50 protein-coding genes and 5 tRNA genes (1 of these 55 cut by a window edge) are annotated in these 56,565 nt (G+C 57.7%); 38 read left to right on the top strand and 17 right to left on the bottom strand.

The features are described from left to right. The 10 genes from paaA to ACYSMN_RS06680 form a co-directional block, all read left to right on the top strand. A protein-coding gene (gene paaA, locus ACYSMN_RS06725) for a 1,2-phenylacetyl-CoA epoxidase subunit PaaA (protein ID WP_488923083.1) crosses the window boundary here: on the top strand, positions 1–628 show its 3' portion. Its footprint begins 317 nt before the window's first position; only the last 628 of its 945 coding nucleotides appear in the window; the start codon falls outside the window, past its left edge; it ends in the stop codon at positions 626–628. A gap of 135 nt (positions 629–763) precedes the next feature. Next, complete coding sequence (gene paaB, locus ACYSMN_RS06720) at positions 764–1,051, top strand: 1,2-phenylacetyl-CoA epoxidase subunit PaaB (protein ID WP_488923082.1); 288 nt, start codon at positions 764–766, stop codon at positions 1,049–1,051. Between the two features lie 11 nt (positions 1,052–1,062). Beyond that, a complete protein-coding gene (paaC, locus tag ACYSMN_RS06715) occupies positions 1,063–1,866 on the top strand; it encodes a 1,2-phenylacetyl-CoA epoxidase subunit PaaC (RefSeq protein WP_488923081.1) in 804 nt (267 codons plus the stop codon). Beyond that, the gene (paaD, locus tag ACYSMN_RS06710) at positions 1,860–2,372 is read left to right on the top strand and encodes a 1,2-phenylacetyl-CoA epoxidase subunit PaaD (protein ID WP_488923080.1); all 513 of its coding nucleotides are present in this window, start codon (positions 1,860–1,862) and stop codon (positions 2,370–2,372) included. The genes paaC and paaD overlap by 7 nt, the downstream gene beginning before the upstream one ends. A 164-nt stretch (positions 2,373–2,536) precedes the next feature. Continuing rightward, positions 2,537–3,322, top strand: a complete 786-nt coding sequence (locus ACYSMN_RS06705; RefSeq protein WP_488923079.1) for an enoyl-CoA hydratase-related protein — start codon at positions 2,537–2,539, stop codon at positions 3,320–3,322. Continuing rightward, positions 3,319–4,482 (top strand): 3-hydroxyacyl-CoA dehydrogenase NAD-binding domain-containing protein, encoded by a 1,164-nt coding sequence (locus ACYSMN_RS06700; RefSeq protein ID WP_488923078.1) that lies wholly within the window; start codon positions 3,319–3,321, stop codon positions 4,480–4,482. Before ACYSMN_RS06705 ends, ACYSMN_RS06700 begins: the two co-directional genes overlap by 4 nt. Next, positions 4,475–4,921 (top strand): hydroxyphenylacetyl-CoA thioesterase PaaI, encoded by a 447-nt coding sequence (gene paaI / locus ACYSMN_RS06695; protein WP_488923077.1) that lies wholly within the window; start codon positions 4,475–4,477, stop codon positions 4,919–4,921. Before ACYSMN_RS06700 ends, paaI begins: the two co-directional genes overlap by 8 nt. Beyond that, positions 4,918–6,123, top strand: a complete 1,206-nt coding sequence (gene pcaF / locus ACYSMN_RS06690) for a 3-oxoadipyl-CoA thiolase (RefSeq protein ID WP_488923076.1) — start codon at positions 4,918–4,920, stop codon at positions 6,121–6,123. Before paaI ends, pcaF begins: the two co-directional genes overlap by 4 nt. Before the next feature lie 228 nt (positions 6,124–6,351). Further along, the gene (gene paaZ / locus ACYSMN_RS06685; protein WP_488923075.1) at positions 6,352–8,403 is read left to right on the top strand and encodes a phenylacetic acid degradation bifunctional protein PaaZ; all 2,052 of its coding nucleotides are present in this window, start codon (positions 6,352–6,354) and stop codon (positions 8,401–8,403) included. 98 nt (positions 8,404–8,501) lie between these two features. Then, complete coding sequence (locus ACYSMN_RS06680; protein ID WP_488923074.1) at positions 8,502–9,281, top strand: enoyl-CoA hydratase/isomerase family protein; 780 nt, start codon at positions 8,502–8,504, stop codon at positions 9,279–9,281. A 50-nt stretch (positions 9,282–9,331) separates the two neighbouring features. On the opposite strand, the gene ACYSMN_RS06675 is transcribed toward ACYSMN_RS06680, so the two are convergent. Together ACYSMN_RS06675 and ACYSMN_RS06670 are read right to left on the bottom strand one after the other, a co-directional pair. Next, positions 9,332–9,559: a hypothetical protein gene (locus ACYSMN_RS06675; protein ID WP_488923073.1), complete on the bottom strand. Its 228-nt coding sequence runs from the start codon at positions 9,557–9,559 to the stop codon at positions 9,332–9,334. A gap of 183 nt (positions 9,560–9,742) precedes the next feature. Beyond that, positions 9,743–9,815, bottom strand: a tRNA-Phe gene (locus ACYSMN_RS06670). 181 nt (positions 9,816–9,996) lie between these two features. On the opposite strand from ACYSMN_RS06670, the gene ACYSMN_RS06665 reads away from it, so the two are divergent. From ACYSMN_RS06665 to ACYSMN_RS06645, 5 genes are all read left to right on the top strand, one after another. Then, positions 9,997–11,400 carry a 4Fe-4S dicluster domain-containing protein gene (locus ACYSMN_RS06665; RefSeq protein WP_488923072.1) on the top strand — a complete coding sequence of 468 codons (1,404 nt, stop codon included), beginning with the start codon at positions 9,997–9,999 and terminating at the stop codon, positions 11,398–11,400. A gap of 111 nt (positions 11,401–11,511) precedes the next feature. Next, positions 11,512–12,366, top strand: coding sequence for a (Fe-S)-binding protein (locus ACYSMN_RS06660; RefSeq protein WP_488923189.1), 855 nt, complete (start codon positions 11,512–11,514; stop codon positions 12,364–12,366). 119 nt (positions 12,367–12,485) lie between these two features. After that, positions 12,486–12,971 carry a hypothetical protein gene (locus ACYSMN_RS06655; protein WP_488923071.1) on the top strand — a complete coding sequence of 162 codons (486 nt, stop codon included), beginning with the start codon at positions 12,486–12,488 and terminating at the stop codon, positions 12,969–12,971. A gap of 113 nt (positions 12,972–13,084) precedes the next feature. Beyond that, entirely contained in the window at positions 13,085–15,013 is a 1,929-nt protein-coding gene (locus tag ACYSMN_RS06650) for a CHU_0125 family OmpA-like outer membrane integrity protein (protein WP_488923070.1), read from the top strand. Positions 15,014–15,286: 273 nt separating this feature from the next. Further along, positions 15,287–16,144 (top strand): proline and serine-rich protein 1 family protein, encoded by an 858-nt coding sequence (locus ACYSMN_RS06645; protein WP_488923069.1) that lies wholly within the window; start codon positions 15,287–15,289, stop codon positions 16,142–16,144. Between the two features lie 157 nt (positions 16,145–16,301). On the opposite strand, the gene ACYSMN_RS06640 is transcribed toward ACYSMN_RS06645, so the two are convergent. Then, positions 16,302–16,778: a DUF4293 domain-containing protein gene (locus tag ACYSMN_RS06640; protein WP_488923068.1), complete on the bottom strand. Its 477-nt coding sequence runs from the start codon at positions 16,776–16,778 to the stop codon at positions 16,302–16,304. Between the two features lie 91 nt (positions 16,779–16,869). Here ACYSMN_RS06640 and ACYSMN_RS06635 point away from each other — a divergent pair, with 91 nt between their 5' ends. The 6 genes from ACYSMN_RS06635 (at position 16,870) to ACYSMN_RS06610 (ending at position 24,438) form a co-directional block, all read left to right on the top strand. Continuing rightward, positions 16,870–18,072 (top strand): thiolase family protein, encoded by a 1,203-nt coding sequence (locus ACYSMN_RS06635; protein ID WP_488923067.1) that lies wholly within the window; start codon positions 16,870–16,872, stop codon positions 18,070–18,072. Between the two features lie 55 nt (positions 18,073–18,127). After that, positions 18,128–18,667 (top strand): GNAT family N-acetyltransferase, encoded by a 540-nt coding sequence (locus ACYSMN_RS06630; RefSeq protein WP_488923066.1) that lies wholly within the window; start codon positions 18,128–18,130, stop codon positions 18,665–18,667. Positions 18,668–18,779: 112 nt separating this feature from the next. Beyond that, positions 18,780–19,577: a tRNA pseudouridine(38-40) synthase TruA gene (gene truA / locus ACYSMN_RS06625; protein ID WP_488923065.1), complete on the top strand. Its 798-nt coding sequence runs from the start codon at positions 18,780–18,782 to the stop codon at positions 19,575–19,577. A 245-nt stretch (positions 19,578–19,822) separates the two neighbouring features. Continuing rightward, positions 19,823–21,529, top strand: coding sequence for an ABC transporter ATP-binding protein (locus ACYSMN_RS06620; RefSeq protein WP_488923188.1), 1,707 nt, complete (start codon positions 19,823–19,825; stop codon positions 21,527–21,529). Between the two features lie 113 nt (positions 21,530–21,642). Then, positions 21,643–22,167 carry a hypothetical protein gene (locus ACYSMN_RS06615; RefSeq protein ID WP_488923064.1) on the top strand — a complete coding sequence of 175 codons (525 nt, stop codon included), beginning with the start codon at positions 21,643–21,645 and terminating at the stop codon, positions 22,165–22,167. A gap of 363 nt (positions 22,168–22,530) precedes the next feature. Further along, positions 22,531–24,438: a T9SS type A sorting domain-containing protein gene (locus ACYSMN_RS06610; RefSeq protein ID WP_488923063.1), complete on the top strand. Its 1,908-nt coding sequence runs from the start codon at positions 22,531–22,533 to the stop codon at positions 24,436–24,438. A 74-nt stretch (positions 24,439–24,512) separates the two neighbouring features. Here ACYSMN_RS06610 and ACYSMN_RS06605 read toward each other — a convergent pair. The 3 genes from ACYSMN_RS06605 to fbaA form a co-directional block, all read right to left on the bottom strand. Next, a tRNA-Pro gene (locus ACYSMN_RS06605) sits at positions 24,513–24,586 on the bottom strand. A 108-nt stretch (positions 24,587–24,694) separates the two neighbouring features. Next, positions 24,695–24,768 (bottom strand) — tRNA-Pro (locus ACYSMN_RS06600). A gap of 280 nt (positions 24,769–25,048) precedes the next feature. Continuing rightward, a complete protein-coding gene (gene fbaA, locus ACYSMN_RS06595; protein ID WP_488923062.1) occupies positions 25,049–26,131 on the bottom strand; it encodes a class II fructose-bisphosphate aldolase in 1,083 nt (360 codons plus the stop codon). A gap of 609 nt (positions 26,132–26,740) precedes the next feature. Between fbaA and ACYSMN_RS06590 the strand changes: the two genes are divergently transcribed. The 3 genes from ACYSMN_RS06590 to ACYSMN_RS06580 all read left to right on the top strand — a co-directional run bounded on the left by ACYSMN_RS06590 (position 26,741) and on the right by ACYSMN_RS06580 (position 29,830). Further along, positions 26,741–27,010, top strand: coding sequence for a T9SS type A sorting domain-containing protein (locus ACYSMN_RS06590; protein WP_488923061.1), 270 nt, complete (start codon positions 26,741–26,743; stop codon positions 27,008–27,010). A 120-nt stretch (positions 27,011–27,130) separates the two neighbouring features. Further along, positions 27,131–28,267 carry an NAD(P)/FAD-dependent oxidoreductase gene (locus ACYSMN_RS06585; RefSeq protein ID WP_488923060.1) on the top strand — a complete coding sequence of 379 codons (1,137 nt, stop codon included), beginning with the start codon at positions 27,131–27,133 and terminating at the stop codon, positions 28,265–28,267. Between the two features lie 96 nt (positions 28,268–28,363). Further along, positions 28,364–29,830 carry a hypothetical protein gene (locus ACYSMN_RS06580; protein WP_488923059.1) on the top strand — a complete coding sequence of 489 codons (1,467 nt, stop codon included), beginning with the start codon at positions 28,364–28,366 and terminating at the stop codon, positions 29,828–29,830. 27 nt (positions 29,831–29,857) lie between these two features. Here the strand turns inward: ACYSMN_RS06580 and ACYSMN_RS06575 are convergent, their stop codons facing one another. Beyond that, entirely contained in the window at positions 29,858–31,642 is a 1,785-nt protein-coding gene (locus ACYSMN_RS06575) for an ABC transporter ATP-binding protein (protein WP_488923058.1), read from the bottom strand. 268 nt (positions 31,643–31,910) lie between these two features. On the opposite strand from ACYSMN_RS06575, the gene ACYSMN_RS06570 reads away from it, so the two are divergent. From ACYSMN_RS06570 to coaE, 9 genes are all read left to right on the top strand, one after another. Then, positions 31,911–33,002, top strand: coding sequence for a Glu/Leu/Phe/Val dehydrogenase dimerization domain-containing protein (locus tag ACYSMN_RS06570; RefSeq protein ID WP_488923057.1), 1,092 nt, complete (start codon positions 31,911–31,913; stop codon positions 33,000–33,002). 105 nt (positions 33,003–33,107) lie between these two features. Beyond that, on the top strand, positions 33,108–33,473 hold the full coding sequence (locus tag ACYSMN_RS06565; protein WP_488923056.1) for a four helix bundle protein: 366 nt from the start codon (positions 33,108–33,110) through the stop codon (positions 33,471–33,473). A 56-nt stretch (positions 33,474–33,529) separates the two neighbouring features. Next, entirely contained in the window at positions 33,530–34,714 is a 1,185-nt protein-coding gene (gene nusB / locus ACYSMN_RS06560; protein WP_488923055.1) for a transcription antitermination factor NusB, read from the top strand. A gap of 134 nt (positions 34,715–34,848) precedes the next feature. Then, a complete protein-coding gene (locus ACYSMN_RS06555) occupies positions 34,849–35,160 on the top strand; it encodes a YtxH domain-containing protein (RefSeq protein WP_488923054.1) in 312 nt (103 codons plus the stop codon). A gap of 220 nt (positions 35,161–35,380) precedes the next feature. Beyond that, on the top strand, positions 35,381–36,391 hold the full coding sequence (locus tag ACYSMN_RS06550) for an isocitrate/isopropylmalate dehydrogenase family protein (protein WP_488923053.1): 1,011 nt from the start codon (positions 35,381–35,383) through the stop codon (positions 36,389–36,391). Between the two features lie 88 nt (positions 36,392–36,479). Then, complete coding sequence (locus tag ACYSMN_RS06545; protein ID WP_488923052.1) at positions 36,480–37,001, top strand: DUF1573 domain-containing protein; 522 nt, start codon at positions 36,480–36,482, stop codon at positions 36,999–37,001. 86 nt (positions 37,002–37,087) lie between these two features. Next, positions 37,088–37,396: a preprotein translocase subunit YajC gene (gene yajC, locus ACYSMN_RS06540; RefSeq protein WP_488923051.1), complete on the top strand. Its 309-nt coding sequence runs from the start codon at positions 37,088–37,090 to the stop codon at positions 37,394–37,396. A gap of 99 nt (positions 37,397–37,495) precedes the next feature. Then, positions 37,496–38,470 (top strand): hypothetical protein, encoded by a 975-nt coding sequence (locus tag ACYSMN_RS06535; protein WP_488923050.1) that lies wholly within the window; start codon positions 37,496–37,498, stop codon positions 38,468–38,470. A 101-nt stretch (positions 38,471–38,571) separates the two neighbouring features. Beyond that, positions 38,572–39,165, top strand: coding sequence for a dephospho-CoA kinase (coaE, locus tag ACYSMN_RS06530; protein ID WP_488923049.1), 594 nt, complete (start codon positions 38,572–38,574; stop codon positions 39,163–39,165). 207 nt (positions 39,166–39,372) lie between these two features. Here the strand turns inward: coaE and ACYSMN_RS06525 are convergent, their stop codons facing one another. The 3 genes from ACYSMN_RS06525 to ACYSMN_RS06515 all read right to left on the bottom strand — a co-directional run bounded on the left by ACYSMN_RS06525 (position 39,373) and on the right by ACYSMN_RS06515 (position 40,865). Next, a complete protein-coding gene (locus tag ACYSMN_RS06525) occupies positions 39,373–40,542 on the bottom strand; it encodes a GNAT family N-acetyltransferase (protein ID WP_488923048.1) in 1,170 nt (389 codons plus the stop codon). A 150-nt stretch (positions 40,543–40,692) separates the two neighbouring features. Then, positions 40,693–40,770: transfer RNA gene (locus ACYSMN_RS06520), tRNA-Val, on the bottom strand. Positions 40,771–40,790: 20 nt separating this feature from the next. Continuing rightward, a tRNA-Val gene (locus tag ACYSMN_RS06515) sits at positions 40,791–40,865 on the bottom strand. Between the two features lie 141 nt (positions 40,866–41,006). On the opposite strand from ACYSMN_RS06515, the gene ACYSMN_RS06510 reads away from it, so the two are divergent. Next, positions 41,007–43,571, top strand: a complete 2,565-nt coding sequence (locus tag ACYSMN_RS06510; RefSeq protein WP_488923047.1) for a hypothetical protein — start codon at positions 41,007–41,009, stop codon at positions 43,569–43,571. A 190-nt stretch (positions 43,572–43,761) separates the two neighbouring features. Next, a complete protein-coding gene (locus ACYSMN_RS06505; protein ID WP_488923046.1) occupies positions 43,762–44,679 on the top strand; it encodes a TerB family tellurite resistance protein in 918 nt (305 codons plus the stop codon). Positions 44,680–44,855: 176 nt separating this feature from the next. On the opposite strand, the gene ACYSMN_RS06500 is transcribed toward ACYSMN_RS06505, so the two are convergent. Both ACYSMN_RS06500 and ACYSMN_RS06495 read right to left on the bottom strand, forming a co-directional pair. Beyond that, positions 44,856–46,001 carry a mechanosensitive ion channel family protein gene (locus ACYSMN_RS06500; protein ID WP_488923045.1) on the bottom strand — a complete coding sequence of 382 codons (1,146 nt, stop codon included), beginning with the start codon at positions 45,999–46,001 and terminating at the stop codon, positions 44,856–44,858. A 21-nt stretch (positions 46,002–46,022) separates the two neighbouring features. Next, on the bottom strand, positions 46,023–47,252 hold the full coding sequence (locus tag ACYSMN_RS06495; protein WP_488923044.1) for a Glu/Leu/Phe/Val dehydrogenase dimerization domain-containing protein: 1,230 nt from the start codon (positions 47,250–47,252) through the stop codon (positions 46,023–46,025). A gap of 252 nt (positions 47,253–47,504) precedes the next feature. Between ACYSMN_RS06495 and ACYSMN_RS06490 the strand changes: the two genes are divergently transcribed. After that, on the top strand, positions 47,505–47,813 hold the full coding sequence (locus ACYSMN_RS06490; protein WP_044014970.1) for an ArsR/SmtB family transcription factor: 309 nt from the start codon (positions 47,505–47,507) through the stop codon (positions 47,811–47,813). Positions 47,814–48,043: 230 nt separating this feature from the next. On the opposite strand, the gene hemA is transcribed toward ACYSMN_RS06490, so the two are convergent. Next, complete coding sequence (hemA, locus tag ACYSMN_RS06485; protein ID WP_488923043.1) at positions 48,044–49,315, bottom strand: glutamyl-tRNA reductase; 1,272 nt, start codon at positions 49,313–49,315, stop codon at positions 48,044–48,046. A 312-nt stretch (positions 49,316–49,627) separates the two neighbouring features. On the opposite strand from hemA, the gene ACYSMN_RS06480 reads away from it, so the two are divergent. After that, complete coding sequence (locus tag ACYSMN_RS06480; protein ID WP_488923042.1) at positions 49,628–50,809, top strand: ATP-binding protein; 1,182 nt, start codon at positions 49,628–49,630, stop codon at positions 50,807–50,809. Between the two features lie 101 nt (positions 50,810–50,910). On the opposite strand, the gene ACYSMN_RS06475 is transcribed toward ACYSMN_RS06480, so the two are convergent. From ACYSMN_RS06475 to ACYSMN_RS06460, 4 genes are all read right to left on the bottom strand, one after another. Continuing rightward, positions 50,911–52,023 carry a lipocalin-like domain-containing protein gene (locus ACYSMN_RS06475; RefSeq protein ID WP_488923041.1) on the bottom strand — a complete coding sequence of 371 codons (1,113 nt, stop codon included), beginning with the start codon at positions 52,021–52,023 and terminating at the stop codon, positions 50,911–50,913. Positions 52,024–52,063: 40 nt separating this feature from the next. Beyond that, the gene (locus ACYSMN_RS06470; RefSeq protein ID WP_488923040.1) at positions 52,064–52,822 is read right to left on the bottom strand and encodes a carboxypeptidase-like regulatory domain-containing protein; all 759 of its coding nucleotides are present in this window, start codon (positions 52,820–52,822) and stop codon (positions 52,064–52,066) included. Positions 52,823–52,992: 170 nt separating this feature from the next. Beyond that, the gene (locus tag ACYSMN_RS06465) at positions 52,993–53,685 is read right to left on the bottom strand and encodes a carboxypeptidase-like regulatory domain-containing protein (RefSeq protein ID WP_488923039.1); all 693 of its coding nucleotides are present in this window, start codon (positions 53,683–53,685) and stop codon (positions 52,993–52,995) included. Between the two features lie 88 nt (positions 53,686–53,773). Continuing rightward, the gene (locus ACYSMN_RS06460; RefSeq protein ID WP_488923038.1) at positions 53,774–54,523 is read right to left on the bottom strand and encodes a peptidase associated/transthyretin-like domain-containing protein; all 750 of its coding nucleotides are present in this window, start codon (positions 54,521–54,523) and stop codon (positions 53,774–53,776) included. A gap of 88 nt (positions 54,524–54,611) precedes the next feature. On the opposite strand from ACYSMN_RS06460, the gene ACYSMN_RS06455 reads away from it, so the two are divergent. Further along, positions 54,612–56,375, top strand: coding sequence for an amino acid permease (locus ACYSMN_RS06455; protein WP_488923037.1), 1,764 nt, complete (start codon positions 54,612–54,614; stop codon positions 56,373–56,375). Positions 56,376–56,565: the final 190 nt, after the last annotated feature.

Here is a 56,565-nt window from a genome sequence, read left to right as displayed (position 1 = left end):
AGCCAAGTATTCCAGCATCTTCAACTACCCTACGCTGAGCTGGGCTGACATGGGCACCGTGGGTTGGCTCGTGGATGGAGCCGCTATTCTGAACCAAGTACCGTTGTGCCGCACCTCCTACGGTCCGTATGCTCGCGCCATGGTGCGCGTGTGCAAGGAGGAGAGTTTCCATCAGCGGCAGGGCTTTGAGATCATGCAGACGCTGTGCGAGGGCGCACCGGAGCAGAAAGCCATGGCCAAAGAAGCTCTAAACCGTTGGTGGTGGCCCACGCTCATGATGTTCGGCCCCAAAGACGAAGAGTCGCCCAACACGGCGCAGTCGATGAATTGGCGCATCAAGCGCTTCACCAACGACGAGCTACGCCAGAAATTTGTGGACATGATGGTGCCGCAGGCGGAGTTCCTGGGCCTGACTGTTCCCGACCCGGCCCTAAAGTGGAACGAAGCCAAAAACGGCTACGACTTTGGTGAGGTGGACTGGGAAGAATTCTGGGCCGTAGTGAAAGGCAACGGCCTCTGCAATAAAGACCGGCTCGGCGCTCGGGTGAAGGCTTATGAAGAAGGTGCCTGGGTACGCGAAGCTGCGCTAGCCCACGCTGAGAAACGTAAGCAACGTCAAGCCGCTTAGAAGCAGATTATCCGCGGCCGACATAGTTGGTGGGTTTGCTAGCCGATGCTCGATCTTTTACTCATCGCTCAACGCCGTGAGCAACGGACCCTTCCAACTGGCGCTACCAAGCATCAATAGAAGCAAGCATACATCATGAATCAAGCTGAATGGCCGCTGTGGGAAGTGTTTATCCGCAGCAAACAGGGCCTCGACCATAAGCATGTCGGCAGCCTGCACGCCGCTGATGCCACGATGGCCATCCAAAATGCCCGGGACGTGTATACGCGCCGCTTGGAGGGCGTCAGCATCTGGGTGGTGGAGTCGAAGCATGTACACGCCTCCAACCCTGACGACTCGGCGGCCTTCTTCGACCCGGCCAACGATAAAGTATACCGGCATCCCACTTTCTATGAAGTGCCGGATTCCATCAAGCACATGTAAAGCCGACGGTTATGCAAGTTGTTCCCACCGAAACGCCAACGTTGGCGGCGTACTCGTCCGAAGTGCGCCAACAGCTGTTCCACTACGTACTGCAACTAGCTGATACGAGCCTGATTCTGGGCCACCGCCTATCCGAATGGTGCGGGCACGGGCCGATTTTGGAGCAGGATTTGGCCATGGCTAACATTGCGCTGGACTTGCTAGGCGAAACGCGCAGCCTCTACCAATACGCCGCTGAACTAGAAGGCCAGGGCCGGACCGAGGACGACCTGGCTTTTCTGCGCATTGCCACCGACTACAAGAACCCGCTGCTGGTAGAGCAGCCCAACGGCGACTTTGCGGATACCGTAGTGCGCCAGTTTCTGTTCGATAACTTCCATTACCATTTCCTGCAACAGCTCCAAACCAGCCCTGATGAGCGGCTGGCGGGCATCGCGGAGAAGTCCTTGAAAGAAGCGGCATACCATCTGAAGTGGAGCTCGGAATGGGTGATTCGGCTGGGTGATGGGACGAAAGAGAGCCGGCAGCGAGTAGAAAAAGCTGTGGCTAATCTGTGGCGTTATTCCGGCGAGCTAACTACTCTTACAGTCACCGAAAAAGCCCTGCAAACCATTGGCCTGGTGCCCGATTATGCCACGCTGCTTCCCAATATGGAGGCGCATGTAGCGAAGGTGTTCTATGAAGCAACGTTGCCAGTGCCCCAGGGCGTATTCATGCAGAAGGGCGGCAAGGATGGTCGGCACTCCGAACACCTGGGCTATATTCTGGCGGAGCTGCAATACATGCAACGCACCTATCCCGGCATGAAATGGTAACTACCGCGTCTGCCCCGACCGAGGAAAGTATCTGGCAATTGCTGGAAGAAGTTTCGGACCCCGAGGTGCCTGTGCTCAGCATCCTGGATCTGGGCATCGTGCGCGGCGTGCGGCTGAGTGGCGAAGAAGTGCACGTAACCATCACGCCCACCTATTCCGGCTGCCCAGCCATGAACACCATTGCCACCGATATTCGGCTGCGGCTGCTGGCGGAGGGCATCACCAAACTTCACATTCATAACCAGCTCAGCCCCGCCTGGACCACGGATTGGATGTCGCAGGCGGGCCGTGAGAAGCTGGAGGCTTACGGCATTGCGCCGCCGGTAGATGGCACCGCTACGGGGCATTTGCTCAACCTGTTCGGCGCCGATACTGCTGTGCGCTGTCCGCTCTGCAAGTCCGGCAACACACACTTGATCAGTCAGTTTGGGTCTACTGCTTGCAAAGCCCATTACCAGTGCAACGACTGTCTGGAGCCGTTTGACTATTTCAAATGTCATAGTTGAAGGCTTGCCCGCATCATCCGAAAACAGTTTCTCAACCACTTCCATAAGCATTCATTCACAGCCTTGCCTGCGGAGAAAAACAAGCGTACCATTTCCGGTAGTTTATCTTTTCGCGGGCTCTGCGCCTCAAGCAGACCGGGGGCTAGAAAATGAGGCCACCAACTATGTCCGAAACATCTTCTCTGCTCTTTTCTATCGACGGGGGCGTCGCTACGATTCGCTTCAACCGGCCTCAGGTCTTCAATAGCGTCAACCGCGAGGTGGCGCTGGCTATGCAGCAACACCTGCACGAGTGCCAGCAAAATCCGGCGGTGCGAGCCGTGCTGCTTACGGGCACCGGCAAAGCCTTTTGCGCCGGGCAGGACCTGGCGGAAATCACGGGCCCCGACAGCCCAGAAGTAGCCGAAATAGTAGAGAAGCTCTACAACCCAATTGTGGAGTTGATTCGGGCGCTGGAAAAGCCGGTGGTAGCGGGCGTGAACGGCGTAGCCGCCGGGGCCGGTGCCAATCTGGCTTTGGCCTGCGACGTGGTGGTAGCGAAAGAATCGGCCTCGTTCATCCAAGCTTTCAGCAAAATTGGGTTGATTCCTGACAGCGGCGGCACCTACTTTCTGCCGCGGCTGGTCGGCTTGCAACGAGCCAGCGCCCTTATGCTCACCGGCGACAAAGTAAGTGCCGCCGAAGCCGTGCAAATGGGCATGATTTATAAGACATTTGCTGATGAAACCTTCGAAGCTGAGGTACAAGCGCTGGTAAAGAAGCTGGCCGCCATGCCTACCAAAGGCCTGGCCTACACCAAGCAACTCCTCAACGCCTCCTTCGGCAACGACCTCACCCAGCAGCTCCGGGCCGAAGGTGACTATCAACTCCGCGCTGGCAGCACCGACGACTACCGGGAGGGTGTGGCGGCCTTCCTCGAAAAACGCCAACCTACCTTCACCGGGCAATGATTATTGGCATTATCGGGAGCGGCGCTATGGGTGCGGGCATTGCGCAGGTGGTAGCCACGGCGGGCCATACCATACGCCTACTCGACCAAAACGCCGACGCGCTGCAACGAGCTTTGGCTGGTATCAAAACTGCGCTGCATAAGCTGGTGGAAAAAGGCAAAATCACGCCCGAAGCCGCCGAACAAGCCACTGCTAACTTGCGTCCAACCGAAGACTACGCGGCCTTTGCCGATTGTGAGCTGGTGCTGGAAGCCATCGTGGAAGACCTAGCAGTGAAGCAGGCCGTATTTCGGCAGGTGGAAAACGTGGTATCGGCTGAGTGCGTGCTGGCTAGCAATACGTCCTCGTTGTCCATTGCTTCTATTGCCGCCGCGTGCCAACGGCCGGAACGGTTTGTGGGCATCCACTTCTTCAATCCGGCTCCACTTATGCAGCTGGTAGAAGTGATTCCGGCGGTGCAAACACGCGCTGGACTAGCCAAAGAAATTAAAGCCTTGGTGCAAAGCTGGGGCAAGCTGCCCGTGCTGGCCAAAGACACTCCTGGCTTCATCGTGAACCGCGTGGCGCGGCCTTTCTACGGCGAAGCTATTCGGATTCTGGAAGAAGGTATTGCTGACATGGCCACCATCGACTGGGCCATGACCGAGCTGGGCGGTTTCCGTATGGGGCCGTTTGCACTGATGGATTTCATTGGCCACGACGTGAACTACCGCGTCACGGAGTCGGTCTTTGCTTCGTTCTTTTTTGATCCGCGCTACAAGCCATCCTTTACGCAGAAGAGGCTGTTTGAGGCCGGTTACTACGGCCGCAAATCGGGCCGGGGCTTCTACAGCTACGCGCCGGATGCCGTGCCGCTTGAGCCCGTGCACGATGAGCAGCTGGGCCAGCTGATTCTGCACCGGATTCTGGCTATGCTCATCAACGAGGCCGTAGACGCGCTGGTCCTGAACGTAGCTTCCCGAGAAGACCTGGAACTAGCCATGACCAAAGGCGTCAACTACCCCAAGGGCCTGCTGGCCTGGGCCGATGAGCTGGGCCTGCAAACCGTGCTGGCTACGCTCGATGGCCTGTACGCGGAGTACCACGAGGACCGTTACCGCGCCAGCCCACTACTGCGCCGTATGGTGCGCGCCAACCAACATTTCTTTCCGCATGAGTGAGGTGCCCGCCGCCCAGGCCCGCGCCGAAGCCGTGCTGGAACGTATGTTCCAACAAGATGCGTTTAGTCACTGGCTCGGGCTGGAAATTGATGAAGTAGGGGCTGGTTACTGCCGCCTGCACTTCACAGTGCGGCCCGAGATGCTCAACGGTTTCGCGGTGCTGCACGGCGGCGTCACGTTTGCGGCAGCCGATTCGGCTTTTGCTTTCGCCTGCAACAGCCACGGCCGCCAGAGCGTGGGCCTCTCCGTCACAATGGACTATCTCGAAGCCGGCCGGCTCGGCGACATTATCACGGTGGAAGCCCGCGAGGAAAGCTTGAAGCACAAAGTCGGCGTGTACCAGATTCGCCTCACCAATCAGCATGGCGCGCTCGTAGCCTTGTTCAAAGGCACGGCCTACCGCACCAGCACCGAAATTCTATCAGAACCTTCGCTATGAAGCAAGCCTATATCATCGACGGTATCCGAACGCCCATTGGCAGCTTCGGGGGCACCCTGGCCGCCGTCCGCCCCGACGACCTCGCGGCCCTAACCATTCGGGAACTGCTGCGCCGCAACTCCACGCTGGACCCGGCGGCCATAGCCGACGTCATAGTGGGCTGCGCCAACCAAGCTGGTGAAGACAACCGCAACGTGGCCCGTATGGCGCTACTACTGGCCGGGCTGCCCACCACCGTACCCGGCGAAACTGTGAACCGCCTCTGCGCCTCGGGCCTCTCCGCCAGCATTGCCGCCGCCCGCGCCATCCAGAGCGGCGACGGTGACCTGTTCGTAGCCGGCGGCGTCGAGAATATGACCCGCGCCCCGCTGGTGGTTTCCAAGCCCTCCAAAGGCTTCGGTACCGACTCGCAGCTCTACGATTCCAGCTTCGGCTGGCGCTTCATCAACCCCCGGATGGAGCAGCAGTACGGCACCGACGCCATGGGCGAAACCGCCGAAAACCTGGTTGACCAGTACCAGATCAGCCGCGAAGATCAAGACCAGTTTGCCGTGCACTCGCAGCAAAAAGCTGCTCAGGCGCAGCGCAGCGGCCGGTTGGCTGAGGAAATTGTGCCGGTCAGCATTCCGCAGCGCAAGGGCGAGCCGCTGGAGTTTGCCGAAGATGAGTTTTTGAAGCCCGAAACCACGCTCGAAGGACTAGCTAAGCTGCGGCCAGCTTTCCGCAAAACGGGCACCGTCACGGCCGGCAACGCCTCGGGCCTGAACGATGGTGCGGCGGCCCTGCTGCTGGCTTCGGAAGATGGTATCAAGCAACACAACCTTAAGCCCCAGGCCCGCATTGTGGCGATGGGAGCAGCCGGCGTCGAGCCGCGCATCATGGGGATTGGTCCGGTGCCAGCCAGCCAGCAGGCCCTCAAAAAAGCCGGCTTGACCCTAAACGACATCGACATCATCGAGCTCAACGAGGCCTTCGCGGCGCAGAGCCTCGCCTGCATGCGCAACCTCGGCCTTGACGACAACGACCCGCGCGTAAACCCCAACGGCGGCGCTATTGCCCTGGGCCACCCACTAGGCATGAGCGGCGCCCGTATTCTGAACTCCGCCGCCCGCGAGCTGCACCGCCAAAACAAGCGCTACGCCCTCGTAACTATGTGCATAGGCGTGGGCCAAGGCTACGCAGTCATCATCGAGAAAGCCTGATTTTATTTCTTCAGCAGAGGAGAGAACTAGCCTAAAAACTAGTTCCCCTCCTTGGAAAGGAGGGGTTAGGGGTGGTTGATCACCGTTGAACGACTCCTGGCTCTAAAATATCTAACCCTAAATCTTCAACCACCCCCAGCCCCTCCTCATCTGAGGAGGGGAGCTAGTTCTAAAAACTAGTTCCCCCTCTCTTTTGGAGAGGGGGCTAGGGGGTGAGGTCCCACCCACATGACTCAAATTCTCGAAAACTACGCCCTCGGCCGCTGGACTGCTGGCTCCGGCCCCGAACAGGAACTCTACGACGCGTGCACCGGCGAAGTCATTGCCGTAGCTAGCACCGAGTGCCTCGATTTTGCCGCCATGATGGAGTTTGCCCGCGCCAAGGGCAACAAGGCCCTGCGCAAGATGACCTTCCACGAGCGGGGCCGAATGCTCAAGGCGCTGGCCCTGCACCTGACCAGCAAAAAGGAGGAGTTCTATACCCTGAGCTACCGCAGCGGCGCCACCCGCGCCGACTCCTGGATTGACATCGAAGGCGGCATCGGCAACCTGTTTGCCAATGCCTCATTGCGCCGCAAATTCCCCGACAAGCCCTTCTACCTCGACGGTGACCCAATCGGCTTGTCGAAGGGCGGCTCGTTCATCGCGCATCACCTGATGGTGCCTAAGGAGGGCGTAGCAGTTCACATCAATGCCTACAACTTCCCTATTTGGGGCATGTTGGAGAAGATAGCCGTGAACCTGCTCGCGGGTATGCCAGCCATCGTGAAGCCCGCTCTGCCCACAGCCTACCTCACCGAAGCCGTGGTGCGCGAAATCATTGCCTCCAACATCCTACCCGAGGGTGCACTCCAGCTCGTGTGTGGCTCCGGCCAAGGCATCCTCGACCACGTCACGTACCAGGACGTAGTAACCTTCACCGGCTCGGCCGAAACCGGCCGTAAGCTGAAGGCCCACCCGCGCATCTTGGCGGAAGCCGTGCCTTTCAACATGGAAGCCGATTCGTTGAACTCAGCCATACTCGGCCCCGATGCCGTGCCCGGCACGATGGAGTTCGACTTGTTCATCAAGGAAGTGCGCAAGGAAATGACGGCCAAGGCCGGGCAGAAATGTACCGCCATCCGCCGCGTTATCGTGCCCGAGCACCTGCTTGAAGATGTGCAGATTGCCTTGGGTAAGGCGTTGGCCCAAACTACCATTGGCCACCCGCTGGCGGAAGGCGTGCGCATGGGCGCGCTGGCTGGCATGGACCAGGTGAAGCGCGTGCGCGAGCAAGTGCGCCAATTGGCCCAAAATACGCCCATCGTCTACGGCGACCTTGACAACGTGCAGGTCATCGGGGGCGACTGCAAAACCGGCGCCTTCTTCTCACCCATCGTGCTGCTCAACTCCGAGCCGTTCCGCTTCACCGACACCCACGAAGTAGAAGCCTTCGGCCCCGTGAGTACGCTCATGCCCTACAAGGATGTGGAGGAAGCCATTAAGCTGGCCAACATGGGCAAAGGCTCCTTGGTCTGCTCTGTAGCCACCGCTGACCCCGGCGTGGCGCAGGAATTCGTACTGGGCGCGGCCACGCACCACGGGCGAATCCTGGTGCTGAGCGAGGAGATGAGCAAGGAAAGCACCGGGCACGGCTCCCCACTGCCACTCCTGATTCACGGCGGGCCAGGCCGGGCCGGTGGCGGCCAGGAAATGGGCGGTGTGCGCGGCGTGGAGCACTTCATGCAGCGCGTTGCCATCCAAGGCTCACCCACCATGCTGACGGCCATCACGGACGTGTACCAGCAGGGCGCCAAGCAGAAAGAGTACGACAAGCATCCCTTCCAGAAGTACTTCGAGGAGCTGGAAATCGGCGAAACCTACGTGACGCACAAGCACACCGTCACGGAAGCCGACATCAGTAACTTCGCCAACGTATCGGGCGACAATTTCTATGCGCACGTAGATGCTACTTCGCTGGAAGGCACGCTCTTCACGGGCCGCGTAGCGCACGGCTACTACATTCTCAGCAAAGCCGCTGGCATGTTCGTCGACCCGCGCAAAGGCCCGGTTCTGCTCAACTACGGCCTCGATGAGTGCCGCTTCACCAAGCCGGTTTACCCCGGCACAACTATCGGCGTGAAACTCACTGTAAAAGAGAAGATCGGTCAGGAAAAGCGGGATGAAGAGGATGTGGCGAAGGGCATCGTGCGCTGGCTGGTAGACGTAACCGACCAAACCGGCGAAACCGTAGCCGTAGCCACCATCCTAACAATGGTAAAGAAGCGCGAACAAGTCTAGTTTCCATTTCTCGCAGTGTTCCACGGTGTTGACGCAGTGTTTCGCAGTGTGCTGACGACTGAACACTGCGCCAACACTGCGAGAAACATCAATACCCCATGACAACCACCACGCTAACTGCCGGCCACGTCACCACTTCCACCGATGCCGCTGGCGTTGCTACCATCTCCTTTTTCCACCCTTCCCACAATTCTCTGCCCGGCAGTTTGCTGACGGAGCTGGCCCAAACGATTACCACCGTAGGCCAGAATCCTCAGACTAAGGTCATCATCCTCAAGAGCGAAGGCGAAAAAACCTTCTGCGCCGGAGCCAGCTTCGATGAGTTGATTGTCATTGAAGATGAAGCACAAGGTTTGTCGTTCTTTTCTGGCTTCGCCAAGGTGATTAACGCCTGCCGCACCTGCCCTAAAATTGTCATCGGGCGCGTGCAGGGCAAAGCTATTGGCGGCGGAGTGGGAGTGGCCGCCGCTACGGATTACTGTTTTGCTACCACGCAGGCAGCCGTTAAGCTAAGTGAACTGGTAGTCGGTATTGGGCCGTTTGTAGTAGGTCCAGCTGTGGAGCGCAAGATTGGCGTGGCCGCCTACGCCCAACTGGCGCTGGATGCCGCCGAATTTCGCTCCGCCAGCTGGGCGCGCGAAAAAGGACTGTACGCCGAAGTGGTAGAATCAACGGAAGCCCTGGACACCGCAGTTCAGACCTTCGCTGCCAAGCTTGCCGCCTACAACCCCGCCGCTCTAGCCGACCTTAAACGAGTCATTTGGGAAGGGACGGAGCATTGGGACGCGCTACTCCTGGAAAGAGCGGCTATCAGCGGGCGACTGGTCTTGTCCAACTTCACTCGGCAAGCCATTCAGCAATTCAAAAGCCGAGGCTAGCAAGAAGTACGGTTAGCAGTTCTGCTACCGGCCATCCAATAGCCGCAACGTTAGGCCAATACGTGCTGCTCGGCCAGGCATCCCTCGATAGAAACTATCTGCAAGCCTAGCAATTGCGGACTGCGGAACTGCTCGTACAAATCGGCAAAAACCTCGCTCACTTCATAGGTATCACTCAGAATATCGTGCTCGATCTTTTGAGTGGCCACCACCTGCCCGCAACTCATTTCAGCCATTGTAACTCGGCAGCGTATCTGATAGCACTGGTTCTGTTTCATAGCTGAAAAGGCAGTTTGAGGCTTGGGAAACGCGGAAAGCAAAAATACTAATTATAATAGCAATGGCAACTGGTTTAGTAAGAATTATAGCACAACAGCAACTTATTCTATGAACTGGTAGGTTGTGTTAAAGAGCAGCAAAAAACAAAAAACCCTCTCTGCAATTTGCAAAGAGGGTTTTCGTGGTAATGGTTGGAATCGAACCAACGACACCAGCATTTTCAGTGCTGTGCTCTACCAACTGAGCTACATTACCAGCTCTGGGCGCCCCGAAGGCCGTTGTAACCGTTGGGGAGCACAAAAGTAGTAAACCATTTTCAACCTACAAGTCGTATCCTAAAAAAATCTTCATTCCGAAAACTCTGCGCGCAAAACTCTTAATTTGTTATGCATAACGAGTATATTTCGGAGCAAACTCCAACCCCACCTTTCCTCCCGTGCATTTCTCTTTTCAAAACATCATCTTCCTGCTGGTGGCAATAGCGGGCTTCGGCCTGTTTGTCTGGCAAGTGCGGAAGATTCGAGCCAACATCCTTGTCGGGCGCGACCGGGACATGAGCGGCCGCACCAACGAGCGGCTTAAGAAGACCCTACTAGTTGCCTTTGGGCAGCAAAAGATGTTCAAGCGCCTCACGCCCGCGTTTCTGCACCTCATTGTCTACGTCGGCTTCATTGTCATCAACATTGAAGTCATTGAAATTATGATTGACGGGCTGTTTGGCACGCACCGGGTGTTGCAGTTCCTTGGGCCGGTCTACTCGGCTCTTACCGGCACCAACGAAATCCTAGGGGCGCTAGTGATACTGGCCGTGGTGGCTTTCTGGTGGCGTCGCAACGTGAAGAAAATCCGCCGCTTCACCGGGCCGGAACTTCGCGCTTGGCCTAAGCTGGACGCCAACATCATTCTGTATGTAGAAGTGATTCTGATGGCGGCCCTGTTCACGATGAATGCTGCCGATTTGAAGCTGCACGCCTTGGAAGGCCGGGACTTGCCAGGCGCATTTCCTATTAGCGGATTGCTGGTAGGGTTGTTCCCGGATAACCCAACCGCGCTGGTCGTGCTGGAACGCCTGGGCTGGTGGGCGCATATCGTGGGTATCTTACTGTTCCTGAATTACCTGCCAAGCTCCAAGCACTTCCACATCATCACGTCTTTCCCGAACGTGTATTTCTCGCGCATGATGCCGCAGGGGCAATTCTCGAACGTGGAGAGCATCACGCACGAAGTGAAAGCCATGATGGATCCGAGCTACCAGGTGCCTACGCCGGTAACGCCGGAAGGAGCCGAGGTTGCGCCCACGCCTTTCGGGGCCAAGGACGTGAACGATTTAGCTTGGACCAACCTGCTCAACGCCTATTCTTGCACCGAGTGCGGACGTTGCACCTCCGTGTGCCCGGCCAACCTGACGGGCAAGCTGTTGTCGCCGCGCAAAATCATCATGGATACCCGCGACCGGGTGGAAGAAAAGTACAACTCGCCGCTGATTTTCAGCCCCAACCTTTACGGCCAGGAAGCCAAGCACGAGTCGCAGGAGCAACTCGGCAAGGAAAACCACACGCTGCTGCGCGGCTACGTGACGCCGGAGGAACTGTGGGCCTGCACCACCTGCAACGCCTGCGTAGAAGCCTGCCCTGTGAACATCAACCCGCTGGAAAGCATTGTGGAGATGCGGCGCTTCCTGGTGCTAGAAGAGTCGGCGGCGCCGAACTCACTGAATGTCATGTTCTCCAACATCGAAAACAACGGCGCTCCTTGGGCCTTCTCGCCCTCTGACCGTTTCAACTGGGCCGACGACTTGTACGTGGCCGAAAAGGAGGTAGGCGTGGCAGTCAGGAGCTAAAACACTCTTGTCTTTCCTGTACCACGCCCGTTCTATCTCCTACCTCCTGACTCCTAGCTCCTAAAAAATATGGCTGAGCAAACTGCCAAACGCCCCGTATCTGTTCCAATGATGGCCGACCTGGCCGCCCGGGGCGAAACTCCAGAAATCCTGTTCTGGGTAGGCTGCGCCGGCGCCTTCGACGACCGGTACAAGCGCGTTACTCGTGCTTTCGTACGCATTCTCGAACACGTAGGCGTGAACTACGCCGTGCTGGGCATGGAAGAAAGCTGCACCGGCGACCCGGCCAAACGGGCCGGCAACGAGTTCCTGTTTCAGATGCAGGCCATGCAGAACATTACCACGCTCAACGGCTACGGCATCAAGAAAGTAGTAACGGCCTGCCCACACTGTTTCAACACTATCAAGAACGAATATCCCGCGCTGGGTGGCGAGTACGAGGTGATTCACCACAGCACTTTCCTACAGCAGCTCATCAACGAGGGCCGTGTGACGGCGGAAGGTGGCGAGTCTTTTAAAGGGCGGCGCATCACCTTCCACGATTCCTGCTACCTGGGCCGCTCCAACAATATCTACGAAGCGCCCCGCGCCGTGCTGGAAGTGCTAGACGCCGACTTAGTGGAGATGAAGCGCTGCAAAACCAACGGCCTCTGCTGCGGCGCTGGTGGCGCGCAAATGTGGAAGGAGCCCGAGCCCGGCAAAAAGGATATCAACATTGAGCGCGCCGAAGAAGCCTTGGCTACCCTCGATGGCAATGCCGACGTGCTGCTGAATCTGAAAGGGGTGGAAAGCAACGCGCCCGTACTACCCGCCGGCTCCAACCACGGCGGCAGCGTGATTGCCGTAGCTTGCCCTTTCTGCATGACCATGATGGCCGACGGCGTCAAGAACAAAGAGCGGGAATCGGATGTGCAGGTATTTGATTTGGCGGAGCTAATTGCTTCGGCCGAAGGTCTGAACGTGTAGCCGCTTCGCGTCGAGTAAGACACATACATTGTCTAACCCCGCCGGAACTTCCTGGTGGGGTTGTTTCTTTGTACTGAAGTAGCCGTGCGCTACCTGTTTGTTTTCTGAGGCTAGACCTTATGTACGTTCCTTTCGACCAGCTGCCGGCTTCAGCTCGCATTTGGGTTTACCAATCAAATCGTCCGCTGACGGACAGCGAAGAAACCGCTATTCAGCCGCTACTGAGTCGTTTTGCTGATGAGTGGACCAGCCACGGCCGCACGTTGCAGGCTTCGTTGGCAGTGTTGCACCACCAGTTCTTGGTGGTTGGTCTTGATGAGGCAGTGGCCGATGCTAGCGGCTGTTCCATTGATGCTTCGGTACGATTTGTGCGCGAGCTGGAAACGCACCTGGGAGTGTCGCTGCTGGAAAAGTCTCAGTTGGCCTTTCTAGTGGCTGGCGAGGTGAAGCTCTTGGACCGGCGCCAGCTACGAACGGCTATCGAAACCGGAGAGCTTACTCCTTCTACTCCCTATTTTGACGCGACGGTAGCGCGAAAAGATGGTTTGGCAACGTTGTTTCCTGGACCAGCAAGCACTACGTGGCTGGCTCGGTATTTCACCTAACGAATGAAGTAGATTTGCCTTTCGGCTATAATACTATCCAAACTTAGTATTATTAGACCCTGGTTAGCTGAATTGAAAGTCGCCTCGTTTTCAACTCCACCCTCCACCACGTTATGAAGAGATTCCTATTGATTTGCGCTGCGGCCGGCTCCTCTGCCTTGCTTAGCGGCTGCGCAACTTCCGGCGGCGGCAGCAAAGCTGACAAGCGCTTCGCCCGTGGCGAATATGAAACCGCTATTGAGCTTTATAAAGCCGATGTTACGAAGGGCAAAAACCCGGCTGCGGCGAATTACCGTGTAGCAGAGTCTTACCGGCTTTCCAACCGGATTGAGCAGGCCGAAGAGTATTACAAAGCCGCCATTGCTGGCGGCGTAAAAGTGCCCGATGCCTCGTTCTACTACGGACTGGCTCTGAAAGCCAACGGCAAGTACGATGAGGCAGCTCAGCAGTTTGATGCCTACACGCAGGCAAATGCCGCTCGGCCCCTGGCGCCTCGGGCGGAGCTGGAGTCGCGGAATGCTAAGATGGCCACCACCATTGTGGCGATGCAGTCCAACAATGAAGTGGCTTCGCTCGACCAGATAAATACACCGTCGTCGGAGTTTGGCTCCACCATTATGCCCGACACCAAAGAGCTGGTGTTTGCTTCGGGCCGGGAGGGTAAAAAGTACCTTGGCAACGGGGAGAACTTCGTTGATCTGTACGCCGTCAAGTTCGATGATGCGGCGAAGATGACGGGTGGCACGGTGCGTAAGCTGGAGCCGCTTTTCAATACCGAAGACAAGCACGAGGCCAGCGCCACCTACACGCCCGACGGCAAAACAATGGTGTTTGCGCGCTCCAACAACGGCTCGAAAAAGGGCTTGTTGAGCGTTGACCTTTGGATTTCGTATTTCAAAAACAACGCCTGGAGCGAGCCAGTACTGGCCAACATCAACGACCGCTCGGCCGATGATTTCTCGCCAGCTTTTGCTGCCGATGGCCAGACGTTGTACTTCGCTTCCAGCCGTAAAGGCGGCTTGGGTGGCAATGACTTGTACCGCGCTACTTTAGGTCCTAATGGTCGTTTCTCGCCTGCTGAAAACTTGGGTGACCAGGTAAACACTCCTGGCAACGAGAACTTCCCAGCGGTAGCGCCCGATGGCACGCTGTACTTTTCCTCCGACGGACAGCCCGGCCTAGGCAAGCTCGACATCTTCATGGTCGAGAAAGGCAAGGTGACCAATCTAGGAGCCCCCATCAATAGCTCCGGCGACGACTTCGCACCGTATTTCACGACGAAGGAGATGGGCATTTTCTCCTCCAACCGTGCGGGCGGCAAAGGCTCTGACGACCTGTACACCTTCCGCAAAAAGCCGCTCAAGCTTGTTACTTTCTATGCCGATGGCACAGTGATAACTCGCAATGAGAAAACGGGGGCTACAGCACCAGCCAGCAACGAGGAAGTGGTGCTGTTTGGTCGGGATGGCCAGAAACTGCAAACCGTGGCGACGGATGCCGAAGGTAAATTCAGCATCAAGCTCGATTCGGCAGCCGCTACCTACGCGCTGGTGGCCGACCGGGCTGGTTTCTTTACGGCTCGTGCCCCGCTAAGCACGGTGGGCCGCAAACCACCACAAAGTCAGCTGGTGAACGAGATGAACGACATCCGGATTCCGGTGGCGCTGACGCTGACGGAAATCGTGAAAAATCGCGCCATCCGCGTCGACAACATCTTCTACGACTACAACAAGGCTGACATCAGGCCCGACGCCGCGGTGGAGCTGGACAAGCTGGTGGAAACGCTGAACGACAACCCGAAAATCACCATCGAGCTCAGCTCCCACACCGACTCCCGCGGTAAGGATGCCTACAACCAAGCCCTCTCGCAGCGCCGCGCTCAATCTGCCGTGGACTATATCATTTCCAAGGGCATCAACAAGGCGCGTATTACGGCCAAAGGCTACGGCGAGACTCGTCCGGAAATCAAAAATGCCAAGACGGAAGAGCAGTTCCAGCGCAACCGTCGCACGGAGTTCAGAGTGACTAAGATTGCCGAATAAGCTCCGCTGAAAAATGCCAGAAAAGCCTCTGCGCCGGAAGATGCGGAGGCTTTTTGTTGCAAGTGTAGCGTGGAAATCTGTTCCGCGCACGAGCCGCAGGCGAGTTCCTACGCGGTGGCGCAACTGGCACGGCACCGCATACTCGCTTCACTCGTGCGCGGAACAGATTTCCGCGCTACGTTGCTGCCTGCCGGCTTACAAAAGAAATGGCACAATCCTTGGCTTATGCATGAATGCAGGGGCAGAAGGGCTCCTGTGTAATTTGCTACTGCCATGAAAAAGGCGCTACTCCTTTGCTTCGGTCTGTTCTTGCTGGCCGCAGCACATCTTCAGGCCGCTCCAGCCAACGTTAATTTCACCTCAGAGCGCGGAGTTCCTTTCAATCTGCGGTTTGATGGTCGTCCGCTCACGCGCGGCGGCGCCCGCCAAGTGCACATCAACCGAATTGCGCCGGGTGTACACTGGGCCGAGTTTATGATTCCGGTGGGCTACGGCCGCTCTATCAACTACCGCACCCGCGTGTTTCTCGACCCTGGCCTGGAAACTAGTTTCGTGCTGCTGACTCGGCCCGGGTGTGCGCCAGAATTGCGTAAAATAGCCGCGGTTCCGATGCGCGGCGGCTATCGGTCTGGTGGTTACTATGGTGGCAACCCCAATAGCGGCTACTACGGCAATTCCCAAGGTGGCTACCGGGGCGACAACAACGACGACTATGACGACGCTTATGGTAACCAGGCGCCAACCGGGCCACAGAGCCAAGGTGGATATGATAATGGCGGGTATAACAATGACAACGGCGGCTATTACCCCGGCGGGGGCGTCAGCTACAACCGGACTATGGCCCCACAAGACGTGGATGCACTAGTGCGGGCCGTAGATGCCAAATCACTTGATAGCAGCAAGCTTGGTATTGCCAAAGAGGCTTTGGGCCAGTCGGCCATTAGCGCGGCGGATTTGAAGCGCGTGTTGCAGCAACTCGACTTTGAAAGTTCCAAGGTGGAACTCGCCAAGTTCGCCCATCCGCACGTCGCCGATCCGCAGAACTTCTACCAAGTGTACGATGCTTTCAGCTTCGACTCCAGCATCCGGGACGTGCAGCAAGCCCTCGGCTCTCCAGCGCAGAGAAACTAAGCTTGGCATCATGGGAAGCAGTATGGTGAACTGCTGCTCGACTGGCAGAATCGCTGCTATTTTCTGAAAGAACGTTAAAAAGCAAAAAGGCCACTGCACGCGTGCAGTGGCCTTTTTTAGTGTCAACTAGCCCTGTGCCAGGCAGCGAGGATTTCGGCTAGCGTAGGCGGTCCATGCTGCGCACCAGCTGCTCGTCGCGACGGATGAAGCGGTTGGCTAGTAGGTTGAGCAGCAGCGCCAAGGTGGGCAGATAGAAGCCAGCCTGGTAGGAGCCGAGCATTTTTACGTTGAGGGCTTGCTCGCCGAGCGTGGAGAAGTAGAAGCCCGACCCGATGGTGCACAAGATCAGCAGCAGGTTGAGAATGCCTAACCGCAGCTGCGTGAACCGGTTGCGAAACTGGAAAATCTCGAACAGCGCCACGGCCGCCGAAGCTGCCGCGAAAGCCGCAATCAGCCATACCGGACCGGGCGGCGTGAGGCCGGTGCCGGACTTGTTGTAAGCAAAACTAGTGGCCGTCATGGTCAGCTCCTGGCCAGTGATAGGGTCGACTTTGTGCCAGAGAGGCAAGAAAATAACGGCAATCATACTCAGCGCTAGCAGGAGCAGGAATACGCTTTGGATTCTTTGTATCATCTTTGTGTTTTGTCAGTTTAGGCCGTTTGCCTTACGCAACGAGCTGGCAAAAGTAGCCAACAACGGCTGGAATAACCGCATTCACACGACAATGCCCACTGCTTATATAGTTGACGCCGTCCGGACTCCAATAGCCAAATTTGCCGGAGCCCTGAGCAGCGTCCGCCCCGACGACCTGGCCGCGCACATCCTGCGCGAGCTGCTGCGCCGCAACCCTTCTCTCGATAAAAACGCGGTGGAAGATGTCATTATTGGAGCCGCCAACCAGGCCGGCGAGGACAACCGCAACGTGGCCCGTATGGCCGCGCTGCTGGCCGGCCTGCCCATCACGGTGCCGGGCATAACCGTGAACCGGCTCTGCGCCTCCGGGCTGCAAAGCATCATGGATGCGGCCCGCGCTATCAAGGCCGGCGAAGGAGACATCTACCTGGCGGGTGGGGCCGAAAGCATGACCCGGGCGCCGTTCGTGATGGCTAAATCGGAAACCGCCTTCGGCCGCGAACTGACGGCCCACGACACCACGCTGGGCTGGCGCTTCACTAATCCGAAACTGTCGAAGATGCACCACCCGTACGCGATGGGTGAAACGGCCGAGAATGTGGCCCGCAAGTACGGCATCACGCGCACCGAGCAGGATGAGTTTGCCTTTGAATCGCAGCGGCGTTACCACCGGGCCGCTGAGAAGGGCCGGTTCCGCAAGGAAATCGTGCCGGTGTTCGTGGCCAATCCGAAAGGAGCCGCGGCCTTGTTTGATACTGATGAGCCGCCGCGCCTGAGCAGCATGGAGAAGTTAGCTACTATTCGGCCTGCCTTTCAGCCCGTAGATGGCACCGTAACGGCCGGCAACTCGGCCGGCATCAATGATGGCGCGGCTGGGGCCATTGTAGTGAGTGAGGAAGCGCTGAAACGGTACAACCTGAAGCCCCTGGCCCGGGTGGTGGCTTCGGCCGTAGCGGGTGTAGATCCGGCTTACATGGGCCTAGGGCCCGTACCCGCCACGCACAAGGTGCTGCAACGCGCCGGCCTCACGTTGCAGGATATCGGACTGATTGAGCTGAACGAAGCTTTTGCCGTGCAGAGTATTGCCTGCATCCGCGACCTGAACCTCAACCCCGACATCGTGAACGTGAATGGGGGCTCCATTGCCATCGGGCACCCGCTCGGGGCTAGCGGCTCGCGCATCACTGCCACGCTGCTCCATGAAATGCAGCGCCGCGAAAACGTGCGCTACGGTCTCGCGACGATGTGCGTAGGAGTAGGGCAGGGAGCCGCCGTGATTTACGAGCGGCTGTAATGAACGAAGGCTACTTGCGCATCTGCTTGTTGGCGGTCTAGCGCTGCTTTAGAATATGGACACCTTGTTGAGGCCGAGCCTGTTGCTGCCAGTAGAAGGTGCGCACCTGCGTCCATTTACACCCGCCGACGCGCCTGCGGTAGCCCGGCACGCCAATGACCGTAACATCTGGCTGAACCTGCGCGACCAATTTCCACACCCTTACCCGTTGGAAGAAGCTGAGTGGTATGTTCGCTTCATAGACAATGAAGGGCGCCATAACCTGCACTTATGTATTGAAGTGGACGGCGAGGCGGCCGGCAGCATCGTCGTTATTTTTCAGGATGATGTAAACCGACGCAGCGCCGAGATTGGCTATTGGTTGGGCCAAGCTTATTGGGGACGTGGCATTGTGACGGAGGCGGTAAAGACCCTTTCGAATTATGCGCTGAAACACTTTGCGCTATGCCGCCTATTCGCCTTTGTGTTCGAGTACAACCTAGCTTCCGCACGGGTACTCGAAAAAGCGGGCTATCAACTGGAAGGCCGGTTGCGCAAAAGCGTGACGAAGGACAACCAAACAGTTGACAGCCTGCTGTATGCACTGGTTAGGTGACATGCTGAATGATAAAAGTAAGAGTGGCAGCCAGCCATTCTACTTCTAGGTAAAACCCGCCGCACAAGCTGCATTTAACGCTTAAAAAAATTCGATAATCAGCTTTCCCGCAGTGCGCTACTTTCTTCATCTCGCCTACGATGGCACCCGCTACCACGGCTGGCAAGTGCAGCCCAACACGCTCACCGTGCAGCAGGAGCTGGACCGGTGCCTGACGCAGATACTACGCCAGCCGGTGTTTTCGCTGGGCAGTGGCCGCACCGATACAGGTGTGCACGCGAGCCACCAAGTAGCGCACTTCGAAGCCGAAATGCCCGAGGCGCTGGACCTGGATACGGCACTGTATCGTCTCAACCGCGCCCTGCCACCCGACATTGCAGCCTACGCCCTGCACCCCGTGCCGGAAAATGCCCACGCCCGTTTCTCGGCCGATGCCCGCACCTACGAATACTACGTGCGCCGCGTGCCCGACCCGTTCAGCGTGGGCCGTGCCTTGTACCTGGACCGGGAGCCGAACCTGGACGCCATGAACGAGGCGGCGGGCTATCTGCTTGGCTCGCGCGACTTCACGGCATTTTCCAAGGTGAAGGGCGGCGAAAACCATTATGTGTGCGTGGTGTACGAGGCCGGCTGGCACGAAATGCCTGGCGGGCTGGTATTCCGTATTCGGGCCAACCGTTTCGTGCGTGGCATGGTACGGCTGGTGGTCGGCACGTTGCTGGCGGTGGGACGAGACAAACTCACGCCCGCGCAGTTTCAAAGCATCTTGCACGCCCAGAACCGCGTCGATGCCAGCGGCGCAGCGCCGGCGCAGGGCCTCTACCTGAGCCGCGTAGAATACACGCCCGACGTAGTACCCGCCGAACTGGTGCCACCTGGTTTACCGTACTTTGTGGGCTCCACGACGTGACGCCAACCTCCCGTTTATCGCGTTGTGGCGAACTATTAGCCCGCAGCCCAAAAGTCCGGTTAAGCGAACTGGCCGGGCGCTGCGCACCACGTAAGTAGGAACCGAGTGTTACTCTTGGGCTGAACGCAACTTCGCGCCGCTACGTCCGGTTACTACATCTCAACCCACCCTGCACTTTGGACCCAACTACTGCTTCTCCCACCAAATCCGGCAACATCTTCGATTGGCAGGTGCTGCGCCGGCTGATGGTCTATGTGCGTCCGTACCGGCGCGTCTTCTGGCTGCTCGTGTTCCTAACTGTCGCTACGGCCATATTGGGCACTCTACGGCCCTTCCTCATTCAGCGCATGGTCGATGTCACGATTGAGGAAAACGACTGGGAAGGACTGAACCGCGGATTCGGCATTCTCCTGATACTGTTGGTAGCCCACGCTTTTGTGAGCTACCTGCAAACTTATTTCGGCGGCTGGCTCGGCCAGTACATCGTGCGCGACATCCGCGTTGACCTCTACAAGCACATTCTCAACCTGCGCCTCCGCTTCTTCGACCGCACTCCTATTGGGGTACTCGTGACGCGTAACATTTCTGACGTAGAAACCCTGTCGGATGTGTTCAGTGAAGGACTGGCGGCAATGATCGGCGACATTTTGCAGATCGTCTTCATCATGGCCTTTATGTTCTGGATTGACTGGCGGCTGACGCTCGTGAGTCTGTCGGTGATTCCGCCGCTGCTCTTCAGCACCTACGTGTTCAAGGAGAAGGTGAAGAAGTCGTTTCAGGAAGTGCGCACGGCGGTGGCCAACCTCAACGCCTTCGTCCAGGAGCACCTGACGGGCATGAACGTGGTGCAGATTTTTAACAACGAGCAGCGCGAATACCGCAAGTTTCAGGCCCTGAATCAGGAGCACACCCGCGCCAATATTCGGTCGGTGCTCTACTATTCGGTTTACTTCCCGGTAGCTGAAGTATTGGCCGCCGTGGGCGTAGGGCTGCTGGTGTGGTACGCCGCGCAGGGGCAGATTGAAGGCACCATTTCCAAGGGCGCGCTCATCGCCTTTATCTTGTACAATGCCTTGTTCTTCCGGCCCATTCGGCAGATTGCCGACCGTTTCAACACCTTGCAGCTGGGCCTCGTGAGCACGGAGCGCCTACTCAAATTGCTCGACAGCCAGGAGTTCGTGCCCAACAACGGCACGCTGGCCCCGGCCACCTTGCGCGGCGAAGTGGAATTTGAGAACGTGTGGTTTGCTTACAACGAGGAAGAATGGGTGCTACGCGACATCAGTTTCAGCATCCAGCCCGGCCAAACCGTGGCTTTCGTGGGCGCTACCGGCGCCGGCAAAACCAGCATCATCAACCTGCTCAGCCGCTTCTACGACATCAACCGCGGCCACATCCGCGTAGACGGCCACGACCTAGCGGAATATGACCTGAGCGTGCTGCGCCGTCACATTGGCGTGGTGCTCCAGGATGTGTTTCTCTTCGCTGGCACCATCCGCGACAATATTACGCTGGGCCACGCCGACATCACCGACGCCCAGATCTGGGAAGCAGCTGACCTCGTCGGGGCCCGCCGTTTCATCGAGCGGCTGCCGGGCGCCCTCGACTACCCCGTGATGGAACGCGGCGCCACGCTTTCCGTGGGCCAGCGCCAGCTCATCAGCTTCGTGCGCGCCATGGTGTACCAGCCCGCCATCATCATTCTAGACGAAGCCACTTCTTCCGTCGACTCCGAAACCGAGGAATTGATTCAGGAAGCCATTGAAAAGCTGATGCACGGGCGCACCTCGCTCGTCATCGCCCACCGCCTCAGCACCATCCAGAAAGCCGACCGTATCATCGTGCTCGACCGGGGCGAAATCAAGGAAGCCGGCCGCCACGAGGAATTACTGCGCCAAGGCGGCTTCTACCAGCAGCTCTACCAGATGCAGTACAAAGACGTCCTCACGTAATAAGCACGCTGCTTGTGCCGTAGCAACGAGCAGTTGCCGGCCAGTCAATCAGGCAAACACGCCACACGCTAATTACCATTCACTGCCGGGCGCTTCCGACGCGCCGCATGCTTATGAACAGAATTTTCCTGCTGCTTTCCTTATTCTTGATTGTGGCTGCTGGGGCGGCATACTACTATCTCGGCGGTTTCAAAAAGGCGGATATCACCCTCGAAACTACCAGCCAACCCATCTTCCTGGCGGGGCGCTACTTTGAAGGTCCGGGTAATAGTGAAGCCTTCGGCGACCTTACCCGTCAAGCCTATGAAATCCGAACTTCCGGTAAACTGCGCGGCACTTTCGGCAATGTCTTCTACAATGACCCCGCTTCTTCCAGCACCGCCGCCAAGGTTTTCGTGGGTCTCGTCGTTGAGGATACAGTCTCGCAGCAACTACCGGCGGGCTACCGTTACCGCACCTTTGCCGCGGGTCAGCGCGTGCTGCACGCGCGCATCGAAGCCAGCTACCTCGTCGCCCCGGACAAACTATATTCTGGTGTGAAAGACTACGCCAACCAAGAGAATCTCACGTTGCAGAATGTGTACCTGGAGAAGTTTCCTACTACCGGCCCAGTGGAGGTGTTTGCGGTAGTGAAGTAGAGGCTTCTTGTTCCGAGAAGATACTTATGCTCCATACAAACAGAGGGCTCAGACCATTGGTCTGAGCCCTCTGTTTGTGTTCAGTCAGACGCATTTTATCGTACTGACGCTAAGAGGCATCCGACATATAGTCATCGGGCTACTAGGTTCGCTATACGAGACAAGCGCTTGCTCTTGTCAGTAGAGACAGTAGTGCTCAAACGCTGTATTGAGTTTAATGGAAGAATCTTACATTAGACCTCAATAGGCCAAATTCTAATCAGTGTTGTAGGCTGATTCAGAATCAGTATTCAATCAAAAGCAACACTGCTTGCCCTACCGTAGTCATTTTCAACAAACCTTCTTCACACCCTTTGCTCCGCTATGGATAAACGCTTTACTCTCTGCTGCGGCTTGCTATTGGCTAGCCTCGGCACCCAGGCCCAAGCTCTAACCGGAACCGTCACGGTAGGCGGGGCCAGCCCAACGTATCCAACTTTGACGGCCGCCGTAACCGATCTGCAAAGCCGCGGTGTAGGAGCCGGTGGAGTGACGGTGGCGGTGCGCCCCGGCACCTACGCCGAAAGTATTGCGCTGACCACGCTCTCAGGTTCATCGGCGGCCAATCCGGTGCGGTTTGTGGGACGTGGCGGGGTGGTTACGCTCCGGCCCGTAGGCACCAGTGCCACCACCGATGCCGCCGTTACCATCACCGCTTGCGACTATATCACTCTCGACTCCCTGAATGTGGCCGACGGCGGCACTACCACGGCCAACCAAGTGGAAATTGGTTATTCCATTACGGGAACCGCCACCAAGGGTAGCACCTACGTTACGGTGAGCAACTGCTCGGTGCGTTTGGGCGGCGGAACGGCTCCCGCCGCGGCCACGAGCAGCCGGGGCGTACAAATCGTGTCGGCGGCTACTGCGGCTAGTGGGGCCAACAATTTCAACCGCATTCTAAACGTACAAGTAGACAAAACAGCCACTGCCATTCGACTAGCCGGCCGCGCCAATCTTAACGGAGAGCCTACGTTTCCCGACCGCGGTAACGAAGTGCGCGGCTGCGTGCTAGGCGGGCGCACATTTATTGGCGTTGATGGTGCCAGCGGCTCGGCAGCGGGCATTTCGGCCGCCGCGCAACGGAGCCTGCGCCTGCTCAACAACCGCATTGATAGCGTGTTGATTCGCAACTCCAACCCCATTCTCCCTACCAACGCGTCCGGCATCAGCCTCGACAACGCGAGTGGCCGCATTGAAGGCAACCGTATCGGCTACATCCGCTACGCGGGGCAGGGCAATTCCTTGGCACAAGGCATCCGCGGCAGCGTAATACTAGGCGATACGCTGAAGGTTTCCAACAATTTCATAGGAGGTATTTCCCGCGTAGATTTCACTCCCGGCGCCACCGATAATACCATCTACGCCCTCGGTATCTGGCTGTTCAAACAGACGGGTGGCGGCGGTCTTACGCAGGCTTTCCACAACAGCATTGTGTTGCCGGCGGCTCCCGCGCCAGTGGCCTATAGCTCCGCTGGCTTCTACCTGAGTGGCGGCAGCACGGGCCCATTTCCAGCCGAGCTGCGCAATAATATCATCATCAATCGGTTGAGCACCAGTGTAACTACCCAGGGCGCGTTTGCCATCGTTGATGGTAATACAGCCCGCGGCAACCTGACCAGCACCACCAACGTGCTACTTGCCCCCGGCACCAACGGGGCCATTGGGCAAACCGGCCGCGAGCTAGGCGGTACCCGTGTCACGTCCGTAACACTGGCCGAATGGCGCACGAATACCAACACCGACACCCGATCAGTGAGCAAAGCCGTGGCCTTCGTGAACGAAGCCAGCGCTGATTTGCACCTGGCCGGTGCGTCGGTCGGTGACCGGGAGCTAGCCGGCGAGCCTCTCGCTGCGGTAAGCCTCGATATTGATGGCGCGGCCCGCAGCCGCACTGCTCCCTACATCGGCGCCGATGAGGCCGGCACGCCCTTGCGCAACGCGGAGGCCAAGGCGCTGGCGCTAGGTCTGCAAGCCTATCCTAATCCTGCTTTAAGCGCGGTGAATGTGCGCTACGTGCAGCCTTTGGCCGGCCCCGTGTTCATTACGGTGATCGATGCGCTAGGCCGTTCCGTACAGCGTTTCGCTATGCTGCCGCAAGCAGCTGGCGTGCAGCAGCGCCAGCTGGATTTAACCGGCTTGACTGCTGGAGTGTACGTGGTGCACATAACGGTACCAGCCGCTGGCAAAACCTTCACTACCGCTTCCACCCGCGTAAGCATCGTGCGCTAATTCAACTCCGTGCTTAAAAGCCCAAAGGCCCGCCGAACAGTCGTTCGACGGGCCTTTGGGCTTTTGAATAGATGTCGGGGTGGCAGGATTCGAACCTACGGCCTCGTCGTCCCGAACGACGCGCGCTACCGGGCTGCGCTACACCCCGAAGGTAAATTCCCTGCGCGGCCTATGCGCAAGGCTGTATTCAATTGTTGTTGCCGAAAAAAGCCTCCGGGTGGGGTTCCCAGAGGCTTTTCGAGCAAAAACTCTTCAGTCGGAGTGGCAGGATTCGAACCTACGACCTCCAGCACCCCATGCTGGCGCGATACCAGGCTACGCTACACCCCGAGAGAATTGAGTGACAAAGGTAAACCCGAATCCTGTAGCCGCGCAACTTATACCCAAGAAAATTTCCGTTTCTCCGACCCTAACCATGCTATCAGGATACGAGCAAGGGCCTTGTTGAACGGGCAATCAGCCTTACAACCTGCCGCTTAGCGGGCGTCTCCGAAAACGAAATGCCACCTGGCTATTCGCTGAAAAAAGAAATGTGACATGACTCAACGCCACGCCACATTCCCATTTCAACTCGAACGTGAAGTTGCCTGACGCAGCTTTACCCAAAAATTTAAGGACGGCGATTCAGGGCGTTGAGGTCTTCAAATGCCTGTTTCAAACGAGCCACAAAGGTTTTTTCGCCTTCGCGCAGCCACACGCGCGGGTCGTAGTACTTCTTGTTGGGCGAATCGGCACCGCTAGGGTTACCGATTTGGCCTTGCAGGTAGGCTTCGTTCTTCACGTAGTAGTCCTTGATGCCTTCCCAGAAAGCCCATTGCAGGTCCGTGTCAATGTTCATCTTGATGGCACCGTAGCTGATAGCCTCTCGGATTTCTTCCTGGCTGGATCCTGAACCCCCGTGAAACACGAAATCGATGGGCTGCGGGCCAGTCTGGAAATGCTCCTGCACGTACTGCTGAGAGTTTTTCAGAATCTTGGGTTGCAGCTTCACGTTGCCGGGCTTGTACACGCCGTGCACGTTGCCGAACGCCGCCGCCACCGTAAAGCGTGGGCTTACCTCGCTCAGCTCTTTGTAGGCAAACGCCACTTCCGAAGGCTGCGTGTAAAGCTTGGCGCTGTCCACGTCGGAATTATCGACGCCGTCTTCCTCGCCACCAGTCACGCCCAGTTCAATTTCCAGGGTCATGCCTATTTTGCTCATGCGCTCCAAATAGCGCTTGCAAATCTCAATGTTCTCTTCAATCGGCTCCTCCGACAAGTCGAGCATGTGGGAGCTGTAGAGGGGCTGACCATACTGGGCGTAATGCTTCTCGCCGGCGGCCAGCAGACCATCAATCCAGGGCAGTAATTTCTTGGCGGCGTGGTCGGTGTGCAGGATCACGGGTACCTCGTACAGCTCGGCCATGGTGTGCACGTGTTGCGCACCAGAAATGGCGCCGGCTATGCTAGCGCGCTGGTCGGTGTTCGAAGCTGTTTTGCCTGCGAAGAACTGCGCCCCGCCATTGGAAAACTGAATGATTACTGGCGAATTGACCTCGCGGGCCGTTTCGAGCACGGCGTTTACCGTGTTGGTCCCCGTCACGTTGACGGCCGGTAGCGCGAAAGAATGCGCCTTGGCATACTGGAAAAGAGATTGAACTTCGTCGCCGTGCAGGACACCGGCACGCAGTCCGGTCAGTGATTGTGCAGCCATTGCGGAAAAGGTGAAAATGGATTTGTGAGCCGTCGAACTTACTCACTTTCTGCTTAGCGCCACCCAAAACCCGGGTGGTAGCCACTTGATCCCGCAATTTTTTGACTAAGGCGGCATCCAAACAAAAGCAAATTACGTTTACTGCTTCCCGCTAAAGCTGCTGGCTCAAACCATAAATTCCTCGCTGCTCGAATGCAATACGCAGGCCGCACGCACGTGCAGCGTGAGGTAATATGTAACTGCGAGCATAGGAAATATCGAAGAGTATATTTTTGTTTGGTATTGATAATCAAGATATTAACTTTAAATTGATAAGCCAAAGTGAATGTTGGCTATCTTTACCAAAATACCAGATTGCTCACTCTTACGTTAGGCGTGCGTATGAAATTACTACTTACCCTCGTTTGCTTGGCAGTAGCGTTAATGCTGTCCGCACCCGTTCGAGCGCAAACTAAGCCTGCTCCCAAGCCAGCCGCAAAAGCTCCTGCTGCGAAAGTTCCGGCCACGGCGGCTAAAAAACCAGTTGGCGCAAAGCCCGCAGCCCCGGCCGCGAAACCTGCTACTGCGAAGGAAACAGCTCCGGCGCCGCCTGCCCTGGTTACAGATAAAATGGTGCAGCCCGTTACCAACACTGGTCCCATTAAAGTACGGGCCGAGTCCAACCCCATCACCAAGCGCCTGACCGTGCGCACCGATGCCGCTGGCCCCACGCGGGTCGAGGTCAACGACCCTGAAGGCCGGCCGGTCATCACCCGCGACCTTATCAGCAGCAACGACGTAGCTATTCTCGACGTGAGCCAACTGCCGCCCGGCGCTTATATCGTGCAGTGCACTTCCGGCGAGCGGCGGGGCATAAAGCGCGTAATGGTTGGCCAATAAGGCAACGCTTCATCAGTTTGTAGAAAGCCCGTTTGGTGTTTGCCAACGGGCTTTTTCGTGCTTCTTGGTTAGCTTACAATCGACTAAGCAGCTGCCTATTCTTTACTTTTCAGGATGCGTATGGCTCAGCTTTCCTACTGGGAACACCAGACATTTCTGCGAGGCTTCGACGTAGTAATTATTGGAGCGGGACTAGTGGGCCTGACGGCAGCGCTGCACACGCGGCGACTCCGGCCCAAGGCGCGCGTGCTGGTGCTGGAACGAGACGTGCTACCCAACGGGGCCAGCACTAAAAACGCTGGTTTCGCCTGTTTCGGGAGTATTTCGGAGCTGCTGGAACAAGAGGCACGAGGTGGCACGGCAGCGCTTCTGCAAGTGGTACAGGCCCGTTGGGAAGGCTTGGCCGAGCTACGCAGCCTACTCGGCGATGAGGTGCTCCGCTTCGAGCCCGTGGGGGGCTACGAACTGTTCCGGCCGGAAGAAGCCGCCCTGGCTGCGCAGTGCCGTGCGGCTATTGAGTACTACAACAACTTATTAGCGCCTGTTATAGGGCGTGCGGAAATCTTTCGTGATGCCAGCCCGCAGCTACCTGCCACCGGCTTCGCGGGCGTAAACGTGATGCTCGAAAACACGGCGGAAGGTGCGTTACACACCGGCCGAATGATGGATGCCTTACTACGCCGGGTCTGGCAGGCAGGCGTCACGGTGCTACACGGTTGCGCCGCGCTGGCGCTGGAGCCAGGTGCGGCTCCAGTGCACATCCGTACGGCGCTCGGTGAAGTGGAGGCGGAGCAGGTGCTACTAGCTACCAATGCTTTCAGCCGGCAGTTCTTCCCCAATCTTGATGCGCAACCTGGCCGCGGCCAAGTGCTTGTAACGGAACCCATAGCTGACCTGCGGCTGCCCGGCACCTTTCATTACGACAAAGGCTACACCTATTTCCGGCAGATAGACGGCCGCATTCTACTTGGCGGCGGCCGGAACCTGGATTTCGAAGCCGAAGCCACCACCGAACCAGGCCTGACGCCACTGGTACAGCAGCACCTAGAGCAGTTGTTGCGTGAAGTCATTCTGCCCGGCCGCTCAGTGCATATTGACTATCGGTGGAGTGGCGTTATGGCCTTTGGCGCCGAGTTGGAGCCCATAGTGCAGCCGCTAGCGCCGGGTGTGTTCGGAGCGTTGCGCTGCAACGGCATGGGCGTGGCGCTAGGCGCGGGCGTAGGGAAGCGAGCGGCGGAAATGCTACTGGAAGGGTAGGGGCCAAGGCAGGACTGATTTTCAAGTTCGCGCTTTGGCTTTCGGGCGGTCTGGCTAGCTTTGACCACGGTTAATCTATACCAGACTCTTTTATTTATGACTCGATTTATTCGACCCACGTGGCTGCTTACGTTGCTGCTGGGGCTGTTTGTACTGCTGGATACTAGCTACAGTTTCTTGCAGCACGTGCAAGAGCCTCTCGAAGGCGACTTGGCCCGCATTGTTTTGCCTGATGACAACTACCGCCGGGTGCTAACGGACCCATTTGGCATCGGTACTTGGCGCGGCGAGCATTATGCGGCCCCGAACCGTTTTTTCGCTCACGCTACTCTATCTAGCTACTTCCTGCACGTACCCTTACTGCTACAACGATTCGCTGCCCCCATCGACAGCGTCTATCTAGCCTGCGCTTTGCTCAAAACGCTGGTGCAACTGTTGCTACTCGGTACGCTGGCCGCCTACGTAGTGGTCCCAGCGGGTGGCAACTGGCGACGCACTCTAGCGGCGCTGGCGCTGCTGGCACCACTGTTTCACGTCAGTGGCTACAGCATGCAGATAGGTTTGATTGACTGGTCTATCACCTACACCGTGTTCTACGCCTTGCCTTCAGGACTGCTGCTGCTGTTTTTTCTGCCGTTTTATCGGGCGCTATGGACGAAGCAAGCCGTGCGGTTGGGCGGGGGAAGAGGGTTGCTGCTGGTCGCATTGGCGGTGGTACTGGCATTCAATGGGCCGCTAGTACCAGGCGTAGTGCTGGTGGTGTGCACGTTGGTGATAGGTTGGGGCCTGTGGCACGGCTGGCAGCAAGCCCTAAACCAGACCGTTGCTGCTCGGGTGCGCGCTGCCCTGGCTACGCTGCCGGGTGGGGTGCTTCCGTTTTTCTTGCTGATTGGGGCCCTGTGCTTGTACTCGCTGGCCGTGGGGCGCTACAACACTGAAAACGAATGGTCGTCGCTGTCGGTAGCCGAGCGTTACCTGCGGCTGCCACAGGGCATTTATTACCAACTTACGCCCAAGCTGGGCTTGCCGCTGCTACTGGTAATGGTGTTGCTAAATCGGTACATCCTGCGCCGGTTCCGGCCGGGGCCGACAGCTGACCAACTGCTGCGAGTGCTAAACTGGATTGGCATTTTTTCGGTGGCCTATATGCTGCTCCTACCGCTGGGTGGTTACCGTAGTTATCGCCCTTATATTCTGCGCCGCGACACGGTGCAACCCATCTTGCTGATATTAATGTATTTCTACGCGGCCTCTTCGCTGTATCTGCTTCTTGTGCTGCGTGGCCGCCCTCAGCACTGGTACACATCCGCCGTGGCCTTGTTCATGGTGGGGCTAACGGTGGCCGACAAGCCCAACGGGGGTAAAAATGCCTGCGAGCGGCGCAGTCTGACGGAACTGGCAGCTTCCCCGGCGACCGTTGTACGCCTCAGCCCTGAGTGCCCCGTGCTACAATGGAACCTAGTGCGCACTCCCGAGGAGACAAAAATCAATATGGAAATGCTTGCTCACTGGCGCATCGTGTCCGACTCGCGCAAACGCTATTATCAGCCGGAGACTCCGTAGCCGCTGCCCCTACTTCCTTCTGTGCTACTATACCTCCTCGCTTTGCAGCTGCCGCTCGTAGAGCGCCCGGTACAGGCCGTCCGCGTCTTGCATCAGCGCGTCGTGGGTGCCGTGCTGTACTATTTGGCCGTCGTCGAGGACTAGGATTTCGTCGGCGAGCTTTACGGAGGATACGCGGTGCGAGATAATGAGGCTGGTGCGGTTGTGCATGATGCGCTGCAAGCTGCTCAGGATGGCGTTTTCGGTGTTGGTATCCACGGCCGAGAGCGAATCATCCAGAATCAGGATACGGGGTTCTTTTACCAGGGCCCGCGCAATGCTCACGCGCTGCTTCTGACCTCCCGACAACGTGATGCCCCGCTCGCCTACTTTGGTGTCGAAGCCTTCGGGGAAGCGGATGATGTTCTCGTACACGTTGGCGTCTTTGGCGGCTTGGAGCATGCGCTGCTCGTCGGGCTGGTCGAGGCCGAAGTTGATGTTGTTGCGGATGGTGTCGGAGAACAGGAATACGTCCTGCGGTACGTAGCCAATTTGCTCCCGCAAAGAAGTTAAAGCGAAGTCGCGCACGTCTACGTTGTCTATTTTGATGGCGCCCTCGCTCACGTCGAAAAGGCGGCACAAAAGCACCGCCACGGTGCTTTTACCGGAACCCGTGTTGCCAATGACGGCCAGGGTTTGGCCCGGCCGGATGCGGAAGCTCACGTCACGCAGGGCTTGGATGCCGGTATCGGGATAGGTGAACGAAACGTGGTCGAAGACAATGTCGCCCTGGATTTCGTGCTCTACATTTTGTTGCGAAACGATGTCCGTCTTCTGGTCCAGAAACTCATTGATGCGGGCCTGCGAAGCTTCGGCGCGTTGCACGAGGCTGCTGGTCCAGCCCAGCGCTGTAACGGGCCAAGTGAGCAGGTTCACGTAAATCAGAAACTCCGCGATGCTGCCCGTCGTGATGGTGCCGCGGATAACTTCCTGCCCGCCGAGCCACACTGTAACGATGGTGCTCAGACCCACCAGAAACAGAATCAGCGGAAAAAACAACGAATTCACGAAGTTCAGACTCAACGACTTCTGCCGGTACTCATCCGAAGCCAAGGAAAACTGCCGGTGCGAGTCCTGCTCCCGCACGAACGACTTCAGCACCCGAATGCCCGAAAAAGCTTCCTGCACGAAAGTCGTCATGGCCGCTAGAGAGCGTTGAATTTCGTCGGATTTACGTTCGATCAGGGTGTTTACGTAGAAAATGCTCACGCTCAGGACGGGCAGCGGCAGCAGCGTGTAGAGCGTCAGCCGCACATTCACCATGAGCATGAGCGGCACGATGAGCACGAACAGAATCACGAGCTGCATGAAGTACATCAGCGCCGGCCCAATGTACATGCGCACCCGCCCCACGTCCTCGGAAATGCGCGACATAAGGTCGCCGGTGCTGTGGCGGCGGTAGAACGCCAGCGGCAGCGACTGGTAGTGCTGGTAGATTTCGTTTTTCTGGTCGTTTTCTACGTGCCGGCTCATCACGATGAGCGTCTGACGCATGAAAAACAAAAACACCCCGCGCAGCAGCGCCAGCACAATGATGAGCGTACCATAGAGCAGCACATTGCGCCCAAATAGCGTGTACACGCTGCTCTGCGCCTTGGTGCCCGCAAACAAATGATAGAGGTCGATGCCCTCACTCACAAGGTCGAAGGCGTAGCGCACGATTTGGGCCGGGAAGATGGCCAGCAAGGTGCTGAGCGCCACGAATAGCACCCCGCCGAGGAAGTGCCATTTATAGCGGAAGAGGTATTTATTGGTAGCGGAAAGTGCGCGCACAGCAGCAAGAGATAATGGTTGGCTTACCTACGGCGAACTCCTCACGAAGGTAGCGCAACCGATAGCCGTAACCGGAAATTGGGTTACTTTTGCACCCGAATTGAGGGCCTACCGCGAAGTATAATTCCGCATTCATCCAACCGTTCAGCCAAGCAAAGACGTTCAATGAATGCGAAGCGCCGCTTCCCATCAGGGCCTTCAAAGATACAACACCCAACTCCGCTCTTTTTCTTTCCCCAATTCCCGCCCACCTTCTTTTTCCCACAACATGGTTGAATTCCAGGAAATGACCGACACGTCGGTCTTTGGTCAGATTGCCGAACACGAGCACGAGCAAGTAGTGTTCTGCCACGACCACGAAACGGGTCTGCGCGCCATTATTGGCATCCATAACACGGTGCTAGGCCCGGCCCTGGGCGGTACGCGCATGTGGCACTACGCTTCCGATATGGAAGCCCTGAACGACGTGCTGCGTCTCTCGCGCGGCATGACCTACAAGGCCGCCATTTCGGGCCTCAATCTGGGTGGGGGCAAGGCCGTCATCATTGGCGACGCCAAGACGATGAAGACCGAAGCGCTGCTGCGGAAGTTCGGCCGTTTCGTGAAGAACCTCAACGGCAAGTACATCACGGCCGAAGATGTGAACATGACCACCAAGGACATGGAGTACATCCGGATGGAAACCTCGCACGTGGCTGGCCTGCCCGAAAGCATGGGCGGCAGCGGCGACCCGTCGCCAGTAACCGCTTATGGCACCTACATGGGCATGAAAGCCGCCGCCAAAAAAGCCTTCGGCTCCGACTCGCTGACTGGCAAGCGCGTGGCGGTGCAGGGCGTGGGCCACGTGGGCACTTACCTACTAGAACATCTGCAAAAAGAAGGCGCTCAGTTGGTCCTGACCGACTATTACGAAGACCGGGCTCTGGAAGCGGCGGCCCGCTTCGGTGCCCGCGCCGTGGGCCTCGAAGAAATCTACGACCAGGATGTGGACATTTACTCGCCTTGCGCGCTGGGTGCCACCATCAACGACGACACCATTGCCCGCCTGCGGTGCCAAGTCATAGCCGGCTGCGCCAACAATCAACTCAAGGACGAAAACATCCACGGCCCCGCTCTCGTGGACCGCGGCATCGTGTACGCCCCAGATTTCCTCATCAACGCTGGTGGCCTCATCAACGTGTACTCGGAAGTGGTAGGAGGCAGCCGCCAGACGGCCCTCACCCAAACCGAGAAAATCTACGATTTCACCACCCAGGTGCTCAACAAGGCTGAGCAAGAGCACAGCCACCCACAAGCCGCCGCCATCCGGCAAGCCGAAGAGCGTATCGCCGCCCTCGGCAAAGTAAAATCAACTTATTAGCAGATGTGAGATAGGAGAAGTGAGAGGTGAGACTTTTCTTCACTTCAAATAATCGATACCTCATCGAACAAAGGACTCACTTCTCTTATCTCGCATCCGCCTAACATGAAACACCGGTTTAGAGAGCTTAAAGTCTGGCAGAAGGCTATGGAAATTGCGCGGCTGACATATGTAAGCTGCGCAGATTTTCCGGATGATGAGCGATTTGGGTTGATTTCACAGATGCGCCGAGCAGCGGTATCTATTCCCTCCAACGTGGCGGAAGGAGCGGGTCGGGATTCGTTTAAAGAGTTTCAGCACTTTCTTTCCATATCCAATGGTTCATCATACGAGCTAGAAACCCAATTTCTACTAGCTGAATCTTTTGGCTACATCAGCGCTTCTGTGACGGAGCAGATGTGTAGTCGCTTGGAAGAATTGCAACGGATGATTTACGGACTGAAAAAGTCTCTCAACGATCACACAACCTAATCACTTGGAATCGATAAGAGTCTCACTTCTCGCTTCTCTGTACTCACTTCTATAGAATGCTCAACCGTCGCACGCTTCGCATTAAGGTCATGCAGGCCCTGTACGCCTACCATCAGGCAGAAGGGTCTGATTTCTTGTTGGCTAATGACCGGATTGCGGATGCCTTCGCGCCCGATCTTTCCTCGCCCGAACCCCAGGACCGCCGTAAGCTGCAGGGCCAGCGCAAACTAGCCGAAGTCGTCTTCAAGGACTGGCACAAGACTGGCGAGGAGCCGGAAAAAGGCGACGATGCGGACGTGTTCGACGTCGTGCAGGACGCCATCAAGTACTACCAGAAAGCTGTGGCGAAGGATGCTACGTTTTACGGGGGGCAGATGGTGCACGCGGCCGAGAGCATTCACGATCAGTACATCCATCTGCTCAATATCCCGGAGGCGCTGCTGCAAGTGCTGGAAGAGGAGAAGGCCCGCGCCGCCCGCAAGCACCTGGCCAGCGCCGAGCCACAGCTCGATACCACGCGCCTGGAACAAAACCCGGTCATACAGAAGCTCATCAGCAATGCGCAGTTGCAGGCCCTCACCATTCGCCGGTCGCAGCAGTGGCATGGCGAGGAGGAGATGGAAGCTTTGCGAAGCGCGTGGCGCAACGAGATGAAGCAGGACCCGGAATTGCTGAGCTACTTGGCGGCTCCCGCGGGCAATTACGTCGAGGAGCAGGAAATGCTCAAGCATCTGTACAAGACGTACGTTTTCAAAGGCGAAAGCCTGCCCCGCCAGATAGAAGAAGACGATTTGAACTGGGAAGAAAACCGCCCCATCGTCAAGAATTTGGTGGTGAAGACGGTGAAGATGCTTGACGAAGCGGCCGACGAAAACCTGGAGCTGATGTCGTTGTCGGCGAACTGGGCCGACGATAAGGAGTTTGCCGAGAGCCTCTACAAGCAGACCCTGGCCGACGACGAGAAATACGAGAAACTCATTGCCGAATCGGTGCAGAACTGGGACGTGGAGCGCGTGGCGCTTACCGACAAGATTCTGCTGAAAATGGCGCTTTGCGAGATGCACTTGTTTCGGGGCATTCCCGTGAAAGTGACCATCAACGAGTACATCGAAATCAGCAAAATCTACAGCACGCCCAAGAGCAAGCAGTTTGTGAACGGGATTCTGGATAAATTGGCGCAGGATCTGACGGCCAGCGGCGCCATCCGCAAATCGGGCCGGGGCCTGCTCGACAATCAGTAGCGCGTACTAGGTAGTAGGATGCTGACAGATGAATGGCTGTTCGTTCTGCTTGGTGTCACCTCCACCGTAATTTCTTCGTACTTGCATGTGTTTTGGGTTTTCTAATACCTAATCTCACTACTTACTTCCAACCAATGGGTAGCAAAACCACTACCGGTATTCTGTGCTTCGCGGGCGGTGCCCTCGCCGGGGCTGCCGTCGGACTTCTGTACGCGCCCGAAAAGGGCCGCGAGACTCGTAGCTGGCTGAGCTACAAGCTGGAAAAATACCGCGAAACGCTGGCCGAACTCACCGAAAACCTGGTGACGAGCCGCGCCGACGCCGGCCCTAGCTCGGCTAAGAGCGAAGGCCAGCGCGTGATTCAGGACGCTAAAAGCAAAGCCGAGCAACTGCTCGGGGACGTAGACCAGCTCATCAGCCAGATCAACTCCCGCAAGAGTATTTGATTTTTTGATGTGCTGATTTTTTGATGTGCTGATGTGCTGATGGACAGGAAACTGCCGCCAGCGCATCAGCACATTTTCATTTTCAGCACCGGCTATAACCGGGTACCTTTGCCGAAGACGGCCTTCTTCGTACTGGCCCCGCCAACAGGCAAAGGCCGCCGCGGTGGCAACCCGCAAAAATCAGCACATCAGCACATCATTCCATTAGCAAATCAACGAAATGCACCTCATCACTCTCATTCCCGGCGACGGCATCGGCCCGGAAATTACAAAAGCTGTAACCGATATTTTCGCGGCCGCGCAGGTGCCCGTGGAGTGGGAAGAACAGAACGCCGGCCAAACCACCTTCGACCAGTCGGGCGAGCTGATTCCGCAAGCCTTGCTTACGTCGCTGGAGAAAAATCGCGTGGCTCTGAAAGGCCCCATCACGACGCCCGTGGGCAAAGGCTTCCGCAGCATCAACGTGACCTTGCGCCAGAAGTACGACCTCTACCAGAACGTGCGTCCGTCGAAAACCACGGAAGGCATCGTGACGCGCTACACAGGCATTGATCTGGTGCTGTTCCGGGAAAACACTGAGGGCCTGTACTCGGGGCTGGAGGTGTACGATGAGCGCCTCGGCATCGCCGACTCCTTCAACCGCATCACCAAGGAAGGCTCGCGTAAGATCTGCCGCGCCGCCTTCGCCTACGCCGACCGCCACGGCCGTAAAAAGGTGACGCTGGCTCACAAAGCCAACATCCTGAAAATGGCTGGTACGCTCATGCTCAACGCCTGCAAAGAAGCCAGCAACGAGTTTCCGCACATCGTGTTCGAAGACAAGATCATCGACAACATGTGCATGCAGCTTGTCAATAAGCCCGAGCAGTTCGATGTGGTAGTGACCACCAACTTGTTTGGCGACATTCTTTCGGACCTCTGCGCTGGCCTCGTGGGCGGCCTGGGCGTAGTAGCTGGCGCCAACATCGGCGACGATATGGCCATTTTCGAAGCCGTGCACGGCTCGGCACCCGATATTGCCGGCCAGGGCAAGGCCAATCCCACGGCGCTGCTCCGCTCGGCCCTTATGATGCTGCACCACCTCGGCGAGCACACTTACGCCGACACCATCGAAAAAGCGCTGGAAGCCACGCTCAAAAACAAAGAACAATGCACCGGCGATTTGGGCGGCAAAGCTTCCACGAGCGAATTTGCCCAGGCTGTCATCAATAATCTGCACGTAGCGGCCTAAGCTTCAGCCCGAGCCGAGAACCAGTCCAGGTCTGGAGCGGTTTTCGGTTCGGGCTGAATCCTCAGCAATACTTCCTTATTCCTTTCGCATGAAACGCACTCTTTTTCCTTCCTTCCTGCTCGCTGGCGCGCTGCTGGCGGGAGCATGCAGCAACGATAAAACGGCCGAAGTAGGTGCCGAAGGCATGAACGCCGCCGCCACCGAAGCCGCCGCCAACCCCACCGTCGACAACCCCAACGTGACCTCGGAGACGGAAGTACCGAATCCCGACGCGCCGGTGATGGCCTTCGCGGAATCGGAGCATGACTTCGGCGACATCAAGCCGGGCTCCGTGGTAAAGCACACGTTCAACTTCACGAACACCGGCAAAACGCCGCTGCTCATCGAAAACGCGCAGGCTTCGTGCGGCTGCACCACGCCCAACTGGACCAAGGAGCCCATCAAGCCCGGCGAGAAAGGCACCATCGACGTGCAATTCGACAGCCACGGCAAATCGGGCATCCAGAACAAGCAGGTGTCGGTGCGAGCGAATACCTCGCCTAGCATCACCCAGATTTCCATCAAGGCCAACATCCTGCCCGACGGCGCGCAGGGCCCAGTGGCGCAGTAGCGTTATTAAGTGAGTTGGTGATTAGGGTACGCCCTGTGTCCGCGTTGCCCCGCACCTACTCACCTAATCCCTTAATCCCCCTTTCTATGTTCCTCACGCTCCTTCTGCAAGCCCGGCCCGCCGGCGAGAGTTTTGTATCGTACCTGTTTCCGGTGGCCATTGCGGTGGTGCTGTACTTCTTCATGATTCGGCCCCAGCAGCGCAAAGCCGCCGAAGCCAAGAAGTTCCGCGAGTCCATCGTTAAAGGCTCTACGGTGGTCACGATTGGGGGCCTGCACGGTAAGGTGGTGGATACCAGCGAGGAATCGGTTATCATTGAAGTAGATCGGGGCACCAAGCTGAAATTCGACCGTTCCGCCATTGCCCGCGAAGTGAAACCCGCTAGTGCTCAATGAAGAATTAAGAACGGGGAATGAAGAATGCTTGGTCGAAGCCTGAGAACAGCTTGACGAATAATTCCTCATTCCTCATTCTCCATTGCTAATTCTTTCCCAATGCCGCTTGCTCGTTCTGCCCGGTTGCTGCGCTGGTTCGTCAGCCCGTTCTACGGGCAGGAGCGCAGTTATTGGCGGGCCGTAACGGCGTGTTTTTTGGCTGCTAGCACCTTCTGGCTGCTGAACGCCCTCAATAAAACTTACACCACCCGCATCACCTACCCCATAGCCTGGCGCTACAACGCCAACCGCTATATCCCGGTGCAGCCGCTGCCCACGGAAGTAACCGTGAACGTAACGAGCCGCGGCTGGAAGCTGCTCCGCAAGCAGTTGATGCTGGACGTGAAGCCCGCGGAAATAACGCTCTACGGCCTGCCCAACACGCGCTACGTAACGGGAATGGCCGTGCGTTCGGCGCTGCAAACGGCCATGGAGGGCTTGCAGTTCAACTACCTGATTTCGGATACGCTCTGGGTGTCATTCGACCGGTTGGTGAGTCGTCGTTTGCCGTTGGCCCTGAGTCCTGCCGCCGACGGCTCGGCTCTGCCTTTCGCCGCGCGCTTTGCGCCGCCTTCGGTGGTGTTTAAAGGGCCGGCGCGCCAAGTGGAGGCACTAGCTAGCCCATATCCGGTGCATTTACCCCAAGCCCCGGCCAGCAGCAGCAAAGGCGACTTGAAAGTGCCCGTTATGAGCGTGCCCATTGGCGGTCCTAATCTGGTGGCTACCAATGTGCAAGAGGTGGTAGTTAGTCTACAAACCCGTCCGCTGGTAAGCATTCCGGTGGCTGTGGTGCCGGAACTGACTGGCTTCCCGCCGGGCCACAGCTACAGCCTGCGGCCCGCCACCGTGCGGGTGCAGCTACAATGCTTCCCCGAAGACACGGCCAGTCTAGACCAAACTCAGGTGCGCGTACAGCTACACTACGGCCAAGCTTTTGGCGCCGACTCTATCCTGCGTCCGGTGGTCACCCAGGTGCCGCGCGTAGTCCGTGGCCACCGCGTTGTTACCCGCTCCGTGCGTGTTTCTTCGGAGTGAGTTTCATAGGAACGGTCTTATGTTGAACAGCTACTTTATCTGTCCACAGACCCTAATACAAACGTGACTACGCCAACGAGACAATTAACTCTGGAAAAAGCATGCTGAGCATTGGAATTACGGGCGGCATTGGCTCGGGAAAAAGCGTGGTATGCCGGTTGTTTCAGGTGCTGGGTGTGCCGGTATATGACTCTGATTTTCGAGCGAAGTGGGTGATGGTGAATGACCCACAACTGCGCGACGAGCTGCGGGCCGCCTTCGGCCCAGAAACCTTCGATGCCGCGGGCCAAATCAACCGCAGCCATATAACCCGCGTAGCCTTCGCGGCTCCCGAAAACCTGGCCCGTTTGAACGGACTAGTGCATCCGGCCGTGGGCCGCGACTTCGCGGAGTGGGTGGCATTGCGAGCCGCCGAAGGCCACCGCTACATCCTAAAAGAAGCCGCATTGCTTTACGAGTCGGGCGCCTACCGCCAGCTCGACCAAATCATAACGGTTTTCGCGCCCCTTGAAATCCGCCAGGCCCGCGTACTGCGCCGCGACCCGCACCGCACCCTCGACGACGTGCTAGCCATCATCGGTAAGCAGATGAGCGAAGAGGAAAAGATGCAGCGCGCCGAACACCTCATTCGCAACGACGACCAACATTTGCTGATTCCGCAGGTATTGAAGCTGCATGAGCAGTTCACACGGTAAGCCTGTTGTCATTGCGAGGCGTAGCCGTGGCAATCCTTCCTCTCAGTGTGCAGGAGCTTTACTTGTAAGACAAGCGTGCTCGCAATTGATTGCCACACAAACAACAGAATACTTGTCGCTTCAGGGGGCTTGGTGCAGGTAGAGGAAGGATTGCTTCGCTCTGCTCGCAATGACAGGGCACACTCCTCGCCGGGCAGCTGACTTTTACTACCGAATAATGGGGCTGCGCTCGAAGGGGCGGGTTCGGTCGAAGAGGTAGCGGTAGGTGACGTGCGTTTTGTAGATGCGGGCCCCGATGGAGCGCGTGATGGCTAGCATCCGCGGGTTGAAGTCGCCGATCCAGTTCATCTCGATATCGGTGTAGCCGGCGCGCATGAACTGAGCACGGGCGTGCACCATCAGGGCGCTTTCCACGCCCTTGCCCTGCCACTCCGGCACCACCCCGAAAATGACGCCGAACAGCTTCTTGTCGGGGCGTTGCTCGTAGCGGCGCTTGTGCCAGAGAAAGCGCAGCTTGTTCCACAGATTGAGGTTATGGCCGACGTGCTTGAAAATCTGGTTCAGCTCGGGTAGGCTCACGAAAAAGGCCACGGGCTCGTCGTTGTGGTACGCGAACCACAGCAGCCGCTCATCCAAGACCGGCTTCATCTTGCGCACCAACTCCCGGGCCTTCTCCAACGACATAGCCGCTACGCCGCTGTGGTTGGCCCAAGCCAGATTATAGACGTGGTGAAAGTCAAGGGCCAACTTTTCCGGGTCGCGCTTGCTGGCGTGCCGAAACTGAAACGTGGGGTACTGCTCGGCGTAGCGCACGGCCGCGGTGGAGAAGGTGGTGTGCAACGGCATAGCCACCTCGCGGTAGCAGGTATACTGCTTGAAATAAACCGCGAAGCCGTAGTTCTCAAACAGCTGCTGATAATACGGCGGGTGGTAAAACATGCCGTAGTTGGGCTCGGTGAACCCCGAAACCAGCAAGCCCCAATACCGGTCCCGCTCCCCAAAGTTGATGGGCCCATCCATGGCTTCCATGCCGCGGGCCGCCAGCCAAGTACGGCAGGCATCGAACAGCGTATTGGCCGCTGCTTGGTCGTCGATGCACTCGAAGAAGCCCATGCCGCCCGTTGGTAAAGTGGCGTCGGTGTGGGCGGTGGCTCCGTTGATGAAGGCTGCCACTCGGCCAATTACTTCGCCCGCCTCATTCGTCAGCACCCAGCGGATAGCTTCGCCGTGCGCGAAGTTGGGATTGCGCTTGAGGTCGAAAACGGCTTCTATCTCGTGGTCGAGTGGCGAAATCCAGTTGGGGTGCTGCTGGTAAAGGCGCGGGGCCAAATCGCGAAACTGGCGGGCCAACGAGGCATCAGTAACTTCAAGCAGCATCAACACAGCAGAGAAAAGGCGAAACAGACGATGCGGGCCTCAAGCCCCGCGGGCAAAAGTAGCACCCGAAACTGGTATGCGGCCGCCTACCACCGGCTGCTAAAGTTGCGGAAAACAAAAAAGGACAGTCGATTTCGACTGTCCTTTTAGTGGTGGGAGATACTGGGTTCGAACCAGTGACCCTCTGCTTGTAAGGCAGATGCTCTGAACCAGCTGAGCTAATCTCCCGAGGGGTAAGGCAATAAAAGTGGGAGATACTGGGTTCGAACCAGTGACCCTCTGCTTGTAAGGCAGATGCTCTGAACCAGCTGAGCTAATCTCCCAAGGGCAATTCCCGTTTGGGATGGCAAATATGGCAGGTCGTTTCCGAAAACGCAACTCTTTGTGCGAACTTTAGGACGCGAAATCATGAAAAAGGAGTAGGCACACGAAGTCAACTCTTTTAAGGTCAGAAATTTTCGAGCGTGAGAAAGCTGCGGCGAGTGGTGCTTTTTTTCCTGGCGGGACTGTTGCTGCTGCTGGCCGCAGCCATTGGCGGGGTGTGGCTGGGGCAAGACCACATCATTGCGTTGTTTGTAAGCGAGGCCAACCGCTACCTCGTTACGCCCGTGAAAGTAGGCCGCATGGAGGTGTCGTTGCTCGACCAGTTTCCGCGCGTTTCCATCACCCTGCACGAGCTACGCGTAAACGGGTCCTTAGCCCAAGATACCGTGCCACTGGCCCGGGCCCGCCGCCTCTACTGCGCCTTCGACGCCTGGGACATGCTACGCGGTCACTACCGCATTCGGGCCGTAACGCTGGCTGATGCCCGCGTGCGCGTGAGTCGCGACCTGCGCGGCCAGCCCAACTACGACGTTCTGCGCTTGGACACCGCCGCCGCTCCCTCCGACCAGCCTTTCGCTTTTGCCCTCGAAAACATCCGGCTGGAGCGCGTGGCTACAGTCTACGAAGATCAGCCGCGGCGGCAGCGCTTCACCGTGCAAGTACACGACGTGCGCGCGCAGCTCGATATAAACGACATGCTGGTGGGCATCGTGGCGCGGGGCACGACGCAGGTGGAATCTTTACAGCTTGGTTCTGATGCCTACTTCCGCAACAAGGCCCTGGCCCTAGACACTCGCTTGCAAGTGGACCGAGCCGCCAAGCTCGTCACCATCGAACCTTCGGAGTTAAAGGCGGGCGCAGCGGCCTACAGCGTGGCTGGGCGCGTCAGCTACCGGCAGGCTACGAACCTGGACTTACGCTTTTCGGGGCGCGACACGGATTTGCAGTCGGTAGTGGCGCTGCTGCCGGCCCGAATGGAGCGCCGCCTGAGCACCTACCGCAGCAGGGGCGAGGTATATTTTGGCGGCACCGTGCGTGGCACCTTAGCCGCCAAGGCAAATCCGCGGGTGGAAATGCAGTTCGGCTGCCGTGATGCGGCGTTGTATCACCCAGAGTTTCGGCAGGGAGTGGAACACGTGTTCTTGACGGGCACTTTCAGCAACGGAGCGGCGCGTGCGGCTTCCACCGCAGTGCTGAGCCTGCGCGATGTGCGCGGTACGTTGCAAGGCCGGCCGTTTAGCGGTACGCTGCGTTATGAAAACTTTCAGGACCCCAGCGCCCAGCTCGACCTGCGCGCCGACCTCGACGTGGCACAAGCTCTGCGGTTCTACCCGTTGGCGGCGGTGCGTAGCGGCAGTGGCACGGCGCAGGTCAAGCTACAGTTTGCCGGCAACCTGCGGCAGTTTCGGGCTCAGCCAGCTACGCCCGCTGTTCGCTCTGGTGGCGAGCTAACACTTCGCAACGTGCAGCTGCGACTGCGCGACTTCAGCCAGCCTTTCATCGGCTTGCAGGGTAGCTTCCTGCTGCGCGGCAACGATGTGGCCATCACCAATTTCACTGGACGAGTGGGCAGCTCTGACTTTCGCTTGAATGGCTTCTTTAAAAACGCGCTGGGCTGGCTGTTGCTGCCTCGCCAGCAGCTGTTGGTTGAAGCCGACCTTGATTCCCGTCTGCTCGACTTCAACCAGTTGCTGCGCCTGCGCCAGTCCGCGCAACCAGCTGCGACTCCTGGGTCTGTTTCAGCTTCCGCTGGTGGAAATGGCTATGAGTTTCGGCTTTCGCCGCAGCTGGCGCTGGATGTGCGAGCCCAGGTGCAGCGAGTACGGTTCCGGCGGTTTCGGGGCCAGGATTTGCGCGGTACTATTCGGCTGCAAAAGCAGGTGCTCAGCGCGCCTTCGCTCACGATGGCCGCGGCCGGTGGACGAGCCAGCTTCCGCGGCACGCTCGATGCCCGGCAGCCGCAATTGCTGCGCCTAAGCTCCACCATCAGCTGCCAACAGCTACCGCTCGACAGCCTGTTTTACGCCTTCGAAGATTTTGGCCAGCAGTTTATTACGGCCCGACATCTGCGCGGGGCGCTTACTGCCACGGCGGAGTCGGACTTGTACTTCGACCGGGCGCTGCGGCCGCTCACGGATAAGATGGAGGCGGAGGTGAACGTGACGGTACGCAACGGTGAGCTGAACAATTTTGCGCCGCTGCAAAAGCTCTCAATGATAGCGGGACGCGAGAGACTGCGGCATTTGCGTTTCGCGCAGCTCACTACGCCGGTCTACATTCAGAGCCGCACCGTGTACTTGCCGGAGATGGAAATTCGCTCCAATGTGCGGGCCGCCTCGCTCATCCGTGTCACTGGCACCCACACCTTCGATCAGCAGATGGACTATCATCTTAGCATCCCAATTTTGCCGGGCCTGCTCCAACGTACCGTGGGTATAACCGGCCCTAGTCTGCTGCTAGCTATTCAAGGCGACGAAGACAATTTCCGGGTGAGCTACGACCGGAGCCGCGCCCAGGGGGCCAGGCCGGCCGCCGGTGCTCCGAGCCAAGTTGCGGAACGCCGGAAAAGCGCGCTTGGAGAACTGCTCAGCCCATCTGCTCCCGCAGCGAACGAGCCGCCACCGGCTCCACGCAAAGCCTTTGAGCTCAAGAAACCGGAGAAGAGACCAGCGCAGCCCCAGACGGGAGAGTATTTCGATTTCTAGGATAGAGATGGAGAAGTGTGACAGGTATGTATCTTTTAGGATGTATAAACGTGGCATGGAAGGTTACTTTGAGCCCAGTGCTTAAACACAAAAAGCCTTTTTGAGCGGCCAAGAGCGGAATCAACCTAATCGGCTGACGTGCGTTAAGAGAGCAGCTAATTATCTGCTCACCCACCAAACGCACCCTTCGATGAACGATTCGCAACTCCTGGAAAATTACTCCGATCAAGAAAAAGCCGCCTACCTCAGCGTCATTGCCAGCCTGGCTTCTGCTGACCGAGAAGCTTCCGCCGCCGAAGTGGAATTCCTGCAACAGTTGGCGCACCAAGCCGGCTTATCGGGCGGGGCTACGCAGCAAGTATTGGCCGCCGCGAAAGACTCCACCAATGAGAGTATCAAAGGCAACCTCGATGCTCTACGCAGCAGTGACTTGCGCTTCTCGCTCGTCACGGACCTCATTAGCTTCGCCCGGGCCGATGGTGCTTATGCCAACGACGAAGAGGCGATGATAAATAAGATTGCCGATTACCTGGGCATTACTCCCCAGCAAACCCAAACCCTGAACCAAGTGGTAGACGAAGCGGCGCACGTGCCGCACGATGCCAACGACCCATCCAAACAAGGCTTTTTCAGTGGCGTCACGAACAAGCTGGAAAACGTGGGCATCCCGAAGGGCGCCCTAATGGCCGGCTTGCTGGGCGTAGTAGCGCCCATGGTGCTGTCGAGGGTGATGGGTGGCCGTGGCCAGAGCGGCAGCGGTATGCTCGGCGGCCTCACGGGCGGCGGAACCATGGGCGGCCTGATGAGCGGTGCCATGGGTGGCGGCTCGATGGGCGGTCTGCTCGGCGGCTTGCTTGGCGGTGGTTTGCTTAGCGGCGTGCTCGGTGGGGGCTCGGCGGGCGGCGCACAAGGCTCCTACGGCAACCTACCGCAGCAAGGCACGCACGTAGGCAGCGGTGGGTTGGGTTCTTTGATGTCAATTCTAGGCGGCCTGGGCGGGCGGCCTGGCTCCCAGCCACGTAGTGCGGGCGGCAGCGGCTTAGGCGGCTTGCTCGGCGGCGGTGGAAGCATGGGTGGTTTGCTCGGTGGGCTGTTCGGCGGCCGGTAAAACTGGCCACTTCACCAACGAAAAAGGCGGGCTGCATCCTAATAGATGCAGCCCGCCTTTTTCTATTAGGAAGCTAAGCAGTGGGCCAGCAGCAAATGCACCTGTTCTTGCCTAACGATGCTGAAACACTTGCGTCTGTCTTACTTCCCCTATCCTAAAATCTCCTGTCTCACTAGCTAAACTATAGCCGTTGATACAGGATTGAGGCCGTCAAGCGGGCCGCCGCTGGTGAGCTGCACGATGGTGTTGCCGGTGCTGGCGAAGACGGCCCCCGCCTGCTCTACCACTTCCACTAAACGGTAGTTTAGATCTTCTTTCACTTGCAGATACTCGTCGTAGCTGGTGGTTTCTACGAAATACTGCACGGTTACTTCCTTGGCCGCTGGCGTGAGGGCCGAAAACTGAATCTGCACCTCCTCGGTCACGAGCGGATGTTCTAGAGCAACGCGCTTGCCTTCTTCCACGATGCGGTGCAGCTGCTGGCTGGTAGTGCTATGGCTCAGGGCCAAAGTGAAGCCCACCCGGCGAGCCGTGCGTAGCGAAAGATTGTCCAAGGGCTTATCAATCATGGCTTTATTGGGCACGGTCACGTAACTTTTCTCGGCCGTGCGTAGCCGAGTGCTGCGAAACCCAACCTTCTCCACGGTGCCAGTTACCGCCCCCACCGACACCAAATCGCCGACGGCAAAGGGACGGTCCAGGAAGATGGTGAATGAGGCAATGAGGTTTTCGAGGCTCTCTTTGGCGGCAAAAGCTACAGCCAAACCGCCGATGCCCAGGCCTCCGATAAGCGCCGTTACGTTTACGCCAAACACGCGGCTGAGCATTACCAGGAAGGTCATGGTCAGGACCAGCACTTTGAACAAGTCCGTGGCGAAAGGAATGAGCTGGTCGCTGAAGCGCGATGTTTGGGCCTCGGCGCGGCGGCGGAGCACTAGGGCCGCAAAATCTACCATGCGCAGCCCAATCCAGCCAATGCCCATGATGAGCCCCATCTGAAAAAGTCGGAACAGGGCCACTTTGGGCCAGGGCTCGTTGCGCGTGAGCTCGGAACTGTGCACCGGGTAGTCGAGGACCTGAAACGCCAGGTAGACTGTCACGAAGAACACCACCAACGACACGGGCTGGATCAGCAGGGCCTGAAACTGCGTCTCGCTCACGCCCTCGGTCTGCTTGCGGATAAAGCGAAACACCAGCCGCGAGAGAAGCTTGGAAAGCAGCGTCTTGAAAACGTAGCCAAACAGTAAGATGCCCAGGCAAGTCAGGTACGCAACAACCTCGTTGCCCAGAAAACGGTAGTGCAGCAATTCTTGAAAATTCATAGCCCGCGCCTCTTTCCTATATTATACCAGCTGCCGTAGTGCCATCTCAAACGACTTTTGCGCCACGCCAGTCGTTGCGTCGCCCTGAAGGCGGGTGCGCTCCAGCGCCCGGCGAATGATGCGCGACGTGTCGCCGAAAATGGCTTGATCGGTGATTTCGGCGTTGGTTTCCATGAGGTAGGCAAACACGCGCGCCATCCCGCAGTTCGCAATGAAATCGGGAATGACGGAAGTGTGCTGGTCGGCAAACTCGCCGGTGGGCCCGAAGAAGATTTCGGGGTCCTGAAACGGCACGTTGGCCCCGCACGAAATAACTTCCAAGCCGCCCGCAATCAGCTGTTCTACCTGCGCGCGAGTAACTAGGCGGGAAGCCGCCGCAGGAATAAATATTTCCGCCCCCGACGACCAAATACGCTCGTTAACCTCCTCGAAAGAGAGCAAGTTGTCAGCCGTGAGAGCATTGCCTTCGCGCCGCAGAAACAGCTCCCGGATTTCTTCCAACGTGAAGCCATCGGTATTAAGCAGCCCACCGGCCCGGTCGATGATGCCGGTGATACGGGCGCCCTGGGTAGCCAGATAGTAAGCTGCGGCAGCGCCCACGTTGCCCCAACCTTGAATAATGGCCCGTTTGCCAGCCACGTTGCGGTTGCCCCACAGCTCGTAATAATGGCGCACGGCTTCGGCCACGCCGTAGCCCGTAATCAGGTCCGCCACGGTGTATTTGCGCCGCAGATCGGGCGTGAAGGTGGCGTCTTCCAGAACTTTCACCACACCTTGGCGCAGCTGGCCGAGCTTCTGAATCTTCTGCGGCTCGGTGGCCCGGTAGTGCCCGTTCACGATGCCTTCCTGCGGATGCCACAGCCCATAATCTTCCGTAATCGGAATTACGTCGTGGATTTCGTCCACGTTCAGGTCGCCGCCGGTGCCGTAGTAGTTTTTGAGCAGCGGAATCACGGCGCGGTACCAGCGTTCCAGCACGCCGCGCTTGCGCGGATCCTGCGGATCAAAATTAATCCCTGACTTAGCGCCCCCGATAGCGGGCCCCGAAACCGTGAATTTCACCTCCATCGTCTTGGCCAGACTCTCAACCTCGCGCTTGTCGAGGCCCTTGCGCATGCGGGTGCCACCGCCGGCCGCGCCGCCCCGCAAGGAGTTAATGACCACCCACCCTTCAGCTTCGGTTTCGGCGTCTTTCCACTCAAAAACAATTTCCGGACGCTTATTCTCAAACTTGGCCAGCAGGTCTTTCATCGAAACAAAAAGAGGAGGGAGTGAAAAGGGAAACAGGATATTTTCTGGCCAAAGGTAAGCAGCCCTACACAAGCATCTGGGTCATTTCTTCGTTAGGGCATTAAATTGGGCCTTCCGACGTTAAGGAAATAGCCAAAATTTTTTACCCTTCAATTTGGCAGATAGGAACTCTTTAAGTCAGAAATATCGTAGTAGGCATATTCCTGACTTAAAACGCCAGCTTTTCCACCCCTAGCCACCGCTGTACATCATATGAAACCTTTGCTTTCGCGCGTAGAATCCAAAAAAGTAGACAAGGCCGCTGCAATGCTCAAGGTCTTGGCGCACCCTAAGCGTCTCGCCATTGTAGACCTGCTCGGCAAAGAGGATAAAATGACCGTAACGGAAATTTACCGTTCGCTCGATTTGCCTCAGGCTATCGCCTCGCAACACCTGATCACCCTGAAAGACCGCGGCATTCTGTCGTCGTTCAAAGTGGGTACCAAAATCTACTACTCGCTGTCCATCCCCAAGCTGCTCGACGTCATCGACTCGCTGGAGGAGTGCTGCGACACTATGTAATTCAGGTTTCGGCCTGTGTTCCAAACTAAAAAAGACCGTCACCGACGGTCTTTTTTAGTTTGTGAGGGAGTGTCATTGCGAGCAGCGCGAAGCAATCCTTCCTCTCCATGCACAAAACCTACTGATGCAAAAAGCCCTTGACGTCAAGGGCTTGTCTGTGTAGGAAACGGGTCTTAGAAAGAGGAAGGATTGCTTCGCGCTGCTCGCAATGACAACGCACTCGCAAAAGATTATACGGTTGTCGGCTGGTTCTCCAGGTCGAACAAATCCGTTAGCACGTCGATGAGCTGGTCGGCTTCTCCGCGTTTGCAGGCGGCTTTGAGTTGCAGCACGGGCTGCTTCAGGATCTTCTGCATCAAGGACTTCGTGACTTCGTCCATGCGGCGAGCTTCCTCGGGGCTCATCTTCTTCTGGAAGCGGCCCATTTCCTCCTGCCGAATTTGCTCCAGCGCGTTCTTCAGCTTCTGAATAGTCGGCGATACCAGCATTTCCTTGGCCCAGTCGTTGAGACCAGCAATGCTTTCGGCAATGATGGCGCGCACGTGCGGCACGGCAGCTAAGCGGCGAGCCAAGGCAGCGGAGGCTTTGCTTTGAATAGCGTCGATGTTGTAGACGAGCACGCCGGGTACATTTTCCACGTCGGCCTCAATGCTGCGCGGCACCGAGAGGTCGATGAAGAACTTATAGCTTAACACGTCCAAGTGCTCCACCATTTCGCGGGTGAAGAAAGGAGTGCCAGCCGCAATGGAGGATACCACCACATCGGCTTCTTTCAGGCCTTGCACCAGATTCTCGAAATCAAGCACCTTCAGGCCGCACTCGGCGGCTAGCGTTTCGGCTTTGGAGCGGGTGCGGTTGCAGATCGTAACGTCCGTAAACAACTTACTGTCGCCGAAGTGGCGGCACACGTCAGCCCCAATTTCGCCGAGGCCAACTACTAGCACGCGCGGGTTGGCCACATCGGCGGTTAGCTCTTCAACCAGTTCCAGGGCGGCGTAAGACGTAGACGCGGCGCCGTCGCGGAAGCTAGTTTCCTGCTGTACGCGCTTGTTGGTGAAGAATACGGTATGCAGCAGGCGGTGCAGGAAAGGTCCAGCGGCGTCCTCATCGGCGGCCCACTGGTACGCCTGCTTCACTTGGTTGCTGATTTGCAAGTCGCCGACTACCTGCGCGTCAAGGCCCATGGCCACCTCGAACAGGTGATGCACGGTCACGTTGGTGTCAGTCAGAATATCAAAGTACGGAACGTAGGTGCGGGCATCGGGCAAGCCTTTGAGCTGGCCTAGGGCGTCAATAATGGCAGCGCTGTAGTCGAGGTCGGCGGCGTAGTAAACTTCCGTGCGGTTACAAGTGCTCAGCACGAGCAGGTCCGTAAGGTCCAGCTCGTGGTGCAGCGTGTGCAGGAAGCGGCGGCAGGCAGCCTCGTCCAGCGCAATCAACTCCCGGATTTCCAGGGGCGCTTTCTTGAACGAGAGGCTGACAGCCTTAAAGGGATGAGGCATAGCGAACGGCTACTGCAATTGTAGAGGGCAAAATTAGGGCACAAATCGGTACTGTAAAAACAGCCAGCAGCCTTGTATGGTTCGGCCAGTGGCAAAAGACCTTCTGCAAGCTGGAAAGCTCTCTTTTTCCCCAGTAGAATCCCGAAAAAAAGTGTAAGCTCAACTAGGGAAAATACCGGTATCTGTAACGGCCGCGAGAAGCTGCGCGTTGTACCTTCGCCAAGTCAGCGCCATTAGTACTACCACTCGGGCCGGCGAGCCCAAAGGTTGCTTGGCCGCAGCCGGCTTTTCACCCGCGTTTTCTGAAGTCCTTTGATAGCCATCTACGACCAAAAATCCCGCATCAAGCTGCTGATTGTAGCGGTGGCTCTGCTGATTGCGGCGGCTACGGTCATTTACACCAATGTGCTGGTGCAGCGCGTATCGGAGCGGGAGCAGCAGCAGATTGACCTCTACGCCAAAGCTCAGCGCTTCATCATCAACTCCGAAGTGGATTCGAACACCAATTTCGTGTTCGAGGAAATCATCAATGCCAACAACACCATCCCCATCATCCTCACCGATGACAAGGGCCAGATTGCCGGCACCAAAAATATACTGGTACCAAAAGGAATAAGTGAAAAAGCCTCAATTGCCTTCCTGCACCGCGAAATCAAGGTAATGGAGCAGCAGCACCGGCCCATTGAAATTGAGTTGGGCGCGGGGCAGCGCAACCGCATCTACTATAAGGACTCGGCGCTGCTTACCCAGCTGCGGACATATCCGCTGGTGCAATTGGCCGTTATTGGCAGCTTGGGCATCATGGCGTATTTCGCGTTTAGCTATTCGCGCCGGGCCGAGCAAAACCGCGTGTGGGTGGGCCTAGCCAAGGAAACGGCGCACCAACTCGGCACGCCGCTGAGCAGCCTCATGGCCTGGCAGAGCTATCTGAGCGAGAGTGAGCGGTTCAAGGACGAGCCTATTGTGGAGGAGCTGAGCAAGGATATTCGGCGGCTCCAGATTATCACGGAGCGCTTCAGCAACATTGGCTCGGTGCCGGTGCTCAAGCCCGAAAACATCCTGCGCACCACCCAAAACGCCATTGCTTACCTGCAAAGTCGGGTGTCGAAGAAGGTCACGTTTGAAATCAAGAGCGACTTGCCCACCGACACGCCGGCCCTGGTGAACGTGCCGCTCTTCGACTGGGTGATTGAAAACATCTGCAAAAACGCCGTGGACGCCATGGACGGCCGAGGCAGCATCACGCTACACCTGCGCCGCCCCCTGCGCGACAAAACCCGCATTGCCATCGACATCACCGACACGGGCAAAGGCATCCCGAAAAGCAAAATCGACAACGTATTTCTACCCGGTTACACCACCAAAAAGCGCGGTTGGGGCCTCGGCCTGGCGCTGGCCAAGCGCATCATCGAAAACTACCACGAAGGCCGCCTCTTCGTGAAGTGGAGCGAAGTAGGCCGCGGCACCACGTTCCGAGTGGTGCTTAAAGGATAGATTGGTTTTTGGTTGTCGGTTTTTGGTTGTTAGTTTCTTGTTGTTGACTGACTATCAAATACAAACAGACAAAAACCAATAACAAAAAACCATAAACCAAACTATTTGCCACGGTTGGTTAGCTCTACGTAGCTGTTGCCGCTTACGGGGCGGCCGTGGTGGGTGCCTTCGACGCGGCACATGCCTTCCCAATAGTGCATTTTGATGCCGGCAAAGAGCTTGAGCGTCAGTTCTTGGTCGGCTACGAGCGGCGTGATAGTGAGGTCGTACTCCTGGCTGGGAATGCGCAGGCGCCACTTGCTGGGGTAGCGCAGGCGGGAGTGAGGGCTGGTCCAGTAGTCGAGTACTTCCAGCTGGAAATCCTGGGCATTGAGGTCTACGGCGGCTCCTTGGGGGGCGCTGTAGGTGCCGCCGCGCACGTTACGGCTGGAGTTGCGGTCGAACAACTCGTAGGTCATAATGTCGTGGTGGGTGGCGGCTTGGGGAACTGCGCCGCCGTTGGTGCCCGCCGTGAGTTCCGGCTCATCGAGCTGAAGCGAAAACCAGTCCCAGCCGATGCCTTTGTTCGTGACGCTGTTGCAATTCCATTGACGGTCGTACCAGAGCTGGCCTTCCACTTCCCGCACTTTGCCATCTATTTCGATGGTGCCGGTGGTCGTGAGGCGCGGGTAGCTGTAGTAGCCGGCCTTGGCAACGTCGCCGTAGTTCTCGTAGCCGGTGCCGCTGTGCAGGAGCACGGGTTTCAGGGGCTGAGTGCTGAGGTTGATGGCGTAGCCGCGGTGGGCGGCCATACGACCCCGCAACTGGTACTTGCCTTCCTGGCCAGCAAGCGTCCAGGCTTCCTCCTTCTTCTGGGTGTTGAGGCTGAGAGGCAGGGCAGAAGCCAGCAGCTGGGGCAGGCGCTCCACCTTGTAGTCGTAGCGGAACTGCTTGGCCTGCGGGTCGGTGAGGGCGAAGTTCACCATCTGCCAGTCCTTCTTGCCGGTGAGGTTGAAGTGGAAAAACACGTACTCCACTCCGAATAGCTCGCCGGTAGCTTTGTCGCGCAGGTGACCCGTGAAGTACCACCATTCCAGGGAGTTCTGCTTGTGCACGGCTTCTTCCTGCGGCAGCTGGGCGCGCTCCGCGAAAACGTCGTACTTGTTGGTGGGTTTCAGGGCGCAGCCAGTGGCGGCAAAGACGAGGAGTAAGGAGGCGAGCAATAGGTTCTTCATACCCCGCAATAAGGATTTTGGGGGCCGAAAGGTTTGCTAATTAGCGCCGGAATGGGCGCCGGATGGTGTTCCACAAAGCCTGCGGATGCCAGGGCCACGGCTTAGTAACCCGAGTCACTACTACCTCGCCAGTCAGCATATGGTAATCTTCTTCCATCGCTACCATTAGCGGGGTACCGTTTAGCGGGACTACTATTTCTTGCAAACGGTACCCGATGGAGGAGAAAATTAGCGTCAACTCGGGCTCTTGGCCGCTTTTGAGGAGAGACGCCACATTCAGTTGAAACGTACCATCGGCATTGGTTGCAACCCCCGTGGTTGTTCCCTTTACCAGCACCGTGACGCCGGGCAAGCCCTCACCAGTACTCTTTTCTTCAACCCGGCCCTGCAACATCGTGTTGGTGGTAGGTGTTGACTGGTGCCGAAGCCAAGCCGCTTTTCGCTCGTCGCGGGTGAGAAACTTGGAGTGAACCGCCGATGGCTGTTGGCCTGTACTTTTCTCCGCGGCCATTTCCCGCAGACCCAGCAGCGCTGCTGCCGCGGCCAACCAGGTGCGCCAACGTGGAGCCGGAGCCGACGGTTGCAGAAGCGACCTATTTAGCTGCTGCGCCGAAAAGCGCCCGCAAGTACGGCCCGCTTGCCGTTGTAGCCACCCGGCAACCTCGGCGTCGGTCATGAAAGTGAAGTCAACCACGACCTTATCGCAAGCGGCGCAGTGGCGGCCGTAACTGGCGGGCATCATGTGGTCCCAGCTAGCGGAGCAAGGCTGTGGGATGGAGAGCGAAACAGACCGAGTCATGGCAGCTGGGGTTAAGTTCTGCCTGATTGATGCCGGACTACGCCAGATTGCACACGCAACTGAAAAAACTTTCTTTTTCTGCCGCACCAATAATGTAGTGTACGCCGGAGCCACCCGCCCGCGCATCAACCCGTTTCTCCTAGGAATCTGGTTATAGGCTGAAGCCCGAACTACTTCAGTGGCGGCTTCTGCGGGGGCTCGTGGCGCGCAATCTTGCCCATGATCTGGCCCCGGCCCGGCTTGGATTTGAGGCGCACGGTGAGCGGGGCCGGTGCGGGGTTGACTTTTACTGCCACTGTTTGCGACTCAAACACGAAAGGACTGCCCTGGAATTTCAACTGCACGTGGCCCTTTTGCACGGGCGCCCAACGTTGTAGCATCGTGAAGCTGAAGTTGCCCTGCTCGTCGGTAACGGCGCCGTATTTGGTGTCGGCGATGAAAATTTCGGCACCTTCCACGCCCAGCCCAGTGGAATCGTCGAGGACGCGGCCCCGGATGGTGACCTGGCCTTTAGGAGCCGTGGCGTGGGCATCGGCTTGCTCGGTGGTGCGTGGCACGGGGCGGAGCGGCGAGAAACCGGCGGCTTCTTCGGCGGCCAGCAGGGGTTTTAGGCCGAGCAAGGCTACTGCCGCTACCAGCCAGCGGCGCCAGCGCGGCACGGCGGGCGGCGCAAACTGCCCAGCCCGGAAGAAGCCGCAGACGTTGCCGGAAGTTGGTCGGGCCAGCCAGGCTTTCACCTCGGTTTCCGTCATGCACGAAAAATCCACGACTTCGTGTTGGCAGCTGCTACAGTGGCGGCCATCGGCGGTGGGCGTCATGGCGGCCCAGGATTTGGGACAAGGAGTAGGGACGGAGAAGGACATAGGAAAAGAGGGAGTGAGAGACAGACGATAGCCAGATGCAGAATCGGGCCAAATTCACCATGTCCAAAGGAAATATTTTATCCTGAACCTACTCGCCACTTGCATCAGCTGAATCATGCGCTTTTGGGGGAGGAGTGAATTTAATAGCAGAAAGCACTGGGGGTGGGGGCGGGGCCTCCCGGCCTAAGTAAGACCGAATGGCTGGTGGATGACATTCTCCTGGCTCTAGCGTTGGCCTGCCTAACACTAATCCTTGTTTCCTGAGGTGAACTGTCGTGGGCTTGTTGGGTTGCGCTAGGAAATATTTGGGAACGTAGTAACCATCTTCCAACTCATCTTCTGTATCCCCGTGCCGCGTAACGGCCGCCACTAACTTAGTCCCTTGCAGGGCCAGCGGCAGCACCAGCCGAAACGAGCCGTCGGCGGCGGTACGGGTGTGGCGGCTGGTATCTTGCTCGCTGATAACCAGTGCGCCGCTAAGTGGCTGCCCGGAATCAATATCCACTACCGTGCCGCGCACCACCAGGGCCTGGCTTTCCTGGGCGGTAGTGGCTACCGGCTCCGGGGTAGTGGGCAGCGGCTTTTCGCAACTGCTCAGCGTGGCTGCAACGGCCAGCAGCCACGGCGCCCAGCCCGACGAAGCCGACACCTGCGCGGGCCGAAACCGGCCGCAGACACTGCCGGGCTGCCGAAGCGCCGCTAGTAGCTCGGCCTCCGAGAAGCTGGTGAAATCTACGACTACTCGGTTGCAAGCGGCGCAGTGTCGGCCGCCGGGGGTTGGCGTCATTTGGTCCCAGCGGGCGGAACAGGGAAGAGGAATGGAAACAGCAGGAGTCATAGCTGGAAGATAGGAAGGTGCGGGCTAACTGTGCAGCGGCCCGGCATTATTCTGTATCTTTTGCCCCTCCTTACTTTCCTACACTGCCTTGTCTACTCCGCTTCCCCCCACGCGCAGCAGCGGCTTATTTCGCCGCAAATCCCTCTCGGACCTCCTTGTTAACCCACCCGCCGACGAAGACTTGCACGGCTCCCACCCCGGTGAACCGGGCGGCCTGGCGCGTCACCTATCGGTGCGCGACCTGACCTCGCTGGGCATTGCGGCCGTTATTGGAGCGGGTATTTTCAGCACTATTGGTAATGCTTCCCACGATGGGGGGCCGGCCGTGTCGCTGCTGTTCGTGTTTACGGCCATTGCCTGCGCGTTTTCGGCGTTGTGCTACGCGCAGTTTGCGGCTACTATTCCCGTCAGCGGTTCAGCGTATACTTATGCTTACGCTTCTTTTGGGGAGCTAGCGGCCTGGATTATTGGCTGGGCGCTCATCATGGAATATGCTGTTGGCAACATTGTGGTGGCCATTTCGTGGTCTGACTACTTCACTGGCTTGCTTAGTGGCATGGGAGTGCAGATTCCCATCTGGCTCACGATGGGCATGCAGAGCGCGCACAAGCACTACAACGAAGTGCTAGAGCTGATGCAGGCCGGCAAGCCGCTGGCCGAAGCCTCAGCGGCGCAGTTGGAAGGTTACAAAGCCTGGGCCGCCGCGCCAGAACTGCTGGGTGGCCTACGCCTCGTGATTGATTTGCCGGCCGGCCTTATCACGTTGGCTATTACCTCGTTGGTATACATCGGTATCAAGGAATCGAAAAACGCCTCCAACCTGCTCGTGGCCCTCAAGCTGGTAGTAGTGGCCGTCGTGATTCTGGTGGGGGCGTTCTACGTGCAGCCCGAAAACTGGAGCCCCTTCGCCCCGAACGGTATTGGCGGCGTGCTCAAGGGTGTGTCGGCGGTGTTCTTCGCCTATATCGGCTTCGACGCCATTAGTACCACGGCCGAAGAGTGCAAGAACCCGCAGCGAGACTTGCCGCGCGCCATGATTTACGCGCTCATTATCTGCACGGTGCTCTACGTCATCATCACGCTGGTGCTCACGGGCATGGTGAACTACAAGGAACTGGCCGTGGGCGACCCGCTGGCCTATGTGTTCAACAAAGTGGGGGTGAAGTGGCTGGGCAGCATCGTAGCGGTGTCGGCCGTGTTTGCTATGGCCTCGGTGCTGCTGGTGTTTCAGATCGGGCAGCCGCGCATCTGGATGACGATGAGCCGGGACGGCCTGTTGCCGCCGGTGTTTGCCCGCGTGCACCCGAAGTTTCACACGCCCTCGTTCAGCACCATCGTCACGGGCTTTTTCGTGGGCGTACCAGCCTTGCTGCTCAACATGGACTTGGTCATCGACCTAACCAGCATCGGGACGCTGTTTGCCTTCGCGCTGGTGTGCGGCGGCATTCTTATCATTGACCCGTACGGTAAGTCGGATGCCCGTTTCAAGGTCCCTTATATCAACGGGCAATATCTGGTACCGGTCATTCTGGTCATTGGGGCGGGGCTGCTGTTTCGATACAATCAGACTGGTATTCAGGAGTTTCAACAGGCGCTGAGCAGTGGCTATGGCGAAGCCCGCCACTACATTCCGATGCTGGTATTTTTCCTCTTTTGCCTGGGGCTGGCGTGGCTGTCATTCCGCAAGCGCCTCTCGCTGCTGCCCACGCTGGGCCTGCTCATCAATCTGTATTTGATGACACAGCTGGGCATCAACAACTGGCTGCTGTTTTTCGGCTGGCTGGTGATTGGGCTGGCGCTGTACTTCAACTATGGCTACAAACACAGCAAGCTAGGCTTGAAAAAAGCTTGATTTTGACTGTGTCTGTGGCACGGACTTCAGTCCGTAGCCCTACGCTCGGTTCAGCAAGAGTAAGGCGATTCTAATGCCTCTGTTACCAACGGTCACTCTCCAACCGGTAAGGCTATATTATCATCTTATGTCTGGGCTACGGACTGAAGTCCGTGCCACAACCTTATGTATGCCTACCTATAAGGCTGTA

Source organism: Hymenobacter sp. M1-2, assembly GCF_057808495.1.
The sequence above is the reverse complement of the archived record's forward strand: the minus strand, read 5'-3'. Positions and strand labels throughout refer to the sequence as shown.

Excerpts from the sequence above, each read along its gene's own strand:
- paaB (WP_488923082.1), top strand. The coding sequence starts at position 764 with ATGAATCAAGCTGAATGGCCGCTGTGGGAAGTGTTTATCCGCAGCAAA.
- paaC (WP_488923081.1), top strand. The coding sequence starts at position 1,063 with ATGCAAGTTGTTCCCACCGAAACGCCAACGTTGGCGGCGTACTCGTCC.
- paaD (WP_488923080.1), top strand. The coding sequence starts at position 1,860 with ATGGTAACTACCGCGTCTGCCCCGACCGAGGAAAGTATCTGGCAATTG.
- ACYSMN_RS06705 (WP_488923079.1), top strand. The coding sequence starts at position 2,537 with ATGTCCGAAACATCTTCTCTGCTCTTTTCTATCGACGGGGGCGTCGCT.
- ACYSMN_RS06700 (WP_488923078.1), top strand. The coding sequence starts at position 3,319 with ATGATTATTGGCATTATCGGGAGCGGCGCTATGGGTGCGGGCATTGCG.
- paaI (WP_488923077.1), top strand. The coding sequence starts at position 4,475 with ATGAGTGAGGTGCCCGCCGCCCAGGCCCGCGCCGAAGCCGTGCTGGAA.
- pcaF (WP_488923076.1), top strand. The coding sequence starts at position 4,918 with ATGAAGCAAGCCTATATCATCGACGGTATCCGAACGCCCATTGGCAGC.
- paaZ (WP_488923075.1), top strand. The coding sequence starts at position 6,352 with ATGACTCAAATTCTCGAAAACTACGCCCTCGGCCGCTGGACTGCTGGC.
- ACYSMN_RS06680 (WP_488923074.1), top strand. The coding sequence starts at position 8,502 with ATGACAACCACCACGCTAACTGCCGGCCACGTCACCACTTCCACCGAT.
- ACYSMN_RS06675 (WP_488923073.1), bottom strand. The coding sequence starts at position 9,559 with ATGAAACAGAACCAGTGCTATCAGATACGCTGCCGAGTTACAATGGCT.
- ACYSMN_RS06660 (WP_488923189.1), top strand. The coding sequence starts at position 11,512 with ATGGCCGACCTGGCCGCCCGGGGCGAAACTCCAGAAATCCTGTTCTGG.
- ACYSMN_RS06655 (WP_488923071.1), top strand. The coding sequence starts at position 12,486 with ATGTACGTTCCTTTCGACCAGCTGCCGGCTTCAGCTCGCATTTGGGTT.
- ACYSMN_RS06650 (WP_488923070.1), top strand. The coding sequence starts at position 13,085 with ATGAAGAGATTCCTATTGATTTGCGCTGCGGCCGGCTCCTCTGCCTTG.
- ACYSMN_RS06645 (WP_488923069.1), top strand. The coding sequence starts at position 15,287 with ATGAAAAAGGCGCTACTCCTTTGCTTCGGTCTGTTCTTGCTGGCCGCA.
- ACYSMN_RS06640 (WP_488923068.1), bottom strand. The coding sequence starts at position 16,778 with ATGATACAAAGAATCCAAAGCGTATTCCTGCTCCTGCTAGCGCTGAGT.
- ACYSMN_RS06635 (WP_488923067.1), top strand. The coding sequence starts at position 16,870 with ATGCCCACTGCTTATATAGTTGACGCCGTCCGGACTCCAATAGCCAAA.
- ACYSMN_RS06630 (WP_488923066.1), top strand. The coding sequence starts at position 18,128 with ATGGACACCTTGTTGAGGCCGAGCCTGTTGCTGCCAGTAGAAGGTGCG.
- ACYSMN_RS06620 (WP_488923188.1), top strand. The coding sequence starts at position 19,823 with ATGGTCTATGTGCGTCCGTACCGGCGCGTCTTCTGGCTGCTCGTGTTC.
- ACYSMN_RS06615 (WP_488923064.1), top strand. The coding sequence starts at position 21,643 with ATGAACAGAATTTTCCTGCTGCTTTCCTTATTCTTGATTGTGGCTGCT.
- ACYSMN_RS06610 (WP_488923063.1), top strand. The coding sequence starts at position 22,531 with ATGGATAAACGCTTTACTCTCTGCTGCGGCTTGCTATTGGCTAGCCTC.
- fbaA (WP_488923062.1), bottom strand. The coding sequence starts at position 26,131 with ATGGCTGCACAATCACTGACCGGACTGCGTGCCGGTGTCCTGCACGGC.
- ACYSMN_RS06590 (WP_488923061.1), top strand. The coding sequence starts at position 26,741 with ATGGTGCAGCCCGTTACCAACACTGGTCCCATTAAAGTACGGGCCGAG.
- ACYSMN_RS06585 (WP_488923060.1), top strand. The coding sequence starts at position 27,131 with ATGGCTCAGCTTTCCTACTGGGAACACCAGACATTTCTGCGAGGCTTC.
- ACYSMN_RS06580 (WP_488923059.1), top strand. The coding sequence starts at position 28,364 with ATGACTCGATTTATTCGACCCACGTGGCTGCTTACGTTGCTGCTGGGG.
- ACYSMN_RS06570 (WP_488923057.1), top strand. The coding sequence starts at position 31,911 with ATGGTTGAATTCCAGGAAATGACCGACACGTCGGTCTTTGGTCAGATT.
- ACYSMN_RS06565 (WP_488923056.1), top strand. The coding sequence starts at position 33,108 with ATGAAACACCGGTTTAGAGAGCTTAAAGTCTGGCAGAAGGCTATGGAA.
- nusB (WP_488923055.1), top strand. The coding sequence starts at position 33,530 with ATGCTCAACCGTCGCACGCTTCGCATTAAGGTCATGCAGGCCCTGTAC.
- ACYSMN_RS06555 (WP_488923054.1), top strand. The coding sequence starts at position 34,849 with ATGGGTAGCAAAACCACTACCGGTATTCTGTGCTTCGCGGGCGGTGCC.
- ACYSMN_RS06550 (WP_488923053.1), top strand. The coding sequence starts at position 35,381 with ATGCACCTCATCACTCTCATTCCCGGCGACGGCATCGGCCCGGAAATT.
- ACYSMN_RS06545 (WP_488923052.1), top strand. The coding sequence starts at position 36,480 with ATGAAACGCACTCTTTTTCCTTCCTTCCTGCTCGCTGGCGCGCTGCTG.
- yajC (WP_488923051.1), top strand. The coding sequence starts at position 37,088 with ATGTTCCTCACGCTCCTTCTGCAAGCCCGGCCCGCCGGCGAGAGTTTT.
- ACYSMN_RS06535 (WP_488923050.1), top strand. The coding sequence starts at position 37,496 with ATGCCGCTTGCTCGTTCTGCCCGGTTGCTGCGCTGGTTCGTCAGCCCG.
- coaE (WP_488923049.1), top strand. The coding sequence starts at position 38,572 with ATGCTGAGCATTGGAATTACGGGCGGCATTGGCTCGGGAAAAAGCGTG.
- ACYSMN_RS06525 (WP_488923048.1), bottom strand. The coding sequence starts at position 40,542 with ATGCTGCTTGAAGTTACTGATGCCTCGTTGGCCCGCCAGTTTCGCGAT.
- ACYSMN_RS06505 (WP_488923046.1), top strand. The coding sequence starts at position 43,762 with ATGAACGATTCGCAACTCCTGGAAAATTACTCCGATCAAGAAAAAGCC.
- ACYSMN_RS06500 (WP_488923045.1), bottom strand. The coding sequence starts at position 46,001 with ATGAATTTTCAAGAATTGCTGCACTACCGTTTTCTGGGCAACGAGGTT.
- ACYSMN_RS06495 (WP_488923044.1), bottom strand. The coding sequence starts at position 47,252 with ATGAAAGACCTGCTGGCCAAGTTTGAGAATAAGCGTCCGGAAATTGTT.
- ACYSMN_RS06490 (WP_044014970.1), top strand. The coding sequence starts at position 47,505 with ATGAAACCTTTGCTTTCGCGCGTAGAATCCAAAAAAGTAGACAAGGCC.
- hemA (WP_488923043.1), bottom strand. The coding sequence starts at position 49,315 with ATGCCTCATCCCTTTAAGGCTGTCAGCCTCTCGTTCAAGAAAGCGCCC.
- ACYSMN_RS06475 (WP_488923041.1), bottom strand. The coding sequence starts at position 52,023 with ATGAAGAACCTATTGCTCGCCTCCTTACTCCTCGTCTTTGCCGCCACT.
- ACYSMN_RS06470 (WP_488923040.1), bottom strand. The coding sequence starts at position 52,822 with ATGACTCGGTCTGTTTCGCTCTCCATCCCACAGCCTTGCTCCGCTAGC.
- ACYSMN_RS06465 (WP_488923039.1), bottom strand. The coding sequence starts at position 53,685 with ATGTCCTTCTCCGTCCCTACTCCTTGTCCCAAATCCTGGGCCGCCATG.
- ACYSMN_RS06460 (WP_488923038.1), bottom strand. The coding sequence starts at position 54,523 with ATGACTCCTGCTGTTTCCATTCCTCTTCCCTGTTCCGCCCGCTGGGAC.